This is a genomic window from Acinetobacter terrae, assembly GCF_002135195.1.
Classification (GTDB): domain Bacteria; phylum Pseudomonadota; class Gammaproteobacteria; order Pseudomonadales; family Moraxellaceae; genus Acinetobacter; species Acinetobacter terrae.
The window spans coordinates 57,672-115,342 of sequence record NZ_NEGF01000012.1 but is presented as its reverse complement, the minus strand read 5'-3'; the positions used below and the strand labels follow the sequence as shown (position 1 = coordinate 115,342).

Below are 57,671 nucleotides of genomic sequence, written 5' to 3'. Positions count from 1 at the left end.
GCTTGATCCAAGACCAGCTTATCAAAATGATCCTGAGCGGATTTATAAGATGAATTTTGCCGATTTTGATGTGAGCTTTTCTGTAAACATGGACAATATTACAGTCATTGGGCTTGATCAACTTGAAATTTAGTGCTGTACCATCCACCAAAGCACACCAATTAAAACGGCCATATGCAGAATTTGCACCGGTGCAAAATAAAGTGCAAATTTTAATCCACCGCTGATGGCTGCATTAATGGATTTAGAAACCGCATGAGCGCCCAAACCTAGCATCATTGCATACAGTAAGCTGGTGTTTGTAGGTTCACCTTGAATAACTACTGCGGCCGCAGCGGCATGAATTTCAAACAGTGAAGCCAAGAGTGTACCTGCAATTAAACCAGAGTCACCGAGTAAAAGCTCCAAGCCATATACGCCAGCCTGAATGACCGTTAACGTCCCGGCAATAATCGCTGCTTCTTTTAAGCTAAACATCGGACTATCTTCAGGTTCTATTTCTTCGACTGGTTCTGCGTTACGTAAAAGCCAGTAAGCACAAAGCGCTAAAATAGCCATGGCGATTAGCGAGGGAAATATCAGCAGCTTTAACCAAGTTAAAGAGACACCTCCTACAACAATGAATAATAGAACTAAAGTTGAAATACAGGACATCAGTGCTGCACCGGCATTTGATTGAGCATCGACACCTTCATTGCGTACTTGCATGCCTAAATGCGCAATCGTTGCGGTACTGGATACAAATCCAGAGGCAATGGAAGAAAGAATGAGCGCTTTTTTTGTTGAAAGTAAGCGTTTAGCAATATGTGCCAATGCTTGCACGACAAGAATCAAAGTGAGCAATTTTAAAATAATATGTGGGTTGAGAACTGTGCCCCATAAAGGGGTATTTGGAGTAAGCGGGAGGCCAATTAAAATCAGGGCCAGTAAAAATAAACCATCTTTAAATTCTGCTTCGGTGATCCATTTTCCTGCAAAACCATGGATGGAATGTTTCATCATTAAAATAAAGGTAAGCACTACGGATAAGCTTGCAGCCAGGGTGACATTCCAGATACACATTGCCCCAATAAAATAGGTCATCACGAATGCCAGTTCAGTGGTTACACCCGGGTCTTTTAACTGATTTTTAAGCGAAAAAATACTAATTGCACCGACACTGATTGCGCCTACGACCCCAAAAACAGGTCCAAAGATAAAGCATAGTGCACCAAGTAATGCACAGATCACAAATGAGCGAACACCGGCAAAACTATGCTGATTTTCACGTTGCTTACTGCGTTCACGTTCTAAACCAATCAGCAAACCACAGCCTAATGCCGCTGCCATAATCATCAGCAGTTCTTGAAATGATGTGCTTTGCAGTGACAGATTAAGCATGTTATTCACAGGGTTCATCCAATAGCCGAAGTATGAAAAAGGGGGTGTTTAATTAATCAGCACCTTTAGCATTATTCGCTATAAATGAATGAAAGTAAAAGCGTAATAGTTGCCAAAAATAGTTATAGTTTTTATTTGAATGACTGATGAGAAAGGAATCAGTTTTCGGAAATGGCAGCGCTACTGTTTTTCTAAAGGTGATTGAAGTCAGATGAAATTTAGTTTGCTATAGTGTGTTTATGTTTTGGGGCTTAGAACAATGAATTTTAATTTTGAAATGGACACGTCTTGGTGTCTGGAACAACTACAAAAAGATGGACGTATTACCGAGCGCAATAAGCTACTGATACAAACCACACACCGCCAACGTGAACAACTGAAATGGCATCCATTACAATGGATTGCACATTTTAATTTAGTCGATCTATCTCATCTGCAATCCACATTGACCTTAAACCGTTTATGTCAGTGGATTGCAGAAAAAGCCAAGATCCCTTTTTATATTATTGATCCTTTGAAGGCTGATGTCGGTGCTTTAACCAATATCATGTCGCAAGAGTTTGCATTTCGAAATAAGATTTTGGCGGTTGAAATTCAGGCAGATAAAGTCCTGATTGCAACCGATCAACCTTTTAAAACAGAATGGGTGGCCAATCTTGAACATACGATTGCACCACGAAAAATTCAGCGTGTGTTATTAAGCCCGGATCAACTACAGCGCTATTTGGTGGAATATTATCAAGTCAGTCGCGCGGTTAACTCATCGCAAAAATCCAGTGCTTATGATCGTGATAACAAAGGTGTGGAAGCGCTTTTACAATTGGGCGATACGCAAAACCCGGATGCCAATGATCAGCACATTGTGAAACTGGTAGATTGGGTGTTGCAGTTTGCCTTTGAGCAAGGGGCAAGTGATATTCATCTGGAACCGCGTAAAGACACGGGGAAAGTGCGTTTTCGAATTGATGGGGTGTTGCATACCATTTATAAAATGCCGGCCAATACACTAACCGCCGTGATTTCGCGCATCAAAATTTTAGGTCGCATGAATGTTGCAGAAAAGCGTAAACCGCAAGATGGACGTTTAAAAACCCGTACTCCAAAAGGACAAGAAACCGAGTTGCGTTTATCGACTTTGCCGACGGCTTTCGGTGAAAAATTGGTGATGCGTATTTTTGACCCGGAAGTGTTGGTACGTAGTTTTCAACAACTGGGTTTTGAAGGCGGCTTACTCAATGATTGGCAAGCTTTAACGGCACATAGCCACGGCATTATTCTGGTGACAGGTCCGACCGGTTCGGGGAAAACGACCACGCTATATTCTTCACTGAAACAGCTGGCCACAGAAGAAGTCAATGTTTGTACCATTGAAGACCCCATTGAGATGCTTGAACCGAGCTTTAACCAGATGCAGGTCAATCAGGGCATTGATTTAGGTTTCGCTGATGGCGTGCGCGCTTTAATGCGTCAGGATCCAGACATTATTATGGTCGGGGAGATTCGTGATCAGGATACTGCCAATATGGCGATTCAAGCTGCGCTAACAGGTCATTTGGTATTATCCACTTTACATACCAACGATGCGCCATCGAGTTTGACCCGTCTACACGATTTGGGCGTACAACCATTTTTAACTGCCGCTACGATTTTAGGGGTATTGGCACAACGTCTGGTGCGAAAACTTTGTCCGCATTGTAAAACAGAAACCTTTATCAATGAGCAAGAATGGAAGCATTTGACCTACGACTTTACGATAGAGATGCCAAATTTTGTGTACCAAGCGGTCGGTTGTGAAGAGTGCCGACATACCGGCTATAAAGGGCGTGTCGGCATCTATGAATTTATGCCTTTAAGTTTAGAGACCAAACAACTGATCAGTGCAAATGCCAATTTGAATGAATTGCGTCAACAAGCCAAGAAAGAGGACGTTGAACCGCTGCGTATTGCCGGTGCACGTAAAGTTCTGGACGGACTGACCACTTTGGAAGAAGTTTTGCGGGTGGTTCCTTTGAATTAAGGATTTTTTTTGAAAATTTTGAAAATGAAAAAATCTTAAGATTCACCTCATCTTGATTTGTTTTAATAGCTTCATCGAAATGATCAACAAAAAGATGAGGGCTTCAACATGAACATGATCTCTAAAGCAACTTTAATTACAGGTCTGGTGGGTGCAACTACATTTGCCATTGCCAATACTGCCGTGAATCAAGCTGCCATTGCACCACAAACGACTACGACGGTTAAACATGCCTTAACTTTAAAAGATGATACCAAGGTACAGCTCAAAGGTTATGTAGTTAAAGCGGTCGGTGATGAAAAATACCAATTCCGTGATAACACTGGCACGATTACGGTCGATATTGATGACGAATTATGGCAGGGTAAACCTGTAAATGCCAAAACCCCTGTGACCATCACTGGTGAAGTCGACATTGATTACAAACCTGCGAAACGTGTTGAAATTGATGTAGATGCGGTTAGATTCTAATTCAGTTGATTCACTGCATAGCCGATCAATTGAAATAAAGCTATAAGGAGGAAGTTGTCTATCTCCTTTTATATTTCTCTTAAAACCACATGCATTATTCATGTGGTTTTTTTGAATCAAGCGATTTTTAAAGCATGCTATCTTAAAAGTAGAAAATGCCTCATATATGAGAACAACACATGCGAATCTTACTGGCAGAAGATGATGCTTCCCAAGCAGAAAGCATCAAAACATGGTTAGAAATGGATGGCTACAATATTGACTGGGTCGAGCGTGGCGATCACGCCATTTTAGCCATTGAGCAGCATCAGTATGATTGTGTCTTGCTTGATCGTGGTCTACCGAAAGCCACTGGGGACGAGATTCTCAAAACTTTACGAACGCAGCAGCAACAAACCCCCGTGATTTTTATTACCGCGCGGGACAGTATTCATGACCGGGTCGAAGGTCTGGATTTGGGTGCCAATGATTATCTGGTCAAGCCTTTTAGTCTGGAAGAACTTTCCGCACGTGTACGTTCGCAATTACGACAGCATCAAAGCAGTGCCGGGCAAGATTTACGTTATGCAAATCTGGTGTTAGACCCGCAGGCCAAAACATTGATTCAAGATGGTCAAACCGTAAATTTAACCGCCAAGGAATTTCAGATTTTGCATAAACTGATGCAAAAGCCTGAACATGTGATCACGCGTGAGCAACTGGAAGAATCACTCTATGCTTGGGGCGATGAAATAGAAAGTAATGCCATAGAAGTGTTTATCTATCAGTTACGTAAAAAAATAGGCAGCCAATATATCAAAACCATTCGTGGTTTGGGCTATCGCATGAGTCAAGATTAATATGTCACACGCCGTGTCTCTACAAAGCAAACTGATCAAGACATCATTACTGAGTTCAATAGTAGCTGGGGTAATGGCATTGCTGCTTTTTATGGGGATTTCCCTGTATCAGACCATGCAAGTGCAAGATCAGCTCATGGATGAAATTGCCGATATGCTGTTGATCTCGGATGTGACAAATAACTCAGGACAACAGGTCGATGAACTCAGCGATGAATTTGACATTCAATACCAACTCAAAGATCAGCAGCAGGTTCTCACTGAATCAAAAAATTTCCAATTCGAAAATCAATCTTCAAAACTGAACACCAACGCATCGGAAGGCTACGATTTCATTTGGCAAGATCAGCAATTGTGGCGCACATATACGGCTGAAGATGCTGAACTGAATGTGTCAGTCTTGGTATTGCAACCCATCGGACAGCGTTTTAAAGATTTGGCTCAAAATGTCATGGGCTATGGACTGATTTTAATTTTGCTCTGGTTCATTCAATGGCTGATTTTACATTTTGCGGTAAAACGTCAATTCAAAGTGATTCATCAATTGTCCAAACAAATTTCGGGAAAAAATGCCGATGATCTCGCTCCGATTCAGCAGCAAAAACCTGAATTAAAAGAATTACAACCAATGGTTTGGCAACTGAATCAACTCTTACAACGACTGCAAAAATCTTTAGTGGCAGAGCAACGCTTTACAGCGGATGCCTCACATGAATTACGTTCACCTTTATCCGCCATTCAAATGCGTTTACAGGTACTAAAACGTAAATATCCAGAACTGGATCAGGACTTGGTCAGCATCCAAAATGATGTCAGTCGTGGCACACAAGTTTTAGAAAACCTACTTTTACTTGCACGACTAGATCCGACTAATACCAGTCAATTGCCTAAAACTGAAATTGATTTGCAGCTTGTGGTGAAGGATGTCATTCAAGCTTTACAGCCTTTTGCAGTAGAAAAAAATATTCAGATCCAGACTCGGCTTTTGCCTCAACTTTCTATTTTGGCCAATGAAAAACTGATTTTCAGTTGTGTACGAAACCTGATTGATAATGCGATTCGCTATGCAGAGCAGGGTGGGAGTGTGTTTATTGATCTGCAACAGAAGCATCAACAGATCATTGTGACGATTGAAGATGACGGGCAAGGTGTCACAGATGAAGTGCTACAACGCTTGGGTGAACGCTTTTATCGCGCTTTGGGAACCAAAACTCAAGGTTCAGGTTTAGGGCTTTCGATCTGTCAGAAAATTATGGAGTTGCATGCAGGGGAAATTCATTTCTCTCAATCTGCGCATGGTGGATTAAAAGTCGAGCTGCAATTTCCACTCAATCTCCACAGCTAAAAAGCAGTATGTTTGCACACATACTGCTGGTTTCCACGAATATTATTATTGGCTTGTTACTATTTTATTTGGTTAGAATCAGTTTTATTTGGTCAGAATGAGTCGATTGTTACGGGTTAAACGTAAACGATATTCTTCTCCTGCATGCATGATTCGAATTTCTCGACCAAGGGAAAACAGGTTGTTTGAGTGCAACATCGGTAATGAGTGGGCTACATCATTATTACGTGTAAACAGGCTAAATGGTGCGTTCATTCCTTCGACTCCGTGGTATATAGTGAACGATTTAAATGATAATCATTATCGAATAGACCTGTCAATGAATTATTTAAGATTTTATAAAAAACTTAAATTTGCTTACACTCTGTAATATTTTCACGCAAAGGAGTACGGCATGTCGAAACCCACGATTCACGTTGCAATTGCAATATTATTGCATCAGGACAAGGTACTTGTAGGTTGGCGTGAAGCAAAACAGCATCAGGGAAATAAACATGAATTTCCAGGCGGCAAAGTTGAACAAGGGGAAAGTCCTTTAGCAGCCTGTCGCCGTGAAATTTATGAAGAAGTTGGAATAGGTTTACAGGACTGGCATGCTTTTGATGTGATTCGGCATGAATATGACGATGTGATCGTGAATTTGCATTTATTTCAGGCCATCGTACCGAGCGCTTTATTGAATGAAATTCAACAGCCATGGACATGGTATAGCCGTGATGAATTGCTGAATTTAAATTTTCCCAAAGCCAATCAAGTCATGATCAAGCGCTTGTATTGGGCACATCAGATTAAAATTTCAGATCGGTTAGATACATTAAACCAATTAAAACTGGATCAACTGATGTATTGGCGTGTTGAGGGGACTCAAGCCCAGATCATTGAAATTTCCGGCTTAAGTGTTGAGCAATTGTCCAAGCTGATCGTGAATATTGATCTTTACCAACAGTTAAATTCAATTCAACAACAAGCCATTTCAGCCATTCATTTAAAGCAGTCACAAGTGATGTCTTTAATGCAAGGCGATTTAATCATGGGCAAACGCTATATTGCAGCCTGTCATGATTTAGTCTCGATGAAACAGGCACAGAAAATGGGTTGTGATGCCATTCTATTGAGTCCAGTGTTGGCTACAGAAACGCATCCAGAAGCTCGGGCATTGGGATGGGAACAGTTTAAGAATTTAGCTGCACAAGTCGAAATTCCTGTTTTTGCTTTAGGCGGAATGCAAGCCGGTGATCTGATGATGGCTCAAGAGCAGGGTGCTTATGGAATTGCAGGGATTCGATTTTTATAAAAAATAGAATAAAAGGATGTATTGCGCTGTGAATGGTTCAGTTTGATACATCCAAAATTTTATAAGGCTTTTAGTGCTTTTTGCGCTTGCTGAATGGTTTTTTGATCTTTTTGCTGTTGTGCAGCTTTTAAAATGACCAGCCAAAGTTGCTTTTTCATGGCATTACTTTGCGCATAACTCAGTCCACGCTGTGCTAAAGCTTCCGCATTTGCAAGCTTATTTTTTTTATTGGCCACCAAAGCCAAATACAAAAAAGTCTCGGCAGATTGTGGTGCCAAGCGCTGTGCCTGAAGTGCAGCAGCCTCTGCCTGATTCCATTGCCCTTGTTGATATGCTTGTTGGGTTTTTTGCATTAATTTTTTGAAGGCAGGAAGTTCACGACCATCATCAAATTGCTGCGTGCTTCTTTGCTCAGGAACGACTACCTGCATTTTTTTACGTTGAATTTCTTCGCGGTCATAAGGCGTAATGACCACACCAGAAGGGCTTTTAATTTCCTTCTTTTCAGAAGATACAGGTTTCGCCGGTTCCTTGGTCTCAGGGGCTGGCAGGCTTTGACAGCCGACCAATCCAACTAAGCCTAGACCAAGTACCCAATGTTTATAAATGTTGAATTGAACATTCATTATGAATTTTCACCATTAATTATCATAGCTACCGCTTGAAATGACCTGACTATTATTCGTAGAGTCACTTGGCATTTCAGTTTCACTTTCACGAATAGAGTTTTCGATACTATCGTTTTCTGCGGGTGCAGCCTGATTGCTTTCAGTGTCAGAATTGTAACCCGGCTCGACTTGGTAATGCGGTAAACCACATGCTGTGGCTTGGCGTGGCACATTAGTACGGAGTAATGGAATATACATGGCGCCTTCACACCCTTGTGCAGATAAATAGCCAGTGGTGCGGTCAATCCAATGCCATTGTACATTTTCAGTTTGGCGTAAGTTTACAGGTTTTTGACGCAGTTGCTTCATGACATTGGTCCAAACAGGAAGGGCACCTGAAGAACCGGTTAAGCCAGTAACTTTATTGTCATCCAGACCCAACCACACCACACTTAAATAATTACCCGAATAACCTGCAAACCACGAGTCACGCGTATCATTGGTGGTTCCCGATTTCCCCGCCAGTTTTAAACTGGTTGGTAATGCGCTATAAGCCGAACGACCTGTACCCGAACTCATCACTTGTTGTAAGCCGTAATTCAAAATATAAGCGGCAGAAGGGTCAATGGTTTTTTGAACGGTCAGACCATAACGATCCAGTAAACGTCCGTTTGCATCCACCACAGAACGAATGGATTTGATTGGGTATTTAAATCCGCCCGTTGCAAAGTTGCTATAAATGCTCATCACTTCCATAGGCGACATATCAACTGCACCCAGGAAGATAGAAGGATAAGTTGGAATATCCGAAGTCACGCCAAATTTTTTCAGGTGATTACTGAAAGTTGAAAGCCCAAATTCCTGACCTAAACGCACTGCTGAAAGGTTATAGGAATTTGCCAAAGCTTCTGCCATTGGAACAACCCCATGATCACCGCCACTATAGTTTTTAGGTGTCCAGCTTTTTCCTTCACTAACAATGTTTAGAGAACTATCTTCAATTGGGCTTGCCCAGTTGTAACGTCCGGATTCAATGGCACTTAAATAGATGACAGGTTTGAGTAAAGAACCCACTTGACGTTTGGCGTCTAATGCACGGTTAAAACCGGTAAAATCCTGTGTGGAACCCACCGCTGCAACCAGTTCACCATTTTCAGGATGAGAAATTAAAACCGCACCTTGCAAATCTTTTAAACGTTTAGGATTGGCATTGGCTAAACCAGAAACAGATGCTTTAAATGCCTCTTGTACTTTGGTTTGGGCAATAGGATCAAGTGTGGTGAAAATTCTTAAACCTTGATTGGTCAAATCACCTTCTTGATATTCGGTACGCAGTTGTCGACGCACAATATCCAGAAAATCAGGGAAGCGGGCAGGACCCAAGGTTGGTTTTGCAATGACATTGAGTGGTCGAGCCACTTCTTGTTTAAATTGATCCTGAGTCAGATAACCCATCACCAGCATATTGTTTAAAACAATATCACGACGTCTTTTTGCACCTTCTGGATTTCTCCAAGGGTTAAACAACGTTGGTCCTTGAACTAAACCGACCAAATAGGCTTGTTGAGCCGTATTTAATTCACTCAGTGGTAAACCAAAGTAAAATTGTGAAGCCAGACCATAACCATTAATTGAGTAATTACCATTTTGACCCAGATTAACTTCATTTAGATAAGCTTCTAAAATTTCATCTTTATCATAATGAAGCTCAATTAACAGTGCCATCAAGGCTTCATTCACTTTACGTTTTAAGGTTTTTTCTGGACTTAAATAAAAGTTTTTAACCAATTGTTGGGTTAGCGTTGAACCACCTTGACGCTTGCCACCGGTGACGTTACTGACTAAAGCACGTGCTGTACCGCGGACTGAAACCCCATGATGATGATAGAAGTTACGGTCTTCTGTCGCGATGAGTGCTTCAATTAAAGGTTTAGGGACTTTGTCGAGTTTAATCAGGACACGGTCTTCATTGTGTTGTGGGTAAATACCGCCAATCAATAAAGGTTCTAAACGAGCGATACCGGTAGATGAAGGTTTTGTCGCACTGACTTCACCCACTTGATCATTGTTAAAGGTGACTTTTAACACCTGTTCAGGTTCTGCGCTATCGCCGAAGTCGAAACCACGTGTATGCACATACAGTGCATCACCTGAGGTAACGTAACTTCCTGATTTGGTATAGCTATCAGAATTTTTATAGCCGAGTAATTTCAGCTCTTGAGTAAAGTCTGTTTGATTAACCGGGGCATTGGTATAGATTTCCAAAGGACGAGCAAATACTTTCGCCGGAATATCCCAGCGTTGTCCTTCAAATTTATTCCGTACAATATTGTCCATTCGGATTAAATAGGCGCTAAAAGCCAAGAAAGCACCAATGACTAATATTGAAAAAATAAGCGCTAGTAAACCGATACCACGTTCAGACTTCATCAATTAATATAAGATCCTGATTAATTGTGCTAATCATGCGAAGCTTTTCATTTTTTTGCAATAATTAATCTGTGAATGAAGATGAAATATTGCGATAAAAAGCCAGGAATATTTGTAATTAGTTATTGATTTTATAAAAGATGTTATTTTTACAGCTTCGTCTTTTTTTGAAGATATTGGGTCGATTTTAGAACACATTTTTAGATCTGATGTATTGAGTAGCATTGTAGATCTCAAGATGCTGCTTTTAAAATGTGATCTTTATCATAAAAAATCAATATTATTTAAATTTGCAGAGACGTTTGCTGTAGTTGGTATATAGATGGGATACAAATCGTTGTTTAGTCACTCATTCATCTATATAGAGTGCTACATGAAACTTTAAAGTTTTTTAAAATGAATAGGGTTAATGCTATGATATGCAGGAATCGTAGCGGAGCGATGACTCAGGTGCAAATTTCACATAAGACTTTTCGAAACATTGGATTAATAGGGCGTCCAGATAAATCCTCCGTTGTTGAAACTTTAAGTCTCATTCATGATCATCTTTTAAGTTTAGGGCTGCATCCTGTTTTTGATGCTCAAACAGCAGAGCTGGTTCCTTATCCCAATACGCAAACCGTCAGTCGTGCTTTACTGGGTGAAGTGGTTGATTTGGTGATTGTGGTCGGTGGCGATGGCTCTTTATTGCATGCTGCACGCGCACTGGTAAAACATAATACCCCTGTCATTGGCGTGAACCGGGGTCGTTTGGGCTTTTTAACAGACATTAAGCCGACCGAAGTTATATTCAAGCTTGATCAAGTGCTCAAAGGTGAGTTTCAGTTGGATCGCCGTTTCTTGCTAGAAATGGAAATTCGTTCCAAAGGTGAAAGTATTTATGATGCCATTGCTTTGAATGATGTGGTTTTACATTCGGGCAGGTCGGTTCATATGATTGACTTCGAACTGAATATTGATGGTCAATATGTCTATCGTCAGCATAGTGATGGTCTGATTGTCTCTACACCAACCGGTTCTACGGCATATGCTTTATCGGGTGGTGGACCCATTGTTCATCCTGGTATGGATGCCATTTCTTTAGTGCCGATGCACCCGCATACCTTGTCTTCACGTCCTATTGTGGTCGGTGGGCATAGTGAGATTAAGATTATGATTCGTGAAAATCGCGTGTTGCCGATGGTCAGTGCCGATGGTCAACATAGTGTTTCACTCAATGTTGGTGATAGTTTACATATCCGTAAACATCCATTTAAATTGAATTTACTTCATCCACCAGGTTATGACTTCTATATGGCATGCCGTACCAAACTTGGTTGGAATCAAGATTTTGACTATTTACAACAGCAGGATTAAATGATGAATATTGAACAAATGCTGGCCGTACTCGATCCTGAAATTGTTTCGCGTTTAAAAACAGCAGTAGAAATTGGTAAATGGCCTAATGGTATTGCGTTAACGGCTGAACAGCGTAAGACCTGTATGCAAGCGGTATATGCGTGGGAAATGAAGCATTTACCTGAAACTGAGCGCAGCGGTTATATTGACCGTGGCACCAAAGAAGAAGATGAACATTGTGATTCACATGTTGAAGAACCTGAGTTCCAACCGATTCGTTTTGTTTAATGATGAGTTGTTTGAGTAGCTAAACTTTAAATTGAAGTTTAGCTACACGTAAAAGCCATTCGCAACTGTTCGAGGCAGGACTATATTCATATAGTCCTGTTTTTGCGAGAGAGATGACACTCGGTGGTATTTGCCGAGTTTTGCGAATGGAAAAAGTTTACTTGCGCTATCACTAGCTCATTTTTAAAAAGTAACACAACGAGCTCCAGATATTTGCTTATAAACGATAAGACTCCGTAGAGCCTGACCCTTTAAGCTATTAAACAACTTTTCGATTTTGCCAAAGTTCTTTCGCTTTTAACATTGCCTCATCATAAGAATCACAAGCGCCCATAGTATATAAAGCAATCCCCATGGTTTCAGTGACTGCAATTTCACCATATTCATGACTTTGCTTGCCTTCCCAAACCGCTTTAAAAACTGCTAAATCCAGTTCTTCTTCAATAGGACTACGGTTTTCAGTCAGTTTTGGTAATTCGTGTTCGTACAGCTCGCCATTTTTAATGCCACAAATTAAAGTTTTCGCATCAGGATTACGTTCAAATTCCCCACCTTCACCTTTAATCACAGCGCTATTTTTATAGCCTAATTTAAAAGCCGCCTGTTGGTGTGAAGTTCGATAAGCTGGATGGAAGATCGCTTGCACCGTTGCTTTGGCATTAAATGGGTTAATCAAGCGAGCAAGGGTATGAATCGGTGAACGTAAGCCCATCACATTACGTAAGGCAATCAAGTCACTTAAGATGGGTGAAATCGCTTCTAGAGGAATATAGGCGAAATTGCGTTGTTGTAATTGTTGTTTCACATCTGTGTCATTTTGGCAAATAGCATAACCGAAGTATTCCAAGACCTGTTCGGTATAAAGACGGTTGATGGTATGACCCGATGCACCATGCATCACCACTTTATAACCCTGTTGTGCCAAAGTCAGTGCAGCCAATAAAAACCATGGATAATGCTTGCGCTTACCTGCATACGATGACCAATCTAAATCGACATCTAAGTTTTTAAAATTGAGTTGATCACGTGTGGCTTGTACAAAACCTGCCAGCTCATCTACAGATTCTTCTTTAACACGTAACAGCATTAAGAAAGCACCAAGCTGAACATCCAAGACTTCATCTTTTAAGATCATGCTAAAGGCTTGATAGGCTTCATCATAACTGAGAGACCGCGCACCATTTTTCCCTTTACCCACAATACGGACATATTGTGCAAAAGGATGTTCAAAATCTTTATAGATATTTCTTTTGGTTTGCATAAGGCTAGCTTTAATGGGCAAGTAAAATAAGTATGCGGATATTTTATAAAGTTGATAGAAATATTTCAGCTTAATTCCAAAAAAACTTGATGGGTTAAGTTTAGACCAATGTCTAATAAGAAATAGGCGATTATTTAGTCTTATTAACAAATAAACGAGAACAAACGCTAAAAAATTAGGTAAAATTTAATCTATGTTAGACTTTTGTTGCATTCTAATCTCCTGATCTAACGGTTTTGAATTTGGAAAAGTTCAGAATCTCGTGATTTTAAATCACATTTATAATACGTATTATTGTTCAGTATTGAAGGAATTCAATGCTTTGGCGCTCTTTTGCTTGGCAAAAGGGTTTTGGGCTGTTTATTTGTTGAAAATAGACAAAAACTGAATATTTCTTATTTAGAAATATATCGTGAAGTAATGTCATGGCTAAAAAACCAATTTATAAGTCACTCTATTTTCAAGTGATTGTTGCCATTATTGCCGGTATCCTCGTTGGTCATTTTTCACCAAGTGGAACGCAAATAATCAATGGTGCAGAACAATATGTTCCGGGCTTAGGTGAACAACTTAAACCTTTAGGTGATGCTTTTATTCGTTTGATTAAAATGATCATCGCGCCAGTAATCTTCTGTACAGTCGTCAGTGGTATTGCTGGTATGGAAAGCATGAAATCAGTGGGTAAAACTGGTGGTATTGCTTTACTTTACTTTGAAATTGTATCAACGATTGCCTTACTGATCGGTTTACTTGTAATTAATATTGCAAAACCGGGCGTAGGCATGAACATCGATCCTGCATCTTTAGATACCTCAGGTATTTCTAAATATGTAGAATCAGGTGCTTCACAATCGACGCTTGATTTCTTTATGAATATCATCCCGAATACGGTTGTGGGTGCATTTGCTGAAGGTGAAATTCTTCAAGTATTGTTATTTGCGATTATGTTCGGTTTTGCGCTGCATAAACTGGGTGATTCGGGTAAACCCGTACTCAAATTTATCGATCAAATCTCTCACGTTTTCTTCAATATCGTAAACATGATTATGAAGTTAGCGCCGATCGGTGCGTTTGGTGCGATGGCATTTACCATTGGTAAATATGGTATTAGCAGTTTGGCGCAGTTGGGTCAATTGATCTTGTGCTTCTACGCGACATGTTTACTGTTCATTTTCATCATACTCGGCACAATCAGTCGTGTGTGTGGTTTCAGTATCTTGAAAATGATTCGCATGATTCGTGAAGAATTATTGATTGTTTTAGGTACATCATCTTCAGAGTCTGTATTGCCTCGTATGTTGAAGAAACTTGAAATTGCAGGTTGTGAAAAGTCAGTGGTGGGTCTGGTGATTCCTACAGGTTATTCATTTAATCTGGATGGTACCTCTATTTACTTGACCATGGCGGCAATCTTTATTGCCCAAGCAACCAATACACAGTTGGATATTGAACATCAAATTACATTACTTGTCGTGTTATTGATTTCTTCTAAAGGTGCAGCGGGTGTAACGGGTTCTGGTTTCATTGTAATGGCGGCGACATTGTCAGCAGTGGGTCATATTCCAGTGGCAGGTTTGGCTTTGATTCTGGGTATTGACCGTTTCATGTCTGAAGCACGTGCATTGACTAATTTGGTCGGTAACTCATTGGCGACTATTGTCGTTGCAAAATGGGTCGGTCAATTGGACACTGAACAGCTTCATCATGCGTTAAACAACCCTGAATATGTGGATGCCAAGATGCTTGAAGAAGCAGATAGACTACATGGCTAAAAGATTTGATTAAGAAAAAGGAAGCTTCGGCTTCCTTTTTTATTGACCCAAAAGTCATGAAATATCATGCTTATAGAACATGACAGATGTTTATAAAATGAATAGGATGGGAAGGAATAAATACAACAACCCAATACAAGGACGCTATATGTTGGCTTATGATGCTGATTTAGAACTATTCCGCGATAACTTCAAACGCTTTTTGAATGAACATATTGCACCGCATTATGAACAATGGGAGCAGGAAGGCATTATGCCTCGTTCAATCTGGAATTTGATGGGCGAAAATGGTTTCTTGTGTATCGATGTACCTGAAGAGTATGGTGGTTATGGTGTTCCAACCCATTATTCACTGATGCTGGTTGAAGAATCTGCACGTGCCGGATTTAGCGCATTATCCACTGGTATTTCATGTCATTCTGAAATTGCAGCGCCGTATATTTTACACATTGGGACAGAAGAGCAAAAACAATACTGGTTGCCGAAAATGGTTTCTGGGGAAGTAGTCGGTGCCATTGGTATGACTGAACCCGGAGCAGGTTCAGACTTGCAAGCCATGCGTACGAATGCCGTTTTGCAGGGTGATCACTACCTTTTAAATGGTTCAAAAACCTTTATTTCAAATGGTCAACATGCAGACTTGGTGGTGCTGGCTGTAAAAACTGATCCTCAAGCACGTGCAAAAGGCGTGTCTTTGATGCTATTGGATACGCATTTAGAGGGCTTTAAAAAGGGCACAAACCTGAATAAAATTGGTTTGCATTCGCAAGATACTTCAGAATTATTTTTCGATAATATCAAAGTGCCTAAGGATCAATTACTGGGTCAGGCCGGGCAAGGGTTTGCTTATTTAATGCAAGAATTACCACGTGAACGTACAGCGATTGCCTCAACAGCCATTGGTGCGATTCGTGGTTCAATTGATGTCACCATTGCTTATGTGAAAGAGCGTCAAGCATTTGGTCAACCAATTAGTCAATTCCAGAATACCCGTTTTGTACTTGCACAAGCAAAAATTGATGAATTGGCAACATCCGCTTTTTATAACCAGAATGTCGAACTCTACATGCAAGGTAAACTTGATGTAGAAACAGCCGCTGCATTAAAAAGTTTCAGTACCGATATGCAAATGAAAATTGCCGACAACCTGTTACAACTGTTTGGTGGCTATGGTTATATGACTGAATATCCAATTTCACGTTTCTTTGTCGATGCGCGTATTCAACGCATTTACGGTGGAACCAATGAAATTATGAAAGAGATTGTTGCACGCAGCATATTGGGGCGCTAATCCATGAAATAAAAAAGAGCCAAGTGGCTCTTTTTATTGACTCAATACCATCAGGCTTTCTTCAATAAAGGCGGGTAAATCGTCAGGCGAACGTGAAGAGATATATAGATTATTGTCATTCACCACTCCCACGTCGTAATATACCGCGCCAGCATTGATCAGATCAGTAGCGAAAGTTTTAAGCGTAGTCATTAATCGCCCTTTAACTACTTTCGCGCTAATCAGGAGTTGTGGATTGTGACAAATGCTCATAATGGGCTTTTTTGCCTGGGCAAATTTACGTATAAAATTGACAAAACGAGCGTCACCACACAGGCGGTCAGGGGAATGGCCACCGGGAATGAGTAAGGCATCAAACTCATGCACGGACACATCATCAATACTTTGGTCGATGGTCACTGCAGATTTACGCTTTTTACCGTAGACAATATTGCCTGCTCTATTTTCAATATTCAAAATACTATGACGTGCGGCACGAAAGGCTTGTACGGGTTCTGAGTATTCCACATCTTCAAAATCATGAGTGACTAAAACGGCGATTCTTTTTGACAATATTATTCTCCGAACTGCTTTGTTAAAAGACTATAAATTAAACATTAAAGTTTTGTGATGAAGTTTGGTAAATGACTATTGCAAAAGAAAAAGCCCTGAAAATAGGGCTTCAGGGCTGGATTTAAGTGCTGTAATAAGTTGAGTCTAAGCAATATTTTTTTGTTGTTGCATTTGTCGAAGTTCAGCTCGTAGGATTTTTCCGACAGTTGACTTTGGTAACTCGTTCAATATCTCAATGAATTTTGGGACTTTGTAGGCAGTCAGGTTTTCTTTGCAGTGTTTTAGAATGTGATCGCTTGAAAGGTTTGGGTTACTGGAGGTAATAAAAGCTTTGACCGATTCTCCAGTATGTTCATCTGGAATGCCAATCACTGCAGCCTCAATGACATCAGGATGTTCTGCCAGAATAGCTTCAATTTCATTGGGATAAACATTAAAACCTGAAACGATCACCATATCTTTCTTACGGTCTAGGATATAACAAAAGCCATCTTCATCCACTTTGGCAATATCGCCGGTATGTAACCAACCATCAACAAAAGTTTCTGCTGTCTCGGCTGGACGGTTTAAATAGCCTAAGATAATTTGTGGACCTTTAACGCAAAGCTCACCCGCTTCGCCCAAGGGAACTTCCCGACCTTCTGTATTGACAATTTTAATATCAGAGCCGGGGAGTGGGAAACCGACAGAGCCTTGGCGAATTTCACTGATCGGTGGATGCAGGAGTGCTGCACAACTCGTTTCAGTCATGCCAAAACCTTCAATAATCGTTCCCACTTTAGCTTTCCAGTTTTCGGCTGTGGTCGGACGTAAAGCCGTTCCACCGGAAATGGCGCAGGTCAGTTTCGGTGGGTTTTGAATGAACCAGTCTTCTGCCAAAAGGCCGGCATATAAAGTATCCACACCCGTTAGCCAGGTGATATTGAATTTTTCAAAAGCGGGTTTTAAATTACTGACTGGGCGTGGCGATGGAATCAGTAAATTATGTGAACCCCCTTCAAAAAACATCAGGAAATTTACGCTGAAAGCAAAAATATGGTACAGCGGAATAGCGGTTAAAATGCAGTCCTGATGATTAAATCCAGACTGATGGGCACGTAAATAATCACCAGTGATTTTGATCAGTGAGGCTACATTTTGATGACTGATCACTGCACCTTTACTGCGTCCAGTGGTTCCACCTGTGTATTGATACAAGGCAATATCATGTTGAATAGGAATGTATTGTTCTAAAGCTTTGCCAATGGCTATAGCATCTGCGAAAGTTGAATATTCAATACTGGATTTGAGTGAGCGACCTTGTGCTTCAGCATCTGCCTGCATCTTTTGTGCAATCATACCACTATACGGTTGATCAAAAAATTCACTTAAACTTGCTGTCACTAATGCAAGCGATTTAAGTTGAGGGTTATTTTGAATGACGCGCTCAAAAGTCGCTAAAAATAACTCCGAAACAATCAGTGCCTTTGCACCACTATCTGTCAGCTGGTATTCAAGCTCACGCGGTGTATAAAGTGGATTGATATTGGTAATGATCAGCCCGGCTTTCCAGCAGGCAAAAACCGCAATTGGGTATTGCAGGGAATTCGGCATTTGCAAACCGACCACATCACCTTTTTGAAGCTGAAGATGCTGTTGCAGGTAATTGGCAAATGCAGTCGAGAGACTATCAATTTCCTGGAACGTTAAAGTCTTGCTTAAGCCAACCGGTAATACCACACTGAATGCAGGTGATTGAGGAAATTGCGCCGTGGTGTGGGTGAGTAATTCAGCCAGATTGGAGCGAACTTGCTCTGGCTGAAGGTGATAGCCGTGTAATGAGGTTGGCAGATGTTTTTCCCATGGGCGCTGTGCGTAATGACTCATTTCATATCCTTAAGTTTATCTTTTTAAATTGTTTTGATTTTTTATGTCAGTCCTGACCTTGATCTTTTAACATCGAGTAAACAGGTATTTTTCGCAATGATCAAATCTGCCAATGAATATGATGTAATACAAAAACGATAAATACGCAATCGTCGTTCAATAAGACCTGAAAAGTATGACCTTATTTGCAAATGTCGATAAATTAATTTAACTAAATGACATAAAATCGGCAGGACTGATCCTGATCCTGATCCAAATTTAACGATGTACGCTTGTCGCTTAATTTTTATTAAATTGTCAAAACCTCATCAATTTTAAATATTCATGGCAAAAACATCCGGAATAAAATTGCTGATTAAATCAACTGTATGTTTTTAAGACTGAATCAATCAAAGTCTTATTGCGTAACAATTGAAAGCTAACTATTGTTATACTGTTTGCATAATGTTTTCGAAGGGCGACATAACAATGATCCACGACGATCAAAACACCAAGACTTCTCTTGACCTTGCTCAAATTCGTGAGGATATTGACTCTGTAGATCAGCAGATTCAACAACTTATCAATCGTCGAGCGAAATTGGCAGAAGCAGTGGCAAAAGCAAAATTTGCTTCTGAAGAGAATCCAATGTTTTACCGTCCTGAGCGTGAAGCACAAGTTTTACGTAATGTTATGCAGCGTAATGAAGGGCCATTATCTGATGTGACCATGGCGCGTTTATTCCGCGAAATCATGTCAGCATGCTTGGCGCTTGAAGCTCCGCAAAGTATTGCATTCTTGGGTCCTGTTGGAACTTTTACGCATTCAGCAGTGCTTAAACATTTTGGGCAAGATGCAATTGTTCGCCCACTGCCAACCATTGATGAAGTATTCCGCGAAGTAGAAGCGGGTAGTGCACATTATGGTTTAGTGCCTGTTGAAAATTCGTCTGAAGGTGTGGTCAACCATACTTTAGATTGTTTTAAAGCCTCACATTTAAATGTAATTGGTGAAGTGGAATTGCGTATTCATCACCAATTCTTAGTGTCATCAAATACCCGTAAAGACAGTATTAAACAGATTTATGCACATCAGCAAACATTGGCGCAATGCCGTGGCTGGTTAGATGCACATTATCCGGGTGTTGAACGTGTTGCCTTAAGTTCAAATGCCGAAGCGGCACGCCGTATTCGCAATGAATGGCATTCAGCAGCAATTGCCTCTGATGTCGCTGCAAGTATTTATGACCTGGAAATTCTACATGGCAACATCGAAGATAATCCTGAGAATACCACGCGTTTCTTGGTGATTGGCCGTGAAAAAGTACCACCAAGTGGCAATGACAAAACTTCATTATTGATTTCTGCACATGATCGTGCCGGTGCATTGCTTGAAATTCTGGCACCCTTCGCAAAACACAACATTAGTCTAACCAGTATTGAAACTCGTCCGGCTTTACCTGAAAAATGGGCCTATGTGTTTTTTATTGACCTGGAAGGCCATGTTGAGCAAGAAAACGTCAAAGCGGCAATTGAAGAAATTCGTCCTTTGGTGAAAGAGGTTCGAGTCTTGGGTTCTTACCCGATTGCAGTATTGTAAATCTTATCCATCAAAGCAGTGGTCAATTTTTGCATTGAAGTTGATCACATTTATCACTTGAAATAACTGGAAGAGTAACATGTCGTTTGTCCCTGCCAATGAAGGCATCTCAAAGTTAAAGCCTTATCAACCAGGTAAACCTATTAGTGAACTTGAGCGTGAGTTAGGGATTACTGATATCGTCAAATTAGCCTCGAACGAAAATCCGTTGGGTTGTTCTGAAAAGGTGAAGCAAGCCGTGGCTGCTGAACTGGCAGAAATTGGTCGATATCCAGACGGTGGCGGTTTTATCTTAAAAGACCAGATTCAGGTACAATTTGGTGTGACTGCTGACCGTATTACTTTGGGTAATGGTTCAAACGACCTGCTTGAAATGTTTGCCCGTGCATTCGTTTCAGAAAAAGATTCTGTGGTGTATAGCCAGCATGCATTTGCGGTATATGCTTTGGTGACTCAAGCGATTAATGCAGAAGCGATTGAAGTGCCTGCAAAAGGCTTTGCGCATGATTTAGATGCCATGGCAGCAGCGATTAAAGACAATACCAAACTGGTTTTTATTGCCAATCCAAATAACCCAACCGGAACCTGGTTTGAAGAAGCTGAATTTGAAGCCTTCATGCAAAAAGTACCGGCCAATGTGATTGTGGTTCTTGATGAAGCTTATGTGGAATATTTCCCTGAAAACTTCAATAGCTTAAAATTCTTAGAACAATATCCAAACATTATTGTTAGCCGTACCTTGTCTAAGTGTTATGGCTTGGCAGCACTTCGTGTTGGTTTTGCCTTGGCATCAGCCGAAGTGACTGATTACCTGAACCGTATTCGTCAGCCATTTAATGTGAATCATCTTGCAATGGTCGCAGCTGTAGCGGCATTGAAAGATGAAGACTTTATTGAACAATCACGTATTGTAAATAAAGCGGGCATGAAGCAGCTTGAACAAGGTTTTGCGGCTCTTGGTCTGGATTATGTACCTTCACGTGCCAACTTTATTTTGGTCGATGTGCAGGCTGATCCTGCACAAACGTTTAATGCATTATTGAAAGAAGGTGTGATTGTACGTCCGGTCGGTATTGCAAATCATCTTCGTGTATCGATTGGTACTGAAGCTGAAAATGCTAAATTCTTGACAGCACTTGCCAAAGTACTTGATTTAGCAAACAGTGCTGTAGAGGAAAAAGCTTAAGCCATGTCTCAGCCACTGTTTGAAAAAGTTGCCTTTATTGGACTTGGGCTGATTGGCTCAAGTCTGGCTCGTGTGATGATTGCTGAAAATTTGGCAAAGCAAATTGTTGCCTCAACACGTTCGCAAAAAACGCTGGATGATGCAAAAGCGCTTGGACTTATTCAGGAAGGCTATAACAATCCTGTCGATGCTGTGCAAGGTGCAGATTTGGTGGTTTTGGCATTACCTGTGCGTGCAACGCAAAAGGTACTGGAAATCATCAAGCCGTATCTGTCGGAGAAAACCATCATTACCGATGTGGGCAGTACCAAGGGTAATGTCGTGGATGCTGCAAAAGCGGTGTATGGCGAAAACCTGCCTGCAGGTTTTGTACCGGGTCATCCGATTGCAGGTGCCGAACATACCGGTGTGTATGCAGGTAAAGTCGATTTATTTGCCAATCATAAAGTGATTTTGACACCACTTCCAAGCAGTGGCGACTGGGCCGTGGATAAGCTGATTCAACTGTGGCAAGCGGCAAAGGCGGAAGTCATTTGCATGGATGTGGAAAAGCACGATGAAGTGCTGGCACATACCAGTCATCTTCCGCATTTAATGGCATTTAACCTGGTTGAGCAACTGGCGAATCGAGAAGATAATCTGGATATTTTCCGTTATGCTGCAGGAGGCTTCCGCGATTTTTCGCGCATTGCAGCCAGTGATCCACAGATGTGGCATGACATCTTTTTTGCCAATAAAAAAGCAATTTTAAATGCGGTCGATGGATTTGAACAGCAACTTGCCGAAATCCGTAAACTGATTGAAAACGAAGATTCACAAGCATTGATGGGATTGCTTGAACATGCACAAGCGGCACGTCAGCATTTCAATCACATGCTCTCTAAGAAACCCCTGATGGAGAAAAATAAAGTGACACAACAATTTACCATTTTGCCAGGTGTTAAAAAATTCCAGGGTAAATTTACCGTGCCAGGTGACAAATCTGTGTCACATCGCTCTATCATGTTTGGTGCGATTGCGGAAGGTACAACGCACGTGACAGGTTTCTTGGAAGGTGAAGATGCTTTAGCGACGCTTCAGGCATTCCGTGCTATGGGCGTTAGCATTGAAGGGCCTAAGAATGGTGAAGTGACCATTCATGGTGTTGGGATCAATGGTTTAAAAGCACCGGCAAGTGCCTTGTACATGGGTAACTCAGGAACTTCCATGCGCCTGCTTTCAGGTATGTTGGCTGCACAGCAATTTGATTCTGTGATGACGGGCGATGCGTCATTGTCTAAACGTCCAATGGAGCGTATTGCCAAACCATTACGTGAAATGGGTGCACAGATTCAAACCACAGGTGAGCGTGGTACACCGCCAGTTTCAATTACTGGCAGCCAAAACCTTCAAGGTATTCACTACGATTTGCCAATGGCATCGGCTCAAGTGAAATCAGGTATTTTATTGGCGGGTCTTTGGGCAAATGGTGAAACTTCGGTGACCGAACCTGAACCAACACGTGACCATACTGAACGTATGCTGCGCGCTTTTGGTTATGAAGTGAAAACTGAAGGCAATCGTATTTCACTGCAAGGTGGCGGTAAATTGGTTGGGACTGAAATTCAGGTGCCATCTGATATTTCATCTGCTGCGTTTTTCATGGTCGGTGCAGCCATTACTGAAGGTTCAGATGTAACACTTGAAGCGGTCGGTATTAACCCAACCCGTACTGGTGTGATTGAAATCCTGAAACAAATGGGTGCTGACTTAACTGTAGAAAATGAACGTATTGCAGGCGGTGAGCCAATTGCCGATATTCGTATTCGCGGTACGCGCACCTTGAAAGGTATCCATATGCCGGAAGATCAAGTGCCGCTAGCGATTGATGAATTCCCGGCACTGTTTATTGCAGCTGCATGTGCAGAAGGTCAAACCATTTTGACTGGTGCTGCAGAGCTTCGCGTTAAAGAATCTGACCGTATTCAAGTGATGGCAGATGGCTTGAAAACCATGGGCATCGACTGCACCCCAACTGATGACGGCATTATTATTGAAGGTAAAGGCAAATCAGGTGACTGGTCTGCAATCTTCAATGGTGGTGAAGTTGAATCACATCATGATCATCGTATTGCGATGAGTTTTAGTATGGCGGGCTTGCGTACTTCAGGCGAAATCAAAATTATCGGTACAGAAACTGTGGCAACCAGTTTTCCGACATTCACTGAACTCGCAAATCAAGCAGGTTTAGCGATTCAGGTGAGTGAGTAATTAGTCTAATTTTGTAGATTTGTTAGAAAACAGCCAAGCTTTTGCTTGGCTGTTTTGTTTTTATTGCTTATGCTAAAACCATACAACAAGAATGTGTTTGGATGCACCGATGAGAAAATTACAATTTACTGCAAACTGTGAAAAGCATAATCATGTGTCACAGCAACCGAATGATTGTCATGTGACTCAGGAATATGTTGCAGATCTTTTGTCTAAAGAATTGGGTCAATACGGTTTTCAGACCTTGTCACAAAGTGGTGATCAGGTTGCTGTAAGTGTAGATAATCAATCCTTACCTTTATCTGTCACTTGCCAGAGTCATGATGCAGAAGGGCATTTGGTTTGCGAGATTACCTCGTACCCCGAGGAAGAACAGGATTGGCTAGATCGTATTACCGAACAAAGTTTATTGAATCAATTGGCGCAAGCGGTTGAAAACACCTTAAAAGAAGATGAATCTTTTAGTGAGTTTAAATGGACGACGGGCTAATCATAAAATATAAGTATGAATGCGGCTTTTATAAGTCGCATTTTTGTCTCATTTTAATTTTTAATGGATTATTTCTGGGATTTGCTCATCTTGTAAAAATAATAAAAAGCCCACTTAATAGAGATATTTTTGCTAGAAAATTAAATTAAAAAATGCATAAAAAAGACCATCTTCATGACGGTCTTTTTATTAATTTTCGATGCTGATTAAGCAATTAAAAAGCGAGAGATCGCAATACGCAATTGCTTTAAATATCCAGTAAAGAAATGGTTTGCACCCGGTAATATTGTCAATAAATGACGTTGTGGTTTAGCCCATTCGATTAAGTCAGATAATAAAGTGACTTCATCGGCTTCACCATGGATAAACAAAATATCACCTTTAATGGCAGGGGTAACATAATGGCGTAAACCTGCCACAGTTGCTGTTGGTAAACCACATAAAATCAATTGCTTCGGTTTAATTTCATCAGGCAAGGCATGGAAACATTTTGCCATCACATGTGCGCCAAAACTAAAGCCACCCGCATAAAAAGGCAGGCTGATATGTTTACTGCGAATTTGTTTAATGGCTTCTAGCATATCATCAGTTTCACCATGGCCTTCGTCATGCAGGCCATCACTTTGACCTGAACCGCGAAAACTCGGACGATAGACAATGCAACCGCGCTCAAGAAACATTTGAGCCAAAAGCGTGGGTACCTTATGCTGCGGATTACCGCCTTGCAAGGGATGGGGGTGACATACAACCGCGAATCCTTTCACTTCACCCTGTGGATAATCAACAAAAATTTCAAGTTGACCAGCAGGGCCTTGAATGAAAATTTGCTCGGACATATAACAACCGACGGATAACAGGAGAATGAGATATTTTACCGATAATGTTCAGTAAAAACACAAATTGGAAATAAAATAAGTCTACTGTTATAGTTTGTTTAATTATTTTTTGATCAGGTTATTCATGCTCGCCTTAATTTCTCCTGCCAAGACTTTAGATTATGAATCTGCACTACCAACCGATGCGCATACCTTACCAAGATTGCTGGAACATTCACAAGAACTTATAGACGTAAGTCGTAAACTGTCTGCTACAGATATCTCCAATTTAATGAGCGTGAGTGAAAAAATCGCCAAATTGAATGTGGAACGTTTCAACGATTGGCAGTCTGAGTTTAATTTTTCCAATGCGCGTCAGGCTTTATTTGCTTTTAAAGGTGATGTTTATACCGGTTTAGATGCCTATGATCTGAATGATCAACATATTGAATTTGCACAAAATCATTTACGCATGTTGTCTGGGCTTTATGGTTTGTTGCGTCCTTTAGATTTGATGATGCCGTATCGTTTAGAAATGGGCACAAAATTGCAAAATCCACGGGGTCATAACTTATATCAATTCTGGGGCGATCGCATTACCAGTTTAATCAATGATGATTTGGAACAAGCTAATTCAGAATTGTTGGTCAATATTGCGTCGGATGAATATTATAAGTCAGTCATCGAGCGCAAAATTAAAGCCGAAATCATTAAGCCTGTGTTCTTAGATCAAAAAAATGGCAAATACAAAGTGATCAGCTTTTATGCGAAAAAAGCACGGGGTTTGATGGCGCGCTATATTATCGAAAACCAGCTCAATAAGGCGGAAGACTTAAAATCATTTAATACTGATGGTTATTATTTTGATGCTGAAAGTTCCCTTAAGGGTGAATTAGTGTTTAAGCGTGATGAGCAACAAGCTGCTTAAGGATGTTTTTGCAGGCAATAAAAAATCCCGAAACTAATCGGGATTTTTTTAAGGGTTAAAAGAATAATTTTTATAATGATTAAGTGTTCATATTTAAATGCAGAAAAATGATTTGAAAAAATGTGTTTTTTGTCACGGTTTTTATAGCTATTTGTTATTATAATGAAAAGTTGTTTAAATAATAAAATTTTGTTATGAAAAAGTTGTTAATTCCAGTCCTCATTTTTGTAGTGCTAGTACTTGGATATTGTGTTTATCAGGATTCAGAAATGAAAAAACAGAAAGAAGTGAATCAGTTGATAAGAAGTGAATCAGTTGATTCTTGATGCTCATCAGTCACTCAATATCGTAGATTCCAATCCCAATAATTTTATTTCTAACGATGAGGTTGAGGTCGTTCCAGCTCATTCTTCAAATCGCTTCATTGCTAAATCAAGTGAACTTTAGTCGTGTAGTACGGATTCATAAATTTTAAATTGTTGTTATCTTATTGAATTTTATTGAATAATAAATTTTAGAAACAATAAAAAATCATTGTGCTATAATTTGCCACGACCATAATTGAATCATCATGTTTATTTAATAAGTATATGATTTATTTAAGCTAAGTAGAGCTGCATAACTTTTATGCAGCTTTTTTGTTTACAATTTTTGTCATTTGACTGTTTTAGCTCCAATGAAAAATTGTTTAATCTACTTGTTTTTAAATGGAAAAATTGGCATATCCATTGCTTTGACATCTATAAAATTAATGATGATTCGACGTAGCGGATCATTAATTTTATAGCGTGCTGACGGCATAAAGTTTACTTACCGGGGTAAAGTCATGACGACTCCTAATCCATCTTCAGAGAATATGCTTGAACGCTTATTTAAGTTAAGCGAAAACAAAACCAGTTTTCGCACAGAAGTTCTTGCAGGTGTAACCACTTTCTTAACGATGTGTTACATCATTATTGTCAATCCAATGATTTTGTCCGAAACAGGCATGGATCATGGGGCTGTCTTTGTCGCAACCTGTCTGGCAGCCGCAATCGGTTGTTTGGTGATGGGGCTTGTTGCGAATTATCCAATCGCACTTGCTCCGGGTATGGGCTTGAATGCTTACTTTACCTATTCGGTGTGTATGGGTATGGGTGTGCCTTGGCAAACTGCACTGGCTGCTGTGTTTGTATCAGGTTTGATCTTCATTGCGATCAGCATGTTTAAAATTCGTGAAGCCATTGTCAATGCGATTCCAATGTCATTAAAACTGGCGATTGGTGGTGGTATTGGTATGTTCCTGGCACTGGTTGCTTTAAAAAATGCCGGTATTATTGTAGATAATCCTGCAACCTTGGTGGGCTTGGGTGATTTAAAACAACCTTCAGTACTGCTGGCTTTGCTTGGTTTCTTAATGGTTGTAGTGATGCACCACTTTAAAGTGCGTGGCGCGATTATTATCAGTATTTTAGTCATTACTGCTATTGCTACAGCATTGGGTTATAACCAATTTCAAGGCGTGGTTGGTCAGATTCCATCTATTGCCCCAACATTCCTGCAAATGGACTTTCAAGGCTTGTTCACTGCTAGCTTGGTGGGCGTGATCTTTGTATTCTTTTTGGTCGATTTGTTCGACTCAACAGGCACATTGGTGGGTGTATCACACCGTGCAGGTTTATTGAAAGACGGTAAATTACCGCGTTTGAAAAAAGCACTTTTTGCGGATTCAACTGCAATTGTTGCAGGTGCGGCTTTGGGTACATCTTCAACAACACCTTATATTGAATCATCTGCAGGTGTTGCAGCCGGTGGTCGTACAGGTTTAACCGCTGTTGTTGTTGGCGTTATGTTCTTGTTATGCCTATTTTTAGCACCACTTGCGCAATCTGTACCAAGTTTTGCTACAGCACCCGCCTTACTATTTGTGGGTGTGTTGATGATTCAGGGTATCGTGCACATTGACTGGGAAGACGTCACTGAAGCAGTTCCTGCCTTTTTAACCATCGTATTTATGCCTTTTGCATACTCAATTGCAGATGGTATTGCGATGGGTTTCATCAGCTATGCACTAATCAAGTTATGTACAGGTAAGGCAAAAACTGTTCCATATATGGTATGGATTATTGCTGTACTTTGGGCATTGAAATTTGCTGCATTTGGTGGCTAATTCACCAAATTCACACTAGGGTGTAAATTCAGTTTGCACCCTTTTTTATTTTTGAAAAAAGTTTTATAAGGATAAGATATGAATCAACTTGAGCTTATTCAAGCGCTGCCAAAAGCAGAGTTACACGTACATATTGAAGGGACTTTTGAGCCTGAACTCATGTTCGCCATTGCTCAACGTAACCATATTGATATTCCGTATAAATCTGTAGATGAAGTGAAACAGGCCTACAACTTCCACAATCTGCAATCTTTCCTCGACATTTATTATGCAGGTGCTAATGTTTTGGTGCTCGAGCAAGACTTTTATGATTTGGCTTGGGCATATTTTGAAAAATGCGCTGCAGATAAAGTCGTACATACTGAAATGTTCTTCGATCCACAAACGCATACGGATCGTGGCGTGGCATTTGCAACCGTGATGAATGGGTTGCAACGTGCCTGTGATGATGCAAAAGCTAAATTTGGTATTACCTCGCATTTAATCATGTGTTTCTTGCGTCATTTAAGTGAAGAAGCGGCATTTAAAACTTTAGAACAAGCCTTGCCATTTAAAGATCAAATTATTGCCGTGGGTCTGGATTCGAGCGAAGTGGGGCATCCACCCTCTAAGTTTGAACGTGTATTTGCCAAAGCGCGTGAAGAAGGCTTTTTAGTGGTTGCACATGCCGGTGAAGAAGGTCCGGCCGAATATGTATGGGAAGCTTTGGATTTGCTTAAAGTGAACCGAGTGGATCATGGTGTACGTTCAGAAGAAGACCCTAAACTGATGCAACGTTTAATTGCGGAAAAAATGCCTTTAACGGTGTGTCCTTTAAGTAACTTAAAGCTCTGCGTTGTCGATGATATGGCACAGCACAATATCCGTCGTTTATTGCAACAAGGCGTGCATGTGACTGTAAATTCGGATGATCCGTCGTATTTTGGTGGATATATGAATGACAACTTTATTGCGATTGCTGAAGCTTTGGATTTATCCAATGATGAACTTAAACAATTGGCTAAAAATTCATTTGAAGCATCATTTATTTCTGATGCAGAAAAGCAAAAATGGTCACAACAGATAGATGCTTTGGTGTAATCCATTCCTTTAAGAATGCTTTTGAATTGAGCAGATTGATACATTGATCTGCTCAATCATTTTTTGTTAAAAATTAGGTTTTATTTTGAAAAAGAGTCTGTGCTGGATATCTGTTATTGCTTTGTTGGTTGGTTCTGTATCAGTTTTTGCGACGGATAAAAATTCTACTTTAACGCAGAAAATGTTGAAACCAGTGGTTGAACAAGGTTGTAAAAGTGAATTAAATGATTCGAAAATTTGGCAATCGGCGGCCTTGTTTATGAGTTCAGAACGTCAAAGTTCGGTGCAGAAACAAATCTGTGGCTGTGTGAGTGACAATGCGCTGAAAGATGTGTCTGCGAAAGATTTGGCAATGGCATCGTTTAGTGAAGAGGCTAAACATAGTCTGATTAAACAAGCCGTGTTAAATAGCGTTAAAGGTTGTGCTCAAGAAGCTTTGAAGTAAGTTTTAATTAAGAAAAAGCCGCATCTGTGTATAAACTGATGCGGCTTTTTTATTGGGTGCTATTTGGCTATTTTTCTTGTCGAGTCATACTGCGTAAAATATTATCTTTATCGATAAAATGATGTTTTAAAGCAGCAGCGATATGTCCTGTCACGAGAAATCCGGCAAACCATGACAAATAAATATGTACAGGCTTAACAATGGCTAACAGTTCAGGATTGTCTTGAACTAGACGCGGGATTTCAAATAAATATAAAACAGGTGCAGGATGTCCAGCACTCCAGCTAAATAAACAGCCGGTAATCGGTAAGGCGAGCAACATTACATATAAAGCCAAATGCCCAAGATGTGCCAAGACTTTCATTGATGGCGACATAGTGTCTGGCAGTTGTGGAACGGGGTGGGTATAGCGCCAAAACAGACGAATCAATACCAGAAATATAATCGTTGTCGCGATGTTTTTATGTAAGGTGATGACTTGACCTTTAAAACTGCCATCAACATCATAGCTTAAAAAATTTCCGCTATAAAAACCAATGAACCATGCGGCAATGAAAATAACCGCCATTAGCCAATGAAGCATTTGTGCTGTACGGGTATAGTATTGTGAAGTGCTTGTCATGTTAAACCAACATGTAATTTATAAGTCTAAGCATGCTAATCAAACAGCGTATTTAAAAAAATGGTGAATATGGAACGATGCGTATAATTCTTGCAACGCTGAAAGCTGTATTGTTTTTAGACAGACAACCCTCGCATGGAAAATTCATTTGAAATATACATTTCTTCTAAGGCAAAGTTTCGGCAGAATATGCCCAACAGATTTTATAACAAAGGATTTAACTGTGAAAAAATTAATTGCTGTACTTGCACCTTTAACTTTAGCGCTCACTGCATGTGTGTCAACTGGCACAACTACAGGTACAACGGGTTCAACAGGCACGCAATCAGCAACTCAGCAACTCGGTAATGCTGCAATTAAAATTGCAATTAATGCAAAATGTACAACCGAGTTGAATAATATTGCTGCATGGCAAACTGCGACTAAATTGATGACTGCAACTCAAAAACAAAATATTCAGTCTGAAATTTGTGGTTGTGTAAGTGAAAAAGCGCCACAAAGCGTAACAGCTGTAGATTTGGCAACCGCAGCGATTGATCCGGCAGCGCGTACGACAATTGTTTCAAATGCAGTCACTAAAACCATTAATGCCTGTGTCGCTGAAGCAGTACAATAATCGTTAATGAAGTAATAAATAGGCTGACTTGTTCAGCCTCTTTTTTTGTAGGTAGATAGGTTATGAAAATCGCTGGTGCAGATGAAGCAGGGCGTGGCCCACTTGTGGGTTCAGTTGTTGCAGCTGCAGTTATTTTAGATCCCAACAACCCGATTGAGGGCTTAAATGATTCTAAAAAACTCACTGAAAAAAAACGTGAGAAGCTATTTGTAGAAATACAGGAAAAAGCCCTGGCTTGGGCCATTGCTGAAGCGAGTCATGAAGAAATTGACGAGATCAACATTCTTCAGGCGTCATTGTTGGCTATGCGCCGCGCTGTAGAAGCTTTAAACATACAACCTGAGCATGTGTTGGTGGATGGAAATAAAGTCCCACAGGGCTTAACAATGAGCTGTGATGCAGTTGTGGGTGGTGATGCTATACATGCAGAAATTTCAGCTGCCAGTATTTTGGCAAAAGTAACGCGTGACCATCAAATGGTAGAGCTTGATCAGCAATATCCGCATTTTGGCTTTGCCAAACACAAGGGTTATCCAACCAAAGCCCATTTTGAGGCGATTGCGCAACATGGTGTCATTGATCAGCATCGTCGCAGTTATGCACCGGTCAAAAAAGCCTTGGCTTTACTTGAACAAAACTAATGTCCAGATAAATTTAAAGCGGCTTATGTAAGCCGCTTTAGGAGAAAGACATTTAATCTTTAACGATTAAAGTCATTCTGGGTATTCTGTGGGAGATTATCTTCTTCAAAAGAAGGTTGATAATCTTGATCGAGATGTTGAAGATGTTCGTGCATAGCGCGTTCATGTTGAATACGTTGGTAAATTTCTTCACGATGAACGGATACTTCTTTTGGAGCATTTACGCCAATACGAACTTGATTTCCTTTAACCCCAAGCACAGTTACACTGACTTGGTCCCCAATCATTAATGTTTCTCCGACACGTCTAGTCAGAATCAGCATGTTTATCTCCTTGCAAAATGCTAAACCTGCAATTGATCTAAAATGTAAAAAGCACAACCTTAAATATCAAAGAAAATTTTAACAAAGCAATGTGACAAACCTCGTCCCATATATCATCTGGTTAAAATTTTCTTAAAAGCACATGGCTAATATAACAGAGCCACTATAAGAAAAACTATAGTGGCTCTGTTTTTTTCTACTTTTTTAAAAACTGTCTAACAATGACAATTTGTGACACATTTTCCGATGTTATGCACGTACGCTTGATTCACCAGATTCACGGTCTAAACCGAAAGCAGTGTGAAGAGTACGTACAGCAAGTTCTAAATAATTTTCTTCAATGATCACGGAAATCTTAATTTCTGAGGTAGAGATCATTAAAATATTGATACCTTCTTCAGCCAGGGCAGTGAACATTTTGCTTGCCACACCAGCATGTGAACGCATACCTACACCCACAATCGATACTTTTACGATGTCAGAACGCGTTGCAACTTCACGTGCACCAATTTTTTTCGCGGTATCTTCAAGAATTGTTTTGGCTTTGGCTAATTCACCACGGTTAACCGTAAAAGTGAAATCAGTTGTACCATCTTCTTCAACGTTCTGGATAATCATATCCACTTCAACGTTCGCATCGCCAATTGGACATAAGATTTTAGCTGCAATACCCGGTTCATCAGGCACACCTAGAATCGTTAATTTTGCTTCGTCACGGTTAAATGCGATACCAGAGATGATTGGCTGTTCCATGTTGTCTTCCAATTCAGTAGTAATAAGAGTGCCGACGTTTTGTTTAAAGTCTTCGTCAAATGCGCCATCATTGTCATTATCAAAACTTGATAATACGCGTAAAGGCACTTGGTATTTACCAGCAAATTCAACTGAACGAATTTGAAGAACTTTAGAACCCAAAGATGCCATTTCCAGCATTTCTTCAAAAGAAATACGATCAACTTTTTTTGCTTTAGGTGCAACACGAGGGTCGGTGGTATAAACACCATCCACGTCTGTATAAATTTGGCATTCATCTGCTTTGAGTGCGGCAGCAAGTGCAACACCTGAAGTGTCTGAACCACCACGACCTAAAGTTGTGGTATTGCCTTGTTCATCAAAGCCTTGGAAGCCAGCAACTACCAGCACACGACCTGCGTCTAGATTTTCAGTTAAAACATCAGTATCAATCGCTTCGATACGTGCTTTAGTGAATGCACTATCCGTTTTAATGCCAACTTGGCGACCAGTGAGTGACTTTGCTTCAACCCCAATAGAGTTGAGTGCCATCGCTAACATAGAAATCGTAACCTGTTCACCCGTAGAGACCATTTGGTCAAGTTCACGAGGATCAGGGGTTTCGGTAATGGCCTTCGCTAAAGCAAGCAGACGATTGGTTTCGCCACTCATTGCTGAAACGACAACCACCACCTTGTGGCCGTGGTCACGCCAGCGCTTTACACGACGAGCAACATTTAAAATGCGCTCGGGAGTACCCATAGAGGTACCGCCATATTTTTGAACGATTAATGCCATAGTTGTTCCATAAAAGCCATGACCCTGATGTACCTATCAGGGTCCGTTACACAAAAAGTGAAGTCTTTATTTTGCCTCAAGCCAGGCAGTTAAATCTGCCATTACTGGTGCAAACTTCTCGTTAAGTGGCGCGCCACCTTGTGCCAAGTCAGGTTTACCACCACCTTTACCACCGAGTTCGGTAGCCAAGTGTTTGATGATGTCACCTGCTTTAATGTTTGCAGTGAAATCTTTTGCTACAGATGCAAGCAGGCTAACTTTATCGCCCTCTACACCTGCAAGCACGATCACTGCATTGTCTAATTTAGATTTCACACCGTCATGCAGGTTGCGAAGTGATTTCGCATCCATGTTTTGCACGGTGGTAATCAATGTCGAACGACCAGCAATGGTTTGAACTTGGCTTAAAAGTTCAGCTGCCTGGAAGTTCGCAAGTTTTTGGTTCAGTTGCTCAATTTGTTTTTGCAATTGATGAGCAGTTTCAACAACAGCTTCAACTTTTTCTACCGTTTGATGATTTTGTGCTTTTAACAGACCATTGATGTATTGAACATCACGATCGGTTTTTTGCGTCACTTCAATTGCTTTGGTACCTGTTACCGCTTCAATACGACGTACACCTGCTGCAACACCACCTTCAGAGGTGATTTTGAACAAGCCGATGTCACCCGTGCGTTTCACATGAATACCACCACAAAGTTCGATCGAGAAGTTTTTATCTTCAGTGATTGAACCCATAGAAAGTACACGTACTTCGTCACCATATTTTTCACCGAACAACATCATCGCGCCTTTTTCTTTGGCAGATTCGATGTCTAGAAGTTCAGTAGATACAGCAGTGTTGGCAATCACTTCGCGGTTAACAATACGTTCAACTTGTTGAAGTTGTTCAAATGACACCGGTTGATCGTTGGCAAAGTCAAACCGCAGGATGTCGCTTGCAACCAGTGAACCTTTTTGTTGTACATGTGAACCCAAAACTTGACGTAGGGCAGCATGTAAAAGGTGAGTCGCAGAGTGGTTACGCGCAGTTGCAGCACGAATGTCAGCTTTAACAGTGGCTTCAACGTTTTGAGAAGCTTTTAAGCTACCCATGGTCACGATACCTTGGTGTACAAATGCACCACCAGACTTTTTGGTATCTTGAACTTCGAAAATACCGGTATCGTTTTTGAAGATCCCTGTATCACCGATTTGACCACCGCTTTCTGCATAGAAAGGCGTTTGGTTCAATACGATGAGCGCTTCGTCACCCTCAAAAACTTCATCAACTTGTTCGCCATCTTTATAGATTGCAACAATTTGACCTTGACCTTGAGTTGCGTCATAGCCTTCAAATTGAGTTTCGCCTTCAACTTTTACAATGCTGTTATAGTCAACTGCGAATTTACCTGCATCACGTGCGCGTTGACGCTGTGCAGCCATTTCAACTTCAAAGCCAGCTTCATCAATGCTTAAATCACGTTCACGTGCGATGTCAGCGGTTAAGTCAGTCGGGAAACCGTAAGTGTCGTATAGTTTAAATACTGTTTCGCCAGGAATCACATTGCCTTTTAAGTGAGTCAATTCGCCTTCAAGCAATTTCAAACCTTGCTCTAAAGTTTTTGCGAATTGTTCTTCTTCTTTGAGCAATAACGCTTCGATACGTGCTTGGTTGGCTGCAAGTTCAGGATAAGCTTCACCCATCACTGCGATTAAAGGTTGCAACATTTTGTGGAAGAATGAACCAGTCGCACCCAATTTGTTACCGTGACGAACGGCACGACGAATGATACGACGAAGTACATAACCACGACCTTCATTTGAAGGGTTTACACCGTCAGCAATCAGGAAGCAGCATGAACGTGCGTGATCCGCTACAACTTTTAAAGATGCAGGGTAATCAACAGGTTTGTTATTTGCAGCAGCTTCGGCTTCAATGGCAGTGGTATCCATGCCAATGATTTCTGCAGCTGATTTGAGTAGGTGTTGGAATAAGTCGATTTCGTAGTTTGAGTTTACGTGTTGTAAAACTGCAGAAATACGTTCCAAGCCCATACCTGTATCTACAGAAGGCGCTGGAAGAGGGTGCAATACGCCATCCGCAGTACGGTTAAACTGCATGAATACGTTGTTCCAGATTTCAATGAAACGGTCGCCATCTTCTTCAGGTGTACCCGGTAGGCCACCCCAAATATGGTCGCCATGGTCAAAGAAAATTTCAGAACATGGACCGCAAGGACCGGTATCGCCCATTGCCCAGAAGTTATCAGATGCGTATTGACCACCTTTATTATCGCCAATACGGATGATGCGAGATGCATCTAGGCCGATTTCTTTGTTCCAGATCTCAAAGGCTTCGTCATCGGTGTGGTAAACGGTTGCATACAATTTTTCTTTAGGAAGGCCAAGCCATTCTTCGTTAGTCAAAAAGTCCCAAGCAAATTTGATGGCATCACGTTTAAAGTAATCACCAAATGAAAAGTTACCTAACATTTCAAAGAATGTATGGTGACGTGCGGTATAACCGACATTGTCCAAGTCGTTGTGTTTACCACCGGCACGTACACATTTTTGTGAAGATGTTGCGCGAACATAATCACGTTTTTCCAACCCCAGGAAGCAGTCTTTAAACTGGTTCATCCCGGCATTGGTAAACAATAAAGTCGGGTCATTGGCGGGTACTAGTGAACTCGACGCGACACGTGTATGCCCTTGCGATTCAAAGTAACGCAAAAATGCTTCACGAATTTCAGCTGATGTCATAAAACGAGTACTCACAACCAAGTCACTCCATATTTCGTATTGGCGAGTAGTGTACCGAGCATTTTCATGCAAAATGAACGGCCTCAGTACACTGGGCTTAAAATTTTAAAACGCCAAATTATAACGGAAAAACCCTCATGCACCAATCACTTTAAGGCGAATTAATAACAATTATGTCTAATCACTATATAGGCATATTGAGAGAAATCTATAGCTTGATTTACAGCTTGGTCTTGTTTTTAAATTTCATGAAGGGTTGAGTGAATATTTTTATATTGCAAGAATTGGTGATGGTCTGGTTTGAAATAAATAGCACAAGTGGGATAGGGAATGATTAACACAACCATATTTCATAAATTGATGTACAGAAATGGTATCGGTATTTGATTAAAATCCATTAACATAGGCACGTGTTTACATCTACCCAAGAGTTAAGGATATCTAATGCAACGAGTAGCCATTAATGGTTTCGGGCGAATTGGTCGCAATGTATTACGTGCTTGGTTTGAAAATCCCAAGGATTTTCATTTTGACATTGTTGCGATTAATGATGTTGCAGATGTAGAGACTTTAGTTCATTTATTTAAATACGATACAACTCATGGGCGCTTTAAAGGCAAAGTCGAAGTGCTGCTGGAAAATGAACAGATTTTTCTGCATATTTCAGCCGGTTTGGCGCAATTAAAAGTACAGGTATTCTGTCAGGGGCAGCCTGAACTCTTGCCTTGGAATAATTTAAATATTGATGTGGTACTTGAATGTACCGGCTTGTTTCGTTCACGTGAAGCGGCAACCAAGCATATTACCGCAGGGGCGAAGCGCGTCATTATTGGCGCTGCACCTTTTGACAGTGTGGATGCTGCCATTGTCTATGGCGTCAACCATTATGAAGTTAAAGACAGCGATCAAATTATTTCCAGCGTATCCTGTACCACCCAAGCCTTGGTTCCTTTAGTTAAAATCATTGATGATGCTTTTGGGATTGATACCGCTTTGATGACAGAAATTCATGCGGTAACGGCTGATCAGTCGGTACTGGATCATGCGCATCGTGACCTGCGTCGAGCACGAGCTTCTGGGCAAAATATTATTCCAACTACATCTTCAGCATTGGCTGCATTAAAACGTGTGATGCCTAAAATGGAAGACCGGATTGATGGTTATTCCATTCGTGTACCCACCATTAATGTAGCGGCTATTGATTTAACTTTTGTTGCTCAATCGCATGTCACAGTGCATAAAATTAATGAAGTCCTGATCAAGTCGGCACGGCATGATTATGCGGAAATTATGGATGTGACAGATGAGCCTTTAGTATCGTCTGATTTTAATCATTCACCTTATTCTTTAATTGTGGATTTAAGCCAAACCATGGTGGTTGGACATCAAGCGAAAGTCTTGGCTTGGTATGATAATGAGTGGGGTTATGCCAATCGTCTGCTGGACTTATGTGAGTCATTTACATCATAAAGTTGATGTGCTTTAGATATCTGGTGTGTCTTGGTTTTGAGGAATAATTTTTTGTTTTTATTATTAGGTCACACCATTGAACGGGCTTGCCTTGATTGATTAATGCCTGAGCGAGTGGTTTGCCTTGGATCGGATAAATGGCAATAGCAGCTCGTTTGAATATTTCAGTATCATGAGGTTGCTAGATAGGGCATTTCATTGATTCATTGTTTTATGCTTAAAGCATTTGCCTTTTAGGGGGTGATGAAGTTCTAAAAATAGAACAAATCTTAATAAATTGATTATATAAACACCAATAAAATGATGTTCTAATCACTTTTGATAGATCAATAAATATAAAATTTAACTTAATAAAAATATAATCTGAAAAGCAAGTTGAAATAATTTTTTGATAGGTTTGGGAAAAAGCTGAGCTTGTTTACAGTGATTTTTAAATAGGAAAAATAAATTGCTTAAATTAAGCTTTTAAAAAATTCACTTCATTAATTCGCCATGATGTTGAATAATAACTAAATAAAATAAGAGCATCTACCTATGTTGATATTTATATGGAGTTTTATTCTCCTTTTAGCCATAGCCGTGATTTTTTTGATTTGGGCGCAATTTAGCAATCAAAATGATGTGTTAAGTGAAACTCAAATGAACCTGCAACTCGAAGAAAAAGTGATTCATTTGGAAGAGAATTTAAAGAAAACCTTGGAAATTATGCAGGACTTGGCCAAAAAAATGCATATTCAGCAACAAGTACTCGATAAAACCACCAATAAACTCAGTCAAGTCGAGTTGCAAAATGCTGAATTGGTCGGGTTGTTAGCAAAGGCAGTTAATTCCTCGGACAGACCATCTATATAAGTTCATCCTCGTTAGGATTTTAAGTAAGAACGAATCTTAAAATGGCTGCCGAATTGAAAAATATGTGGCTTTGGTGGATTCGGCGAAAGTTAATTTGGGTTTAACACTTTTTGCACGCATCTGGCTGAAAATTCAGGGCGCTGAAACAGTAGATCAGTTTGTAGATGCGATTCAGGATATGCCTGAAGTCGTAGAATGCCAATTGATGGCAGGGGATTGTGATTTCTTCTTGCGAATTGTAGTGGCTGATCAGGATGCATACCGTAAGTTTCAGATTCATCATTTAAATAAAATTTCAGGTCTGCAAAATATGAAAACTGAAATTCCATTACAAAAGATTAAACAAACCACTGAGTTGCCCTTGGGTTAATAATAAACAGTTTTAGAATCATCTTTGAGCGGTATGAGTGCTTGAATCGAATTGGGCTATTTTTGTCTGATTAAACAATAAGTATTCTGCCTGTTTTTGTGAAAAAGTCAGGTGCACAGCTAAAACTATCGTGCTAGACTAGGAGAAATCGGGTGTGCTCCCGATTTTTTTATGCGGATAACTTCCGCTCTGACAGAATTTAGGTTTACAACATGCCCATTTCAGAGACATGGTTATTACCTGATGGTGTAGCTGATGTATTACCAGAACAGGCGCAAGTGATTGAAACTTTGCGTCGTGACGCACTAGATTTCCTCGCATCTCGAGGTTATCAATTGGTGTACACGCCATTTATCGAATACATCGAATCTCTATCTTCTCTTTCAGAATCGAATCAAGATTTAGACTTAGCCACTTTTAAAGTCATCGACCAGTTATCCGGTCGTTTACTTGGTGTGCGTGCCGATATGACACCACAAGTGGCTCGTATTGATGCGCATGTACATCCAGTAGATGGTGTGGCTCGTTACTGCTATGCAGGAACGGTTTTACATACGAAACCACAAGGGTTTAATACCACACGTGCACCCCTACAATTAGGTGCAGAGCTATTTGGTTCGGACAGTATTGATGCTGATGTCGAAATGGTTGATGTCATGCTGGGCTTAATTGAAAAAGCCGGCTTGGCAGAAGGTATCCATCTAGATTTAGGGCATGTCGGCTTATTCCGTAGTTTAGTGAAACATGCGGGTTTGACTAAAGCTGTTGAAAGTCATCTTTCAGATCTTTATCAACGTAAAGCATTACCTGAACTTGCTGAATTTACCCAAGAATTAAAATTTGGAGCAGATTTTTATACACTAGGTCGCTATTCAAGTGATCTGGATGCATTACAAGCCAATTTAAGTGCTGAAATTTTCGCAGATGAAGCGTTCAAGCAAGCCTTTGACACTTTGAAAACAACTCAAATCGAAATCCAGTCACGTTGGCCAAATCTGCATATTGGTATTGATGTTGTAGAATTACGTTCATACCATTATCACACGGGTTTAATGTATGCAGTTTATGCACCAAACCGTGCGGCTCCACTGGCTCAAGGTGGTCGCTATGACGGCATTGGCGAACATTTTGGTCGTGCACGTCCCGCAACAGGTTTTTCGTGCGACTTATATGCGTTAAGCGCAGGTCAATTTAAAGATTTAAATGTGGTTGTTGCACCCAAGGGTACCGATGCAGATTTGCTTAAAGCAATTTCAAATGCACGTACACAAGGCTTTGGTGTAATTCAATTACTTGGAAATGACAGTTTAAACTCGGTACCGCATGCAACTCACCAATTGGTGAATGTGGCAGGTGAGTGGAAAGTCGAAAAGATTTAATGACCTGAATTGGTTTCAAGTCACCAATTCAAGTTTTCAATTTTAACAGCATGATGCAATGAGGCTATTATGGGCAAAAATGTTGTGGTACTCGGTACCCAATGGGGCGACGAAGGTAAAGGTAAAATCGTTGACCTGCTCACAGATCAAGCGGCTGCGGTAGTTCGTTACCAAGGCGGACACAACGCTGGTCATACACTCGTGGTTGGTGGTAAGAAAACTGTATTACACCTCATTCCATCTGGTATTTTACGTGATAACGTACTTTGCTTAATTGGTAATGGTGTTGTACTTTCACCTGCTGCATTAATCGAAGAAATGGACATCCTCGAGAAAGAAGGCGTTCCAGTTAAAGAGCGTTTACGTATTTCTCCAAACTGTCCTTTAATTCTTCCGAACCACATCGCGCTTGACCAAGCACGTGAGAAAAAACGTGGTAACGCGAAAATTGGTACTACGGGTCGTGGTATCGGTCCAGCGTATGAAGATAAAGTTGCGCGTCGTGCAGTACGTGTTGCTGACCTTGTACGTGGTGGTGATCATCTTAAAGCTCAACTTGAAGAGCTTCTTGAATACCATAACTTCCAATTGACTCAATTCTACGGCGTAGAAGCGGTTAACTTGGAAGACGTGATCGCGCTTTGCGACCAATGGCGTGAAGTAGTTGCTCCATTAGTTATGGACGTAACCAAAGAATTACATGATTACCGTAAAGCGGGCAAAAAAATCATGTTTGAAGGCGCACAAGGTTCACTTCTTGATGTTGATCACGGTACATATCCGTATGTAACGTCTTCAAACACCACTGCTGGTGGCGTAAGCTCAGGTTCTGGTCTTGGTCCTTTGCACCTTGACTATGTATTGGGTATTACCAAAGCATACACAACACGTGTAGGTGCTGGTCCGTTCCCAACTGAACTTGTTTACGATGCTGCGAACGATGTTGGTGATGCAATCGGTAAACACCTCGGAACTGTAGGTTCTGAATTTGGTGCGTCTACTGGTCGTCAACGCCGTTGTGGTTGGTTCGATGCTGAAATTCTTCGCCGCTCAGTAGATGTAAACTCACTTTCAGGTATTTGCTTAACTAAACTTGACGTTCTTGACGGTTTAGAAGAAGTGAAAATCTGTGTAGGTTATGAAGCTGCAGATTCTGGTTGTGTCGGTTCTTCTGATGCGATTGCATTCGAATCTTTAAAACCAATCTACGAAACTATGCCAGGTTGGTCTGAGTCTACTTTCGGTGCTAAAACATTAGAACAATTACCACAAGCTGCGATTAACTATGTTAAACGTCTTGAGCAATTGATCGAATGCCCAATCGATATCATTTCGACTGGTCCAGACCGTGAAGAAACCATTGTTTTACGTCATCCGTTTGATGCTTAATTTAAGCTGATACAACGATGATAAAAGGCCTCGCTATTTGCGGGGCTTTTTTTATATTCTTATTTTGAAAATGTACTGAGAGAATATATTGGGAGAAAATTTTGCCCAGACTAAAGTTGCATCAGAGAATACTGTTTAAATAACTGGCACTTGTTAGAATACCAAACATAAGATAAATGAAAGGTTGTGCGGGATGCATAAAAATATTTCAGGAACGATTTTTTATTCCTTATTATTTGCCATGGGTGGAGCGCCCACCATTGCGATGCTAATTATTCAGGCACAAACGCAAGATCCCAATATTATTTATACGGCATTTATCGGTTTAAGTGTAATTATTGCCTGCATTCTAGTTCCATTAATTCTGATTCAAAATGCTATTTTATTTTTTAAAAGAAAAAATGAGCAGCTTGAACAGAAAATTAAACCGATGTGCCAAGTGTATTTGGTTTTGAATGTTTTATGCCTTATTTATTGGCTTAGTTTTCAGTTTCTTAGATAAGCACAGTTACATAAATAATATGAATATGGAGGGAATAATAATTTAAAGCTTATCCACTATTCCATATAATCAGTTTAAAACTGATATCTGTTTTCAAGGTGGAGATTATTATAATGAATAGCAAACTCGTTTTAAGTTTGTGTGCGGCTAGTGTGATCACTATTTCAGGTTGTACCACTGTAGCAGAAATGGCAGGGGCAGATTCATCGACATTAAATGTAACAGCAGCACAAGGCTTTAATAAAACAGTTCAGGAAGCGAGTGCAAATAAAACTTTAGATACATCTTCAACGACTTATAAACGCATTAATTCTGTATTTATGCGTTTAAAACCTTATGGCGATCAAATCAATCAAACAGGCCAAAAGTTTGACTGGAAACTGGCTGTGCTAAAATCAGATCAGATTAATGCCTATGTGGCACCTGGTGGTAAAGTGGTGTTCTATACAGGTATCGTGAATAAATTGAATCTTACAGATGCAGAAATTGCGGCAGTAATGGGTCATGAAATGGTGCATGCTTTAGAGGAACACTCTAAAAATAAAATTGGTCAACAAGCATTAACTGACTTGGCTTTAAACATTGGTCTAAGCGCTGCTGGAAGTAATGTGGGTCAGTTGGGTACTGCTGCGGCGCAGTTGGGTGCGCAAGTGGGCGTAGGTTTACCTTTTTCACGTAGTTTAGAAAATCGTGCCGACCAAGGTGGTTTAATGCTGATGGCGCGTGCGGGTTATAATCCACAAGCTGCCATTACTCTTTGGGAAAAAATGAATAAACTGGAAGGTGCAGGAGGTGCATCATTCTTGTCTACTCACCCTTCAAATAGCCAACGTATTGAAGCAATGCGTAAAAACTTGCCAGCAGCTCAAGCGATTTATAACAAACGCTAATGGGTAGTTAGGTCATAAAAAAAAGGATGCTTTTTAGCATCCTTTTTTGCTTTTATTCCCTCCCCCTGTGGGATGAGCAGCACTGCTGCGCAAGGGGGGAGGGTAAATTATTTAGAAAATTTCATGCAATATAAAGTAGAGCTTTCTATTCCTAACTTTAGAAAATTGTTTTAATTCAATTTTCTAATTCTATTTTAAGCGGTGCTTAAGATGAAATTAGGGCGCAGGATTCGGCTGTTGACGGTGAATATCCTCAATACCTTGTAAAACTTCTGCCGATAAGTCAATTTCGAACGCTTGGATATTTTCTTTGAGTTGATCCAGATTGGTTGCACCAATAATGGTACTGGTCACAAAGAACTGCTGTTTAATAAATGCCAAGGACAATTGTGTCAGGGTTAAACCATGTCGTTCAGCAAGTTGAGCATATTGTTCGGTTGCCCATTCACTCTCTGGATTGCTATAGCGGCTAAAACGCGAAAATAGGGTGACACGTGCATTTTCGGGGCGCACACCATGACGGAATTTTCCAGTCAAATAACCGAAAGCTAAAGGTGAATAGGCAAGTAGTCCCACATTTTCATAATGGGCAATTTCTGACATGCCAATTTCATAGGTACGGTTTAATAGGCTATATGGATTTTGCACACTAACAAATTTTTCCAAGCCTAATTTTTCAGCCAAATGCAAAAACTTTAAGGTTCCCCAAGGGGTTTCATTGGAAAGGCCAATATAACGAATACGCCCTTTTTTAATTTCATCACTTAAAGCGCTCAAGGTTTCTTCTAAAGCGGTGATTTCTGCATTTTGATGGGCTTCAGTATTGCCATAACCGAGCTTGCCAAAGAAATTGGTTGGACGTTGTGGCCAATGCAGTTGATATAAGTCGATATAATCGCTTTGTAAGCGTTTTAAGGAGCCATCTATGGCTGAGCTGATCTCTACAGATGTGAAGCGAGTTTGCCCGTCACGGATGTGGCTGCCGCCTTGTGAGGGACCTGCTATTTTTGATGCAATAAAAAGCTGATCTCGATTGCCGCGCTTTGCAATCCAATTGCCCAGGATGGTTTCGGTTGCGCCTTGAGTTTCAGGCTTTGGCGGCACAGGATACATTTCCGCCGTGTCCCAAAAAAACAGACCTTGATCTAAAGCATATTCAAGTTGTTGAAAAGCCTCTGCTTGCGTATTTTGTTCACCAAAAGTCATGGTGCCTAAACAAATTTCAGGCACCAGAATTCCTGTATTGGCTAAAGGTTTGAGTTGCATAGCGCTTAGTCCTTGAATTTTTATCATGAAATTTTTAAATAGCCCATAAGGCTAACCGATTTTTTTCTCAAGATGAAATCATGAATAGTTTTAAAGTTGTCATAAAATTTACAAAAGGAGGTGAGTAAAAAATTATGCATAAAAAAAGCAAACCCTAAGATTTGCTTTTATCATGAGTGCTAAAGAATAAAAACTTATTCTGCGTCTGCAATCTCATCTACAGCTGCATTTGCATCTTCAGTTGAAACATCAAAAATAAGAATGGCTTTACCATCAGTTTCGATCATGCCTTGTTCTTCAAGCGTTTTTAAAACGCGACCCACCATTTCACGAGAACAACCGACGATACGGCCAATTTCTTGACGCGTGATACGGATTTGTCGGCCATTTGGTAAAATCATGGCTTCTGGTTGAGAAGAAAGGTCGATTAAGCAACGCGCAATACGACCAGATACATCAATAAAAGCCAGATCAGTCACTTTACGTGTTGTATTTTTTAAGCGACGAACAAGTTGAGCAAATACAGCATAGCTAAGATCTGGATACTGCTTGCTTAACTCGTGGAAGTTATCATAGGTAATTTCAGCAATTTCACAGACATCACGTGTACGGACTTCCGCAGTACGTTGTGGATTTGCTTCAAAGAGACCCATTTCCCCAAAAAAATCTCCCGCATTCAAATACGCAACCACAATTTCACGGTCATCATCTTCACGTAAAATAATGGATACTGAACCTTTTAAAATTAAATAAAGTGATTTTGATTCAGTGCCTGCGTCGATAATTGCAGTGCGTTTTGGATAGCGATTAATATATGCACGTTTTAATAATGCTTTGACTGACTCTGGTAATTGACCAGGAGAAAGTGCATCGGTGCTAAGTTGTGAAAAGCTTGCAGTCATGCTAACGGTTCCGAATATGGATAAGTAATAGATCGCACAGACCTAAAATGAACTTGTCACATAGAAGAGATGAAATTCCTTATCAACTCAATTTATGTTAGTGTACAGGTACTTCGTAAATTTATAGCTTTTTTCAGGTAGTTGCAATGCAAACAAGCGTACATTGGCTAGAGAATGTTGCTTTTGAAGCAAAATCAGAAAGTGGTCACCACATTGTCATGGATGGTGCTGAGGCCTATGGTGGTGAAAACCGTGGTCCACGTCCCATGGAGCTGATATTAATGGGACTTGGTGGCTGTGCTTCCTTTGATATTGTGACTATTTTAAAGAAATCACGCCAAGATGTGACTGGTGTAACATGTCAGTTAAAAGCGGATCGTGCTGATACGATTCCTGCGGTGTTTACCAAAATTCATTTACACTTTGTGGTGACGGGTAAAGCTGTGAAAGAAAAACAGGTGGCTAAAGCTGTTGAACTTTCTGCTGAAAAATACTGTTCAGCAAGCAAAATGTTATCCGATGGTGGTGTTGAAATTACCCACGATTTTGAAATTATTGAAGCTGTGTAATAAAAAAATTAATGGCAATTCACTTGGAATTGCCATTTTTCATGAACAATAAAACTTAAAATGATTCTATAAAATATAATCAGTACAATCTTAATGCAAAATTTTAAAAACCGATTTCATCACTTCCTGCTTTATTCAAATTCAATTTCCCAACTTAAACTAAAATCAAAACTTTGATCAATCAAATCAAATTCGTATATAAACTAAAAGCAAATATATATAGTTTTAAAATTTCACAGCCACATATGCTGAATAATCCATTATGTTAACCAAACATCATTATGAAATATATTTTGAATAGTATTTTATACACAAGATACTAAATTTAGCTTGAAAAAAGCCAAAGACATACCCATATTAGAATTAAGCTTTATGTTTTATTTTCGTTTCTTTAGTCTTTGAAATTTAAAATATTTTTTTTAAAAAATGTGTTGAAAAATATCAAAGCATTCCCATCTATTATCCAAATACAAAATTTGTTGTGAGGAAAATAAGAATGCGTTTTGAAAAATTTACAAATCGCTTGCAGCAAGCTTTATCAGATGCTCAATCTTTAGCAATGGGTAAAGACAATACCTCTATCGAAGGTATTCACATTTTATCGGTGCTCTTGCAGGAGCCTGCCAACATCAGCTTGTTACAACAAGCCGGGGCAAATCTACGAGATCTTCAGACTAAGCTACAACAAGCATTGAATGATGCAGCGACCATTGCCAATCCCACTGGAGATATTAATCTTAATCCTGAAGCGGTACGTGCTTTAAATTTGGCAGACAGCTATGCACAAAAAGCCGGGGATGAATTTTTATCCACCGATTGGGTATTGCTCGCTTTAGCGGAAACCGGTGCAACCAAAACTTTACTGAATAATGTAGGCGTGACATCTGCAGGCTTACGCAAAGCAATTGAAAATATTCGAGGTGGTGAAAAAGTCATGAGTAATACCCATGAAGATCAACGTGATTCACTCAATAAATACACCATTGATTTAACAGAACGTGCCATGTCAGGCAAACTGGATCCCGTGATTGGGCGTGATGAAGAAATTCGTCGCACCATTCAAGTTCTGTCACGTCGTACCAAAAATAATCCAGTACTGATTGGTGAACCAGGGGTAGGTAAAACTGCGATTGTAGAAGGTTTGGCACAACGGATTGTCAATGGAGAAGTGCCAGAAGGCCTAAAAAGTAAACGCGTTTTATCTTTAGACTTGGGTTCATTGCTGGCAGGTGCAAAATATCGTGGCGAATTTGAAGAGCGCTTAAAAGCAGTGCTTAAAGATCTGGCCAAACATGAAGGCGAAATCATTCTCTTTATTGATGAATTGCATACCCTTGTCGGTGCCGGTAAGGGTGAGGGTGCCATGGACGCAGGCAATATGCTGAAACCTGCATTGGCACGTGGTGAACTGCATTGCGTAGGTGCAACAACTCTAGATGAATATCGTCAATTCATCGAAAAAGATGCTGCCTTGGAACGCCGTTTCCAAAAAGTCTTGGTGGATGAACCGAGTGTTGAAGATACCATTGCGATTCTTCGTGGTTTGAAAGAGAAATATGCGACGCATCATGGTGTACAGATTTTAGATTCGGCCATTATTGCTGCTGCCAAAATGTCGCATCGTTATATTACCGATCGTCAATTACCGGATAAAGCCATTGATTTGATTGATGAAGCTGCTTCTCGTATCAAAATGGAAATTGACTCAAAACCTGAGCCACTTGACCGTTTAGACCGTCGTCTCATCCAGTTGAAAATGCAACTGGAAGCAGTGAAACAAGATGCCGATTCAGTCAGTAAAGCTGAAGTGACGCACTTGGAAAAACAAATCGAAGAAGTGCAGCGTGAATATAGCGATTTGGAAGAACAATGGATCGCTGAGAAAAGATTGGTTGAAGGTACAAGTCAGGCACAAGTGGAATTGGATAAAGCGCGTACTGCTTTTGAAAAAGCACAACGTGAAGGGGACTTGGCAGAAGCCAGCCGTTTGCAATATGGGGTGATTCCTGAATTACAAAAACGACTGGAAACTGAAGAAGTTGCTGAAGAAAGCAATGAAGAGCCAAAACTCATCCGTACCAAAGTGACTGAGAATGAAATTGCGGAAGTGGTCAGTGCGGCAACCGGTATTCCTGTGGCGAAAATGCTGCAAGGCGAACGTGAAAAACTGCTGCATATGGAAGATTTCTTACATAACCGTGTAGTTGGACAAGATGAAGCGGTGGTTGCCGTATCCAATGCAGTACGTCGTTCACGCGCAGGCTTATCTGATCCGAATCGTCCAAGTGGTTCATTCTTGTTCTTAGGTCCAACAGGTGTGGGTAAAACTGAATTGACTAAAGCCTTGGCAAACTTCTTGTTCGACAGTGACGATGCCATGGTTCGTATCGACATGAGTGAATTCATGGAGAAACATTCTGTCAGTCGTTTGGTAGGTGCACCTCCAGGATATGTGGGTTATGAAGAAGGCGGCGTATTAACCGAAGCTGTGCGTCGTAAACCTTATAGTGTGGTGTTGTTTGATGAAGTGGAAAAGGCACATCCAGATGTGTTTAACATCTTGCTGCAAGTTCTTGATGATGGACGTTTAACTGACTCTCAAGGGCGTGTGGTCGATTTTAAAAACACCGTTATAGTCATGACCTCTAACTTGGGTTCACAAGATGTACGCGAATTAGGTGACAATGCAACCGATGATGAAGTCCGTGCAGTGGTGATGAGTGCTGTTTCTCAACACTTCCGTCCAGAATTCATTAACCGTATTGATGAGTTGGTGGTGTTCCATTCACTGAAAAAAGCACAAATTCGTGGTATTGCAGATATTCAGTTGAATCGTTTACGTTCACGTTTAAGTGAAAAAGACATGCGTCTTTCTGTGGATGATACTGCCTTTGATCAATTGATTGATGCTGGTTTTGACCCTGTGTACGGTGCGCGACCATTGAAACGTGCAATTCAACAGCAAGTTGAAAATTCATTGGCTCAAAAAATCTTGAGCGGGGATTTTCTACCAGGTGATACGATTTTGATTAAAGCTGAAAATGGTCATCTTGAGTTTGAAAAAATGAAATTAAATTAATCACTTGATTAAATTAAAAGATAAAAAAACCCAGCCTCGGCTGGGTTTTTAATTTGTACGTTTGTCGTATTTATGGTTTAGATACGTAAAGCTAATTGCAATTTATCAATTCATAGTTCTACTATTGCATCTGAATCTACAACTTGGATGTGTAGATCAAGGCTTTATAAAAAAACAAAAAAATGCTCGCTGGATAGCAAGCGAAAGGGATAAAAACTATGATGGAATTTAAGCTTTTACGGCAATTGAGAAAGGAGCCGTATAGTCAGTATAAACATACCGGTAATGTGACAATACAAGAAATCAAGCGTATGTATGATATTTACCAAAAATATTATGCCAATACCCGTTATGAAATTTTTGAACGTGATTTTTTAGAAAAAACTGGTGTTTTCTTTATTATCGAACCTAAAAACAAACAAATCGTCGGCTTCTCCACGGTGATGGAGCGTGGCTTCGTGGTCAATGGTAAAGCTCGCCATGCCTTTTTTAGCGGTGACACGATTATTGAGCAAGCTTATTGGGGGAATCGGGCTTTAACGCGTGCCATGTACCGTTATATTGTCAGCTTTAAAATGCGTTATCCACTGACGCCCGTATACTGGATCCTGATTTCTAAAGGCTTTAAAACCTATTTGTTGCTGGCAAATAATTACTATAGTTATTATCCGCACTATGGTGAAAAAAATTCGCATTTACAAGATTATGTCGATTCCTATTGCCGACAATATTTTGCTGAATATTATGATAAATCCTCTGGCCTACTGAATTTCGGTGAAGATTATCAGCCTTTAAAAGCAGATGTCGCACCGATTACCAAAGAATTGCGCGAGAAAAACACCAAGATTGCATTCTTTGAAGATAAAAATCCGACATGGGTAGAAGGGACAGAATTGCCATGTATCGGTGAATTACGTTGGAGTGATTTATATCGCTTTATTAGCCGCTTTATGACCAAAAATATGAGTGTTGGTAAAGTGGAAAGCCAAATGCAACAAAAGCGTCCATTACATATTGCTTCGGATTCTGATTCTAAGGTGGCGTAACTATGGGATTGCTGCTGTCAGCTTCACATCAAATACTGGAATTCGCCTGCCGAAAAGCATTTCAACGTTATCGGCAGCAAGCGAATGATTTAGAAGGGGTGCAACGTCAAAAGTTGGATCTGTTCTTAAAGCAGCATACTTCGCAAAGTCTGAGTTATGAACAGTTTGTAGAAAAATATCCACTCACCCATTATAGCCATTGGAAAGAAAAAATTGAACAGTCTCGCCAAAGTGGCAAAAACTGTTTAGGATCAGGGAAAATTATTCGCTTTCAACCCACCAGTGGTTCAAGTGAAGCACTGAAATTTATTCCCTATACGCCAAGTTTTTTAAATGAGTTAGATGAAGCTATTGGTTTATGGCTGACTAATTTATATCGTGAACATCCACAATTAAAAAATTCAACCCATTATTGGTCGGTGTCATGGTTGCCGGAAAGCCAACGTAAACTTTTAGAAAACAGTAATCTCAATGATGACAGTGCATTACTGAATGTTTCAAAACGTGTTTTAAGTAAAATTACTCAATCTGTCCCACCCGATATTGCCCTGGCTGAATCAGCAGAAGATGCGATGTTTGCGACAGCCGTGTTTTTGGTTGCAGATAAAAATCTAGGCATGATTTCAGTGTGGAGTCCGACTTTTGCACTGCAATTATTGGACGTGATTGAACAGAATCAAAATGAAATTGTGAAAGTGCTGAGAACGGGGCAGTGGAAACGTCACAGTCTGGATTATTTAAAAGCACCACAATCTTCAGAGCAAAGTTATAAATTACAACGTTTAGATTTAAAAGACCCAACTGCATGGAAAAACCTTTGGTCTAAATTGACATTGATTTCCAGTTGGGATACAGCAAGTGCTGAACGCTGGGCCAAAAATTTACAAGATCGTGTAGCGAATGTTGCTTTTGAGGGAAAAGGCTTATGGGCAACGGAAGGCGTAGTCACGATTCCTTTCAATAATCGTTATCCGCTCAGTTATCAGTCACACTTTTACGAATTTTTGAATTTAGAAAGTGGTCAAACCGTACCTTCATGGGGGCTTAAAGCAGGTGATATTGTGAGTCCTGTTATTACTACAGGTTCTGGATTGATTAGGTATGTGATTGATGATGAACTTGAAGTGACTGGTTTTTATGAGAAAGTCCCATGCTTTTTGTTTTTAGGGAGAAAAATGACGGTCGATTTGGTGGGGGAAAAAATTGATCAAATAACCGCACAAAAAGTATTAGCGACATTCCAGCATGAGGATTATGTTCCGGTAAGTTTGTTAGGGATTGAGTTTTGTGAGATTAAAAAGCCTCACTATATTTTATTAAGTGAAGGTGATTTATCGAAGCAACCTTCAGCAGCAGAATTAGATGAATTGTTAAAAGAAAATTTTCATTATGAATTGGCACGAAATTTAGGTCAGTTAGATGAACCTGAGGTGAAACATGTAGATGATGCTTGGCATTACTATAAAACCTTAGCAATGCATAATGGAATGATCGAAGGGAATATTAAACCTGAACCTTTGAAAAAAATGAAAACAAAAATAATTTAAGTATATTTGAGTAAAACTATATGAGCTTAAACGTATTGTATGCACAAGATGACAATGATAACCAAATTTATCGCTCGAAAAATGAACCGAATTTTCTGGTGCGGTCCGCCACTGCAGCAGATGACGAGCAACTGGTGCAATTGATTGCGGAAACCATGCCAAGCAATGGTATGACTTGGGCTTTTGAGCGTTATCCAAGTTATCTCAGTGCCAGTCATGCCCAGTATAATCGTCCAGATATCAAGTTGGTGGTGCTGGAAGAAAATCCGGCACAAGTAGTGGGTATGATGAATCTAGGTTGGCGCTATTGTTTTATCAATGGTCAAGCAGATTTATTACGTTATGTTGCTGATTTGCGCATGCATCCTATGCACCGCGGCAATAAAGTGCTGCGGCTACTGATGGATTATGTCTATGACGAAATTCCATTGGATACTATTTTTGAAAGTGTGGTTTTAGAAGATAACACCGTCGCATGCAATATTTTGCACAATGAGCGTAAAGGCTTTCCCAAACCGTTTCATTATGACGATATTCGTACCTTTACGGTGTCACAAGCGAAAAAACCAGCACAATTTAAACAATATCGTTTTCAGCAAATGAATGCGAGCCATATAAGCGAAGCCAATACATTTATCTTGACGATGAAACAGCATTATAATTTTTTACCGAATTATGATTTTTCAGGTTTGGCGGAATCCAATCATCCCTTTTGGTTGGGCATGAATATCAATGATTTTTATCTCATGTATGACCAGAATAATCAAATTGTCGGTTTGTATGGTTTGTGGAATCAAAAATCTTTTAAACAAACCCGTGTTGTCGATTACTCTTTGCCCTTAAAAGTCATTAAGCCTTTTTATAATCTCTATGCTGGCATTCGAGGTGTTTTGTCGTTACCGAAAAAAAATGATGCCTTTGAATATTTGATGATTCATAGTGCTTTATGTCATCCCGAGCAACAAGAGGTTTTTGCCAGTCTGATTTTCCATGCTCAGCAACAGACTAAATTGTGTCGTAAACAAGCCTTTTGTATTACCTTGGCAAATAATGATCCGCGTATTCATTGGATGAGCAATACTACGTCTCATGTGATTCAAGCCAAGCATTATTTCCATAGTTTTAAAGGTAATCCCTATACCACCTTTGATCGTAATAAAATTAGTTATTTTGAAGTGGGACGTATTTAATTGGTATTTGGTATGACCCAATCATGCAATGTGATTGGGAGTAGACAGTTGTTTGAAAAAATTATATTAATTTTCATTTTTAACTTATACTTGGTTGCAAAATAAGCAAGAAATGAGACATGGGATGTCAAAAATAATATGGGGTTTGGGTGGTTTTGTTGTATTGGCAACGGCTGCTATTGGGGGAAATTTGTATGCAGATAAAAGTTTAAATTCATATTATCAGCAAAATCAAAAAACCAATTTGGTTTCGATTCAATATAAAAATTTTAATATGGGAGCAATGCAGGGTTCTGCAGACTGGACCGCTCAATTGTCATTTGATCCGTGTAAACCTAAAGATGTTTTGATGCTCACAGGAACGGATGAAATTAAACGCAATTGGAATGGTTATCAGATTGAATCTAAAATTAATTTACAGCAAGGCAATAAATTTTTTCAAAAAATACTCAAACAGCCTTTAACTGCCCAGACCAAGATTGACTGGTTGGGTGTGGTGCATTCCTCATTGACGACACCAGTTTTTGAGAAAAATGATGCGGATATACAAACCCGAATTGATTCAATGACGTTTAAAATGGATGCAAAATCAAAAGGGAATCAATTAGAAATACTCAATGCGAAACTTCAAATACCCAATATGACCGTTAACGATAAATTGGGTCATGTACAGGTGCAAGAAGTAGAGTTTGAAACCACTCAAGGCTTAAATTCTAGCTTTGATGAAGGGAAAACCCAATTGAATATTGCTTCGATTAAACGTACCGATCGAGATGTACAGCAATTTGGCAGTGGTGAATTTAAAGATTTTGTTTTGGTTATGAATACGGGTATTGATAAACAAACAGTAAATTTTGATACTCAACTGAATATTAAAGAAGTGGTCATGCATAAAATCCCGACTTTTCAAAAGTTGAAAATGAACTTTAATCTCAAAGCACTGAATAAGCAAAAAGTGCAGGATTTCTTTGATTTGCTGGAAAAAAATAGTGAAGTCTGTGTAGCTAAAGAAGAGTTGTCTCAAGAATTGGCTAATAGTCTTTTATCCATTGTGAATGAAGGTTTTACTTTTGAATCGCAAAATAATCAGATTAATTTGGGTGAAGGGTATGCTAAAGCAAGCTTGAGTGGCAAGGTAATGCCCGGTCATCAATCTTCATTTGCTAGCTTGGTTAAAATGGCACCCAGTTTAGTCGAGTATCAGGCGAATGTTAAATATGATAAACAAATCATGAAAACCCTGATGAGTAATTATTTACAGCAAGGCGGTAAAACACTGTCTGATCAAGAACTTGAACAAATGCTTAATGGTATGCAGCAAGCAATGCAAGCCAAACGAGATGGTGATGTGTTAAAGGTAGGAATCGAATATAAATATGGTGAAAAGAAATTTTTAAATTAAGAGCTGAGCTTAAAAAAGGCTGCCAGATGTGCAGTCTTTTTTAATTGCATAATATCGGGAAGTAACGAAAGCACATTGTTGTTGTATATAAAAATTGTTAGCGTTCATTATAAATAATAAAAAGGAAATTCCATCATGAAGATGAATAATAAAAAAAGCTTTTATCGACAGTCTCGAAAAAAATTAGTTGCAATCAATATGCTGCTAATAATGAGTCCATGGTGTTATGCAGAAGTTCCTCTAACAGATCAAAAATTGTCAGAACAAACGAGTGATTCCAAACATCTTGATGCTGAGAGTATTCAGCGTGCTCAAAATAGTATGACGCAACCTATTGAGCAGCAGAAAAAAGAAAGTAAAGCGTTAAGTGATCAGAACAATCAGGGGATTCAAAAGCAGAATATTGACGAAATGGCATTATCCGATTATCAGATGCAGAAGAAAAAGGCGGCTGAACAATTGATGTTGAATGAAAGGCAAGCCAGTACTGATTCAACCATGCGCTTATTTGACACAGTGAATCAATCAGATAATTTGCGAATGAATTATTACGATGGCATTAGCATTGAGATGAAACGATAAATCGTTTCATCTCAATTTGTATTATTTAAAGCAAAGCATCATTAGATTGGATGATGTTTAATTTTCCATGCTTTATGGATTCTGGTATTGCGTTTGAAATCTGGGCCAATGGTTTCACTGGTAATTTCTTGCACATCGAACATGGCTTGAACTTCTTCATCCATTTCGAAACCACGATAGTTATTCGAGAAGTACAAGGTACCTTCTGTGGTTAAACGGTTCATGGCACGTTTAAGCAATGAATTGTGGTCACGTTGTACGTCAAAAGTACCGTAGAATTTCTTCGAGTTTGAGAATGTTGGTGGATCAATGAAGATAAGATCATATTGTTCATGACCTTCTTTTAACCATTCAAAACAGTCACTCGAGAAGAATTGATGCTGTTCATCAGCATGATCAACCGTCAAACCATTAAGTACAAAGTTTTCTTTAGACCAATTTAAATAGGTATTGGATAAATCGACACTTGTTGTACTTGCTGCACCACCTAAAGCTGCATGTAAACTTGCAGTAGAGGTATAGCTGTACAAGTTCAAGAAGTGCTTGCCTTTGGCTTCAGCCGCAATGCGTAAACGCATTTGACGATGATCAAGGAACAAACCAGTATCGAGATAGTCAGTTAAATTGACTAAAATTTTAGCTTTGCCTTCTTGCACGATAAAGCGTTTAGAAGCCGTACTTTGTTTTTCGTACTGAGTTTTACCTTCCTGACGGGCACGCGTCTTGATAAAGATTGCATCACGACCTAAACCGGTCACGGCACGAATAGAAGCCAAAGCAAGGTTAAAGCGTTTTTTTGCCTTTTCAGGATCAATGGTTTTTGGGGGCGCATATTCTTGAACATGCAGACGGTCACTATACAAATCCACCGCGACATTAAAATCAGGTAAATCGGCATCGTATAAACGCAAGCAATAGATATTTTCTTTAACCGCCCATTTTTTCAGTGCTTGAATATTCTTTTGCAAACGGTTGGTAAAGTCCTCAGCACCTTCAATCGGCTCAAACTGTTGCGGTTGCCAAGTCGCTAGGAATGGCTGGCTCACAGCTACTGGTTTGATGGTACCGAAACGTACATAAATAGGAAGTTTACCATTCATCAAACGCAGAATTTGCGGATCGTTGAACGCAAGTACATCGGCTTGTTCAACTTGTGCAGCAATTACTGCAGCATATTGATTCGGGAAGTTCTTTTGTAAAAGAGCAGATAAGCCTAAGTACAATGCACGGTTTGACGCTTTTTCACCTAAACGCTCACCATAGGGTGGGTTGGTGACGATAAATGAAGTTTTTCCTTCAGCTTGGAAATCAGGCCAATCTGCAAGAGTACGTTCTTCAATCTTGATTTGATCAAGTATTGATTCAAAACCGGCTGCAATAATATTTTGCTTGGTCGCTTTCACAGCTTCCCAGTCGGCATCATAAGCATAGAACTGAGGGAGTTTTTTTTCTAATCCTGCTTGATGGCGTTCAGCTGCTTCAGCTTTAATCGACATCCATAAATCATGGTCATGACCATTCCAGCCATTGAAACCAAAACGACGGACTAAGCCAGGTGCACGATCGGTGAGCATCATCAGCGATTCAATGATGAATGTCCCTGAACCACACATTGGATCTAAAATAATGTCAGGATTGCGTTCGATTAATTTAGCTTTTTGCAGAATTGCGGCTGCAAGGTTTTCTTTAATCGGGGCATCGGTCATAAAATGACGATAGCCACGTTTATGTAAAGAATCACCTGATAAATCCAGGCAATACGTATGCTGAGTTTTACCAGCAAGCACATATAAGGTAATTTCAGGTTGTTTAATGTCGATGCTTGGGCGTTTGCCTACAGCTTCCATAAAGGAATCGACTACACCATCTTTCACACGTAAAGTCGCGAATTGACTATTTACTTTAATGTCGCGTTCGACGTGCAAACGAATGGCAAATGTACTTTGTGTTGCAAAAACAAGTGACCAGTCAAAGTTCATTGCACCTTCGTACAATTCTTCAGCCACATCACGTGCATCATGAGTGAACTCTAATTCATGCGTATGAATAGGCGTCAGTACACGAGAGGCTAAACGTGACCACATACAAATACGGTATGCATTTTCTAGCGTGCCTTGGAAAACTAAACGTCCTGGAAAGCGTTCAATGTTTTGAACACCTAAACCTTCCAATTCTTCTTGGAGTAAGGTTTCAAGCCCATCTGCACAGGTGACCCAGTATGTAGAAAGACGTAGTTTCGAATTCATGCAAATTTCCAAAAGCAGCTAAGCAATCTACTATTTTAACGTATTTTAGTCCTGAAAAGTTTTTAAATTGTGGCTAAGCCTAGGCTTGATAGGGAAATATCTGATTTTTATCTATTAAGCTTGCATAACTGGTATGTATTTTGCTGACTGAATGCCTTTATTGGTTATCAGTCATGTGATTTTGACGATAACCGCTGTTTTAAGATTTTTGATTTGATGAGAGGGTATTGAATGAAAGACACAATGCAGACTGGGTTTGTGAGCAATTCTGAATCTTTTTCTATCGCGACATTGATTTATGCTCGATTAAGACGTGTAACAGGGCGAGTGATCGATGTGATGTATCTGGTGCAAAATCAAGCTTATGCCCAATATGTGATTGATCTGGCTTTATCTGCGAATGATTCAGAGTTGCAGCGACAAGCGGAGCGTTTACGTTCTTTAATCGTGTTTGAGGTTGAACCTAATCAAATTGAGGTTAAGGAAGGAATAGCAGAAACATATGAAACAGAAGTAACCGAAGAAGAAATTTATCGTGCTCAAGTGTCACATCACTATATTGGTGCATTACGTTAATTTTTTAGGCTCTAAATACTGCTTTGATTTAGAGCCTGATTTTAATAAATGACCCATAAATTGAACCTCGTAAATAATGTGTCGGGACAGCTCAACTGGTAAAACTAATCACTTACTTTTAATTAATAAATTTACATGACACGTAAATAGTCACTGAATGCTGAAAACTTCAACTGCCAACCACATGGGAATATCTGTATAATAGTTCAACTTAACTGAACGGGAATCTCTCATGCACTTGGCGGCATTGCATACTCCGAGCCA

General features: G+C 40.0%; 50 protein-coding genes and 1 pseudogene (2 of these 51 cut by a window edge). 36 read left to right on the top strand and 15 right to left on the bottom strand.

Annotated elements, in window-relative coordinates; genetic code table 11:
* Positions 1-133, top strand: partial view of a tRNA (N6-threonylcarbamoyladenosine(37)-N6)-methyltransferase TrmO gene (gene tsaA / locus B9T23_RS13075; RefSeq protein WP_086194438.1) — the 3' end only. It extends 590 nt beyond the left edge of the window; only the last 133 of its 723 coding nucleotides appear in the window; its start codon lies off the left edge, out of view; its stop codon occupies positions 131-133.
* On the opposite strand, the gene B9T23_RS13070 is transcribed toward tsaA, so the two are convergent.
* On the bottom strand, positions 130-1,380 hold the full coding sequence (locus tag B9T23_RS13070) for an MgtC/SapB family protein (protein ID WP_086194417.1): 1,251 nt from the start codon (positions 1,378-1,380) through the stop codon (positions 130-132). The genes tsaA and B9T23_RS13070 overlap by 4 nt on opposite strands.
* 259 nt (positions 1,381-1,639) lie before the next feature.
* Here B9T23_RS13070 and B9T23_RS13065 point away from each other — a divergent pair, with 259 nt between their 5' ends.
* From B9T23_RS13065 to B9T23_RS13050, 4 genes are all read left to right on the top strand, one after another.
* Positions 1,640-3,397, top strand: coding sequence for a GspE/PulE family protein (locus B9T23_RS13065; protein ID WP_086194416.1), 1,758 nt, complete (start codon positions 1,640-1,642; stop codon positions 3,395-3,397).
* A gap of 108 nt (positions 3,398-3,505) precedes the next feature.
* Positions 3,506-3,868, top strand: a complete 363-nt coding sequence (locus B9T23_RS13060; RefSeq protein WP_086194415.1) for a NirD/YgiW/YdeI family stress tolerance protein — start codon at positions 3,506-3,508, stop codon at positions 3,866-3,868.
* A 179-nt stretch (positions 3,869-4,047) separates the two neighbouring features.
* Positions 4,048-4,707 (top strand): response regulator transcription factor, encoded by a 660-nt coding sequence (locus B9T23_RS13055; protein WP_086194414.1) that lies wholly within the window; start codon positions 4,048-4,050, stop codon positions 4,705-4,707.
* Position 4,708: 1 nt separating this feature from the next.
* On the top strand, positions 4,709-6,052 hold the full coding sequence (locus B9T23_RS13050; RefSeq protein ID WP_086194413.1) for a sensor histidine kinase: 1,344 nt from the start codon (positions 4,709-4,711) through the stop codon (positions 6,050-6,052).
* 84 nt (positions 6,053-6,136) lie between these two features.
* Here B9T23_RS13050 and hemP read toward each other — a convergent pair whose 3' ends face one another.
* Positions 6,137-6,307, bottom strand: coding sequence for a hemin uptake protein HemP (gene hemP, locus B9T23_RS13045; RefSeq protein WP_081406229.1), 171 nt, complete (start codon positions 6,305-6,307; stop codon positions 6,137-6,139).
* 139 nt (positions 6,308-6,446) lie between these two features.
* On the opposite strand from hemP, the gene B9T23_RS13040 reads away from it, so the two are divergent.
* On the top strand, positions 6,447-7,346 hold the full coding sequence (locus B9T23_RS13040; protein ID WP_086194412.1) for a thiamine phosphate synthase: 900 nt from the start codon (positions 6,447-6,449) through the stop codon (positions 7,344-7,346).
* Positions 7,347-7,405: 59 nt separating this feature from the next.
* Here B9T23_RS13040 and B9T23_RS13035 read toward each other — a convergent pair whose 3' ends face one another.
* Positions 7,406-7,972 (bottom strand): hypothetical protein, encoded by a 567-nt coding sequence (locus B9T23_RS13035; protein ID WP_086194411.1) that lies wholly within the window; start codon positions 7,970-7,972, stop codon positions 7,406-7,408.
* Positions 7,973-7,987: 15 nt separating this feature from the next.
* Complete coding sequence (gene mrcB / locus B9T23_RS13030; protein WP_086194410.1) at positions 7,988-10,384, bottom strand: penicillin-binding protein 1B; 2,397 nt, start codon at positions 10,382-10,384, stop codon at positions 7,988-7,990.
* Positions 10,385-10,798: 414 nt separating this feature from the next.
* Here mrcB and B9T23_RS13025 point away from each other — a divergent pair, with 414 nt between their 5' ends.
* Together B9T23_RS13025 and B9T23_RS13020 are read left to right on the top strand one after the other, a co-directional pair.
* Entirely contained in the window at positions 10,799-11,740 is a 942-nt protein-coding gene (locus B9T23_RS13025) for an NAD(+) kinase (RefSeq protein ID WP_086194409.1), read from the top strand.
* Positions 11,741-11,743: 3 nt separating this feature from the next.
* Positions 11,744-12,010, top strand: coding sequence for a YeaC family protein (locus tag B9T23_RS13020; RefSeq protein ID WP_086194437.1), 267 nt, complete (start codon positions 11,744-11,746; stop codon positions 12,008-12,010).
* 259 nt (positions 12,011-12,269) lie between these two features.
* Here the strand turns inward: B9T23_RS13020 and B9T23_RS13015 are convergent, their stop codons facing one another.
* Positions 12,270-13,271 carry a glycosyl transferase family protein gene (locus B9T23_RS13015; protein WP_086194408.1) on the bottom strand — a complete coding sequence of 334 codons (1,002 nt, stop codon included), beginning with the start codon at positions 13,269-13,271 and terminating at the stop codon, positions 12,270-12,272.
* 425 nt (positions 13,272-13,696) lie between these two features.
* Here B9T23_RS13015 and B9T23_RS13010 point away from each other — a divergent pair, with 425 nt between their 5' ends.
* Positions 13,697-15,043 carry a dicarboxylate/amino acid:cation symporter gene (locus B9T23_RS13010; RefSeq protein WP_086194407.1) on the top strand — a complete coding sequence of 449 codons (1,347 nt, stop codon included), beginning with the start codon at positions 13,697-13,699 and terminating at the stop codon, positions 15,041-15,043.
* 148 nt (positions 15,044-15,191) lie between these two features.
* Positions 15,192-16,334 carry an acyl-CoA dehydrogenase family protein gene (locus B9T23_RS13005; RefSeq protein WP_086194406.1) on the top strand — a complete coding sequence of 381 codons (1,143 nt, stop codon included), beginning with the start codon at positions 15,192-15,194 and terminating at the stop codon, positions 16,332-16,334.
* A 33-nt stretch (positions 16,335-16,367) separates the two neighbouring features.
* Here B9T23_RS13005 and B9T23_RS13000 read toward each other — a convergent pair whose 3' ends face one another.
* A complete protein-coding gene (locus tag B9T23_RS13000) occupies positions 16,368-16,886 on the bottom strand; it encodes a type 1 glutamine amidotransferase domain-containing protein (RefSeq protein ID WP_086194405.1) in 519 nt (172 codons plus the stop codon).
* Between the two features lie 144 nt (positions 16,887-17,030).
* Positions 17,031-18,752, bottom strand: coding sequence for a long-chain-fatty-acid--CoA ligase (locus B9T23_RS12995; RefSeq protein ID WP_086194404.1), 1,722 nt, complete (start codon positions 18,750-18,752; stop codon positions 17,031-17,033).
* 468 nt (positions 18,753-19,220) lie between these two features.
* Here B9T23_RS12995 and pheA point away from each other — a divergent pair, with 468 nt between their 5' ends.
* From pheA to B9T23_RS12975, 4 genes are all read left to right on the top strand, one after another.
* Positions 19,221-20,330 (top strand): prephenate dehydratase, encoded by a 1,110-nt coding sequence (gene pheA / locus B9T23_RS12990; protein WP_067724353.1) that lies wholly within the window; start codon positions 19,221-19,223, stop codon positions 20,328-20,330.
* Between the two features lie 79 nt (positions 20,331-20,409).
* Positions 20,410-21,516, top strand: coding sequence for a histidinol-phosphate transaminase (hisC, locus tag B9T23_RS12985; RefSeq protein WP_086194403.1), 1,107 nt, complete (start codon positions 20,410-20,412; stop codon positions 21,514-21,516).
* 3 nt (positions 21,517-21,519) lie between these two features.
* A complete protein-coding gene (locus B9T23_RS12980) occupies positions 21,520-23,766 on the top strand; it encodes a bifunctional prephenate dehydrogenase/3-phosphoshikimate 1-carboxyvinyltransferase (protein WP_086194402.1) in 2,247 nt (748 codons plus the stop codon).
* A 109-nt stretch (positions 23,767-23,875) separates the two neighbouring features.
* On the top strand, positions 23,876-24,256 hold the full coding sequence (locus tag B9T23_RS12975; protein ID WP_086194401.1) for a hypothetical protein: 381 nt from the start codon (positions 23,876-23,878) through the stop codon (positions 24,254-24,256).
* Between the two features lie 206 nt (positions 24,257-24,462).
* Here the strand turns inward: B9T23_RS12975 and B9T23_RS12970 are convergent, their stop codons facing one another.
* A complete protein-coding gene (locus tag B9T23_RS12970; RefSeq protein ID WP_086194400.1) occupies positions 24,463-25,092 on the bottom strand; it encodes an alpha/beta hydrolase in 630 nt (209 codons plus the stop codon).
* Positions 25,093-25,216: 124 nt separating this feature from the next.
* Between B9T23_RS12970 and yaaA the strand changes: the two genes are divergently transcribed.
* The 4 genes from yaaA to B9T23_RS12950 all read left to right on the top strand — a co-directional run bounded on the left by yaaA (position 25,217) and on the right by B9T23_RS12950 (position 29,673).
* Complete coding sequence (gene yaaA / locus B9T23_RS12965) at positions 25,217-25,999, top strand: peroxide stress protein YaaA (protein ID WP_086194399.1); 783 nt, start codon at positions 25,217-25,219, stop codon at positions 25,997-25,999.
* An 826-nt stretch (positions 26,000-26,825) separates the two neighbouring features.
* A complete protein-coding gene (locus B9T23_RS12960) occupies positions 26,826-28,148 on the top strand; it encodes an NCS2 family permease (protein WP_086194398.1) in 1,323 nt (440 codons plus the stop codon).
* A 78-nt stretch (positions 28,149-28,226) separates the two neighbouring features.
* The gene (locus tag B9T23_RS12955) at positions 28,227-29,228 is read left to right on the top strand and encodes an adenosine deaminase (RefSeq protein ID WP_086194397.1); all 1,002 of its coding nucleotides are present in this window, start codon (positions 28,227-28,229) and stop codon (positions 29,226-29,228) included.
* 85 nt (positions 29,229-29,313) lie between these two features.
* Positions 29,314-29,673 (top strand): hypothetical protein, encoded by a 360-nt coding sequence (locus B9T23_RS12950; protein WP_214645389.1) that lies wholly within the window; start codon positions 29,314-29,316, stop codon positions 29,671-29,673.
* A gap of 67 nt (positions 29,674-29,740) precedes the next feature.
* Here B9T23_RS12950 and B9T23_RS12945 read toward each other — a convergent pair whose 3' ends face one another.
* Positions 29,741-30,295, bottom strand: coding sequence for a cytochrome b (locus B9T23_RS12945; RefSeq protein ID WP_086194395.1), 555 nt, complete (start codon positions 30,293-30,295; stop codon positions 29,741-29,743).
* Between the two features lie 223 nt (positions 30,296-30,518).
* On the opposite strand from B9T23_RS12945, the gene B9T23_RS12940 reads away from it, so the two are divergent.
* Together B9T23_RS12940 and rnhB are read left to right on the top strand one after the other, a co-directional pair.
* Entirely contained in the window at positions 30,519-30,911 is a 393-nt protein-coding gene (locus tag B9T23_RS12940; RefSeq protein ID WP_086194394.1) for a hypothetical protein, read from the top strand.
* Between the two features lie 62 nt (positions 30,912-30,973).
* Positions 30,974-31,552 carry a ribonuclease HII gene (rnhB, locus tag B9T23_RS12935; protein ID WP_086194393.1) on the top strand — a complete coding sequence of 193 codons (579 nt, stop codon included), beginning with the start codon at positions 30,974-30,976 and terminating at the stop codon, positions 31,550-31,552.
* A 59-nt stretch (positions 31,553-31,611) separates the two neighbouring features.
* Here rnhB and csrA read toward each other — a convergent pair whose 3' ends face one another.
* The 3 genes from csrA to alaS form a co-directional block, all read right to left on the bottom strand.
* Positions 31,612-31,875: a carbon storage regulator CsrA gene (gene csrA / locus B9T23_RS12930; protein WP_086194392.1), complete on the bottom strand. Its 264-nt coding sequence runs from the start codon at positions 31,873-31,875 to the stop codon at positions 31,612-31,614.
* Between the two features lie 249 nt (positions 31,876-32,124).
* Entirely contained in the window at positions 32,125-33,405 is a 1,281-nt protein-coding gene (locus B9T23_RS12925; protein ID WP_086194391.1) for an aspartate kinase, read from the bottom strand.
* 66 nt (positions 33,406-33,471) lie between these two features.
* Positions 33,472-36,165: an alanine--tRNA ligase gene (gene alaS / locus B9T23_RS12920; RefSeq protein ID WP_171263104.1), complete on the bottom strand. Its 2,694-nt coding sequence runs from the start codon at positions 36,163-36,165 to the stop codon at positions 33,472-33,474.
* A 429-nt stretch (positions 36,166-36,594) separates the two neighbouring features.
* Between alaS and B9T23_RS12915 the strand changes: the two genes are divergently transcribed.
* The 7 genes and pseudogenes from B9T23_RS12915 to B9T23_RS12885 all read left to right on the top strand — a co-directional run bounded on the left by B9T23_RS12915 (position 36,595) and on the right by B9T23_RS12885 (position 43,002).
* Positions 36,595-37,620 (top strand): type I glyceraldehyde-3-phosphate dehydrogenase, encoded by a 1,026-nt coding sequence (locus B9T23_RS12915; protein ID WP_086194389.1) that lies wholly within the window; start codon positions 36,595-36,597, stop codon positions 37,618-37,620.
* 534 nt (positions 37,621-38,154) lie between these two features.
* Positions 38,155-38,472, top strand: a complete 318-nt coding sequence (locus tag B9T23_RS12910; protein ID WP_081406197.1) for a hypothetical protein — start codon at positions 38,155-38,157, stop codon at positions 38,470-38,472.
* A gap of 52 nt (positions 38,473-38,524) precedes the next feature.
* Positions 38,525-38,842 (top strand): annotated as a pseudogene (locus tag B9T23_RS12905) (Lrp/AsnC family transcriptional regulator); the annotation flags it as partial.
* A gap of 212 nt (positions 38,843-39,054) precedes the next feature.
* Positions 39,055-40,221: an ATP phosphoribosyltransferase regulatory subunit gene (locus B9T23_RS12900; protein ID WP_067723272.1), complete on the top strand. Its 1,167-nt coding sequence runs from the start codon at positions 39,055-39,057 to the stop codon at positions 40,219-40,221.
* Positions 40,222-40,290: 69 nt separating this feature from the next.
* A complete protein-coding gene (locus B9T23_RS12895; RefSeq protein WP_067723273.1) occupies positions 40,291-41,610 on the top strand; it encodes an adenylosuccinate synthase in 1,320 nt (439 codons plus the stop codon).
* A 193-nt stretch (positions 41,611-41,803) separates the two neighbouring features.
* Entirely contained in the window at positions 41,804-42,112 is a 309-nt protein-coding gene (locus tag B9T23_RS12890; protein ID WP_086194387.1) for a hypothetical protein, read from the top strand.
* A gap of 113 nt (positions 42,113-42,225) precedes the next feature.
* Positions 42,226-43,002, top strand: coding sequence for a M48 family metallopeptidase (locus B9T23_RS12885; protein WP_067723277.1), 777 nt, complete (start codon positions 42,226-42,228; stop codon positions 43,000-43,002).
* A gap of 216 nt (positions 43,003-43,218) precedes the next feature.
* On the opposite strand, the gene B9T23_RS12880 is transcribed toward B9T23_RS12885, so the two are convergent.
* Both B9T23_RS12880 and crp read right to left on the bottom strand, forming a co-directional pair.
* A complete protein-coding gene (locus B9T23_RS12880) occupies positions 43,219-44,268 on the bottom strand; it encodes an NADP(H)-dependent aldo-keto reductase (RefSeq protein ID WP_086194386.1) in 1,050 nt (349 codons plus the stop codon).
* A gap of 194 nt (positions 44,269-44,462) precedes the next feature.
* Entirely contained in the window at positions 44,463-45,170 is a 708-nt protein-coding gene (gene crp / locus B9T23_RS12875; RefSeq protein WP_067723281.1) for a cAMP-activated global transcriptional regulator CRP, read from the bottom strand.
* Between the two features lie 146 nt (positions 45,171-45,316).
* Here crp and B9T23_RS12870 point away from each other — a divergent pair, with 146 nt between their 5' ends.
* The 7 genes from B9T23_RS12870 (at position 45,317) to B9T23_RS12840 (ending at position 54,585) form a co-directional block, all read left to right on the top strand.
* Entirely contained in the window at positions 45,317-45,739 is a 423-nt protein-coding gene (locus tag B9T23_RS12870; protein WP_086194385.1) for an OsmC family protein, read from the top strand.
* 496 nt (positions 45,740-46,235) lie between these two features.
* Positions 46,236-48,818, top strand: a complete 2,583-nt coding sequence (gene clpB / locus B9T23_RS12865) for an ATP-dependent chaperone ClpB (RefSeq protein WP_067723285.1) — start codon at positions 46,236-46,238, stop codon at positions 48,816-48,818.
* A gap of 218 nt (positions 48,819-49,036) precedes the next feature.
* Positions 49,037-49,864 (top strand): hypothetical protein, encoded by an 828-nt coding sequence (locus B9T23_RS12860; protein WP_086194384.1) that lies wholly within the window; start codon positions 49,037-49,039, stop codon positions 49,862-49,864.
* Positions 49,865-49,866: 2 nt separating this feature from the next.
* Positions 49,867-51,411 (top strand): GH3 family domain-containing protein, encoded by a 1,545-nt coding sequence (locus B9T23_RS12855; RefSeq protein ID WP_067723289.1) that lies wholly within the window; start codon positions 49,867-49,869, stop codon positions 51,409-51,411.
* A gap of 20 nt (positions 51,412-51,431) precedes the next feature.
* The gene (locus tag B9T23_RS12850) at positions 51,432-52,601 is read left to right on the top strand and encodes a GNAT family N-acetyltransferase (protein ID WP_086194383.1); all 1,170 of its coding nucleotides are present in this window, start codon (positions 51,432-51,434) and stop codon (positions 52,599-52,601) included.
* 124 nt (positions 52,602-52,725) lie between these two features.
* Positions 52,726-54,003: a DUF945 family protein gene (locus B9T23_RS12845; RefSeq protein ID WP_171263103.1), complete on the top strand. Its 1,278-nt coding sequence runs from the start codon at positions 52,726-52,728 to the stop codon at positions 54,001-54,003.
* A gap of 135 nt (positions 54,004-54,138) precedes the next feature.
* Complete coding sequence (locus tag B9T23_RS12840; RefSeq protein ID WP_086194381.1) at positions 54,139-54,585, top strand: hypothetical protein; 447 nt, start codon at positions 54,139-54,141, stop codon at positions 54,583-54,585.
* Between the two features lie 41 nt (positions 54,586-54,626).
* Here B9T23_RS12840 and rlmKL read toward each other — a convergent pair whose 3' ends face one another.
* Positions 54,627-56,831: a bifunctional 23S rRNA (guanine(2069)-N(7))-methyltransferase RlmK/23S rRNA (guanine(2445)-N(2))-methyltransferase RlmL gene (gene rlmKL, locus B9T23_RS12835; RefSeq protein WP_086194380.1), complete on the bottom strand. Its 2,205-nt coding sequence runs from the start codon at positions 56,829-56,831 to the stop codon at positions 54,627-54,629.
* A gap of 231 nt (positions 56,832-57,062) precedes the next feature.
* Between rlmKL and B9T23_RS12830 the strand changes: the two genes are divergently transcribed.
* Both B9T23_RS12830 and B9T23_RS12825 read left to right on the top strand, forming a co-directional pair.
* Positions 57,063-57,407, top strand: coding sequence for a hypothetical protein (locus B9T23_RS12830; protein WP_086194379.1), 345 nt, complete (start codon positions 57,063-57,065; stop codon positions 57,405-57,407).
* Between the two features lie 232 nt (positions 57,408-57,639).
* Positions 57,640-57,671 carry the start of an aspartate carbamoyltransferase catalytic subunit gene (locus B9T23_RS12825; protein ID WP_086194378.1) on the top strand. The gene runs 985 nt beyond the window's last position, so the window shows 32 of its 1,017 coding nt (coding positions 1-32); its start codon is at positions 57,640-57,642; the stop codon falls past the right edge of the window.

What these genes read in the sequence shown, in the direction of transcription:
- B9T23_RS13070 (WP_086194417.1), bottom strand. Translation starts at nt 1,380, where the DNA reads ATGCTTAATCTGTCACTGCAAAGCACATCATTTCAAGAACTGCTGATG.
- B9T23_RS13065 (WP_086194416.1), top strand. Translation starts at nt 1,640, where the DNA reads ATGAATTTTAATTTTGAAATGGACACGTCTTGGTGTCTGGAACAACTA.
- B9T23_RS13060 (WP_086194415.1), top strand. Translation starts at nt 3,506, where the DNA reads ATGAACATGATCTCTAAAGCAACTTTAATTACAGGTCTGGTGGGTGCA.
- B9T23_RS13055 (WP_086194414.1), top strand. Translation starts at nt 4,048, where the DNA reads ATGCGAATCTTACTGGCAGAAGATGATGCTTCCCAAGCAGAAAGCATC.
- B9T23_RS13050 (WP_086194413.1), top strand. Translation starts at nt 4,709, where the DNA reads ATGTCACACGCCGTGTCTCTACAAAGCAAACTGATCAAGACATCATTA.
- hemP (WP_081406229.1), bottom strand. Translation starts at nt 6,307, where the DNA reads ATGAACGCACCATTTAGCCTGTTTACACGTAATAATGATGTAGCCCAC.
- B9T23_RS13040 (WP_086194412.1), top strand. Translation starts at nt 6,447, where the DNA reads ATGTCGAAACCCACGATTCACGTTGCAATTGCAATATTATTGCATCAG.
- B9T23_RS13035 (WP_086194411.1), bottom strand. Translation starts at nt 7,972, where the DNA reads ATGAATGTTCAATTCAACATTTATAAACATTGGGTACTTGGTCTAGGC.
- mrcB (WP_086194410.1), bottom strand. Translation starts at nt 10,384, where the DNA reads ATGAAGTCTGAACGTGGTATCGGTTTACTAGCGCTTATTTTTTCAATA.
- B9T23_RS13025 (WP_086194409.1), top strand. Translation starts at nt 10,799, where the DNA reads ATGATATGCAGGAATCGTAGCGGAGCGATGACTCAGGTGCAAATTTCA.
- B9T23_RS13020 (WP_086194437.1), top strand. Translation starts at nt 11,744, where the DNA reads ATGAATATTGAACAAATGCTGGCCGTACTCGATCCTGAAATTGTTTCG.
- B9T23_RS13015 (WP_086194408.1), bottom strand. Translation starts at nt 13,271, where the DNA reads ATGCAAACCAAAAGAAATATCTATAAAGATTTTGAACATCCTTTTGCA.
- B9T23_RS13010 (WP_086194407.1), top strand. Translation starts at nt 13,697, where the DNA reads ATGGCTAAAAAACCAATTTATAAGTCACTCTATTTTCAAGTGATTGTT.
- B9T23_RS13005 (WP_086194406.1), top strand. Translation starts at nt 15,192, where the DNA reads ATGTTGGCTTATGATGCTGATTTAGAACTATTCCGCGATAACTTCAAA.
- B9T23_RS12995 (WP_086194404.1), bottom strand. Translation starts at nt 18,752, where the DNA reads ATGAGTCATTACGCACAGCGCCCATGGGAAAAACATCTGCCAACCTCA.
- pheA (WP_067724353.1), top strand. Translation starts at nt 19,221, where the DNA reads ATGATCCACGACGATCAAAACACCAAGACTTCTCTTGACCTTGCTCAA.
- hisC (WP_086194403.1), top strand. Translation starts at nt 20,410, where the DNA reads ATGTCGTTTGTCCCTGCCAATGAAGGCATCTCAAAGTTAAAGCCTTAT.
- B9T23_RS12980 (WP_086194402.1), top strand. Translation starts at nt 21,520, where the DNA reads ATGTCTCAGCCACTGTTTGAAAAAGTTGCCTTTATTGGACTTGGGCTG.
- B9T23_RS12975 (WP_086194401.1), top strand. Translation starts at nt 23,876, where the DNA reads ATGAGAAAATTACAATTTACTGCAAACTGTGAAAAGCATAATCATGTG.
- B9T23_RS12970 (WP_086194400.1), bottom strand. Translation starts at nt 25,092, where the DNA reads ATGTCCGAGCAAATTTTCATTCAAGGCCCTGCTGGTCAACTTGAAATT.
- yaaA (WP_086194399.1), top strand. Translation starts at nt 25,217, where the DNA reads ATGCTCGCCTTAATTTCTCCTGCCAAGACTTTAGATTATGAATCTGCA.
- B9T23_RS12960 (WP_086194398.1), top strand. Translation starts at nt 26,826, where the DNA reads ATGACGACTCCTAATCCATCTTCAGAGAATATGCTTGAACGCTTATTT.
- B9T23_RS12955 (WP_086194397.1), top strand. Translation starts at nt 28,227, where the DNA reads ATGAATCAACTTGAGCTTATTCAAGCGCTGCCAAAAGCAGAGTTACAC.
- B9T23_RS12945 (WP_086194395.1), bottom strand. Translation starts at nt 30,295, where the DNA reads ATGACAAGCACTTCACAATACTATACCCGTACAGCACAAATGCTTCAT.
- rnhB (WP_086194393.1), top strand. Translation starts at nt 30,974, where the DNA reads ATGAAAATCGCTGGTGCAGATGAAGCAGGGCGTGGCCCACTTGTGGGT.
- csrA (WP_086194392.1), bottom strand. Translation starts at nt 31,875, where the DNA reads ATGCTGATTCTGACTAGACGTGTCGGAGAAACATTAATGATTGGGGAC.
- B9T23_RS12925 (WP_086194391.1), bottom strand. Translation starts at nt 33,405, where the DNA reads ATGGCATTAATCGTTCAAAAATATGGCGGTACCTCTATGGGTACTCCC.
- B9T23_RS12915 (WP_086194389.1), top strand. Translation starts at nt 36,595, where the DNA reads ATGCAACGAGTAGCCATTAATGGTTTCGGGCGAATTGGTCGCAATGTA.
- B9T23_RS12910 (WP_081406197.1), top strand. Translation starts at nt 38,155, where the DNA reads ATGTTGATATTTATATGGAGTTTTATTCTCCTTTTAGCCATAGCCGTG.
- B9T23_RS12900 (WP_067723272.1), top strand. Translation starts at nt 39,055, where the DNA reads ATGCCCATTTCAGAGACATGGTTATTACCTGATGGTGTAGCTGATGTA.
- B9T23_RS12895 (WP_067723273.1), top strand. Translation starts at nt 40,291, where the DNA reads ATGGGCAAAAATGTTGTGGTACTCGGTACCCAATGGGGCGACGAAGGT.
- B9T23_RS12890 (WP_086194387.1), top strand. Translation starts at nt 41,804, where the DNA reads ATGCATAAAAATATTTCAGGAACGATTTTTTATTCCTTATTATTTGCC.
- B9T23_RS12885 (WP_067723277.1), top strand. Translation starts at nt 42,226, where the DNA reads ATGAATAGCAAACTCGTTTTAAGTTTGTGTGCGGCTAGTGTGATCACT.
- B9T23_RS12880 (WP_086194386.1), bottom strand. Translation starts at nt 44,268, where the DNA reads ATGCAACTCAAACCTTTAGCCAATACAGGAATTCTGGTGCCTGAAATT.
- crp (WP_067723281.1), bottom strand. Translation starts at nt 45,170, where the DNA reads ATGACTGCAAGCTTTTCACAACTTAGCACCGATGCACTTTCTCCTGGT.
- B9T23_RS12870 (WP_086194385.1), top strand. Translation starts at nt 45,317, where the DNA reads ATGCAAACAAGCGTACATTGGCTAGAGAATGTTGCTTTTGAAGCAAAA.
- clpB (WP_067723285.1), top strand. Translation starts at nt 46,236, where the DNA reads ATGCGTTTTGAAAAATTTACAAATCGCTTGCAGCAAGCTTTATCAGAT.
- B9T23_RS12860 (WP_086194384.1), top strand. Translation starts at nt 49,037, where the DNA reads ATGATGGAATTTAAGCTTTTACGGCAATTGAGAAAGGAGCCGTATAGT.
- B9T23_RS12855 (WP_067723289.1), top strand. Translation starts at nt 49,867, where the DNA reads ATGGGATTGCTGCTGTCAGCTTCACATCAAATACTGGAATTCGCCTGC.
- B9T23_RS12850 (WP_086194383.1), top strand. Translation starts at nt 51,432, where the DNA reads ATGAGCTTAAACGTATTGTATGCACAAGATGACAATGATAACCAAATT.
- B9T23_RS12845 (WP_171263103.1), top strand. Translation starts at nt 52,726, where the DNA reads ATGTCAAAAATAATATGGGGTTTGGGTGGTTTTGTTGTATTGGCAACG.
- B9T23_RS12840 (WP_086194381.1), top strand. Translation starts at nt 54,139, where the DNA reads ATGAAGATGAATAATAAAAAAAGCTTTTATCGACAGTCTCGAAAAAAA.
- rlmKL (WP_086194380.1), bottom strand. Translation starts at nt 56,831, where the DNA reads ATGAATTCGAAACTACGTCTTTCTACATACTGGGTCACCTGTGCAGAT.
- B9T23_RS12830 (WP_086194379.1), top strand. Translation starts at nt 57,063, where the DNA reads ATGAAAGACACAATGCAGACTGGGTTTGTGAGCAATTCTGAATCTTTT.